Source organism: Bacillus sp. Root131 (genome assembly GCF_001429475.1).
GTDB lineage: Bacteria > Bacillota > Bacilli > Bacillales > Bacillaceae_G > Bacillus_A > Bacillus_A thuringiensis_S.
On record NZ_LMJQ01000012.1, the window covers coordinates 293,433 to 351,103 of the forward strand.

The following is a 57,671-nucleotide window of genomic DNA, read 5'->3' on the forward strand; positions in this document are numbered from 1 at the left end:
GAGGCACTGGTAGCTTCGAAATTAAGCAGAGAGAAACAAAAGCTCTTTAAAAAAGAACATAATTGATTTAAAATGTAAAGAGGTGTATAATGCACCTCTTTTTTAGTTTATAAAAAAGAGGTAATATAACGTACTGGTTAGTTGAATAAATTGTACTCTTGCAAATGAGGTAGTGCCCTATATACCATCTTATTTTTAAGGATGAGATGATAAAGTGATGCGCTGAAACTTAAAGTGGTAAGAGAGTTAGAATGAGTTATATAATATTGTATATATATTTTAGGTGAAGTGAGTAGAGAAAAATAAAGAGTATAGTGTAAAGGAGTGAATGAATTGCGTTGTCCATCCTGTTCTCATAATGGTACAAGAGTGTTAGATTCGCGTCCGGTAGACGAGGGGCGCTCTATTCGAAGAAGGAGAGAGTGTGAAAGTTGCTTAAGTCGCTTTACGACCTTTGAAAGGGTAGAAGAGTCACCTCTTATCGTTGTAAAAAAAGAAGGCACACGAGAAGAGTTTAATAAAGAAAAGATTTTACGTGGTTTAATTAAAGCGTGTGAAAAAAGACCAGTATCTTTAAGACAATTAGAAGAAGTAACACAAAGCGTGGAACGTGAACTGCGTAATTTAGGTATATCAGAAGTGAAAAGTGATATGATTGGTGAAATTGTTATGGAAGAACTTCGCGATATTGATGATGTTGCTTACGTACGCTTTGCTTCTGTATATCGTCAATTTAAAGATTTAAATGTATTTATTGAAGAATTAAAAGATATACTGCAAAAAGAAAGAGAGTAGAAGTTGTATTTTATTCTCTTTACATACCGTAAGTGATAGGATAAGAGAGCTAGAAGCGTAAGCTAATAGCTCTTTTTCACTAAGAATTTATATAATGAAGATAGAACGAATGAAGTAGAGGATAGATTGGATGAGAGAAAGGAAAAGCAATAATGGAAAAACAGTCATGGATGGAGCTATTGCCGATTGATCGTTATAAAGTAAGTGCGAAAGGGCTACTGCATAATTACGACCGAAAAGTATTAACGATGTTGTATCAGCCGTTAATAGGTAGTAGAGCTTTTAGCTTATACATGACACTATGGGGGGAGCTAGAGCAAGATCGTGTATTTGGAAAAGAGAATACACATCATTCCCTTATGGTGACTATGCAAATGCAACTTCCTGAAATATATGAGGAACGAGTAAAGTTAGAGGCAATTGGGCTTTTGAAGGTATATATTAAGAAAGAAAAAGATATTCGAATGTTCATATATGAGTTGCAACCACCTTTATCTCCAAAGCAGTTTTTTGATGATATTGTTTTAAGTATCTTTTTATACAATCGATTGAGTCGGACAAAATATAATCAAGTAAAGCAATATTTCTTAGAAGAAGAATTTGATTTTGCTTCTTATGAAAATGTTACGCGCTCTTTCAATGATGTGTTTGGTTCGTTTAATCCAGGACAGCTTGAGCATGCGCAAGAAGATCTTCGTATCCCAAAAACGACAACTATGCCAAGTAACGAGAAGGGAGACGCTCCGAAAGTTTGGAATGATTTCTTTGATTTCTCTTTATTTGTAGATGGATTGTCCGCTCTTGTTCCTAAAAAGTCGATTACAGGTCAAGTAAGAGACTGCGTTATAACACTTGCTTACGTGTATGGTGTAGATGTGTTATCGATGCAAAATATCGTTCTTGGTGCGGTGACAGAGATGCAAACAATTGATATGGAAAGGCTTAGAAAAGGAGCTCGCGATTGGTATCAATTTGAAAATGGTCAAGCATTACCGGTATTAAGTGAAAGAGTACAGCCTCATGCTGCACGTACGATGAAAGAGAAAGAGCCTTCATCGCAAGAGGAGATGCTAATAAAGCAGCTAGAGGAAATCTCGCCAAAACAATTATTGAAAGAGATTTCTGGTGGTGCAGAGGCAACGAAAGCGGACTTGCAAATCGTTGAAGATGTCATGATTAATCAAAAATTGACACCAGGAGTTGTGAATGTACTTATTTATTACGTTATGCTACGCTCAGATATGAAACTTGCGAAAACGTATGTCGAGAAGATTGCTGGGCATTGGGCACGTAAAAAGGTTGGTACAGTAGCGGACGCGATGGCGTTAGCGAAAGAAGAGAACCGTCAATATCAAGAGTGGGCTGAGACGAAGAAAAAAGGCCGTACGGCGAAGAAAACGGTACGGAAAGAAATGGTACCAGATTGGCTTAAGGAAGAAGAGCCGAAGGAACAAGAGAAAGAAACGGCGAAGAAAGATGTAAGTGTAGAAAAAGATGCAAGTACGTTAGAAGATGAACGAAAACGATTAGAAGAAGTGTTAAAAAAATATAAGCGTGATTAATAGAAGAGAATGAACGCTCTTTGAGGTGAGAAAATGGAGCATATTCAAAATTCATTTGCAAAATTAATGGGAAATGAAAAATTTAAAAATAGATATGAAGTATTAAAGGCAGAAGTAATGGCGCATCCGCGTGTGAAAGAATTTATAGACGAACATAAAGGTGAAGTAACGACTTCTATGATTGAGCGCAGTCTTGTGAAGCTATATGAATATATTGGACAAAGTGTAGGTTGCGTGGATTGTCCGGATTTAGGTTCATGTAAAAATATGCTGCAAGGGTACGAGCCAAAGCTTGTTATTCAAGGGAAAATGATTGATATTCAATATGATCGCTGCGTTAGAAAAGTAGCACATGACGAGAGAAAGAAATATGAAAAACTCGTTCAAAGTGTATATATGCCAACGGATATTTTACAGGCAACTATGGAAAACTTAGACCCTTCTGATTTAAATGCACGTATCGATGCAATTGGTGCAGCGAATGAATTTTTAAGTACATATGAACCAGGTAAAAAAGCACAAGGTTTATATTTGTACGGTAAATTTGGTGTAGGAAAAACGTACCTTTTAGGAGCAATTGCGAACGAGCTTGCTCGAAAGAAAATAAGTTCGATGCTCGTATACTTCCCAGAATTTTTACGTGAAATCAAAAGTTCGATTCAAGATAATTCGATTGGTGAAAAGATTGATGCGGTTAAACGCGTACAAGTTTTAATGTTAGATGATATCGGGGCAGAAGCAATGTCAAGCTTTGTGCGTGACGATGTGCTTGGTGCAATCTTGCAATTCCGTATGTTAGAAAACTTACCGACGTTCTTTACGTCTAATTTTGATTTTAAACAACTGGAACACCATTTAACGTATACACAGCGTGGTGAGGCTGAAGAAATGAAGGCAGCACGTATTATGGAACGAATTAAATATTTAGCGAAACCAATTCCGATTGGTGGGAAAAATCGTCGTCATAAGTAAAAGAGCAAGCTGAGAAGCTTGCTCTTTTGTATTATAGTGATATTTTCTTTTCAAATATGAGGTCGAAATATTCAGGTTGTCCAGAACTGCCAATCGTAGGGGCGACAATCTGTACGAACCTCCAGTCATCTCTAGCATGTTCTTGAATAATTTCTTGGTAGTCTTCAGCTAGTTTTGAGCGAGTGAGCCCCCAATGGAATTCGACTTTTACGAATTTATATTCGAACATTCACATACCCCCTTTTAGTGATAAATAAAGTATACAATAAAAAATTCATAGTAGCTTGTATCATTTTTTTCTCCCTCCCTTAATATATATAAAATTAGCAAGCCAGATTGAGTGGATTTTCTAACGATAGGAAATGTAATTCTACTAAGAGTGAACTTCCACGGGACGGACTCTTATAGGATTTGTAACGTATAGATACAGTCCTTTAGAGCAGGGATAAAAGGGGGGACAAAAGTGATTGAAATTTGCTTCGAAGAAAAAAATGATGCTATGCACGTATATAGACAATTGCTGAAAAGAGCGGAAGTGTTATATAAGGAAACGAGTGTGTATTTACAGGAGCAAAAAGTGGTGATTCACATACCAGTACATGAATCGAATTATATTGAAAAGATCTTATTGCCAGTAATGGTGTATTTCATTGTGAATGTGAAACAAAATGAGTGGATTTATACGATCTTAAAAGAAAAGTTTTTTTATGAAGAACAAGAAGAGTGTCATCAAATATTGCACATGGCACATGAGATTTTAAAGGGAAGAAGAAAAGGTGTAGCTCAGGATTTAACTCGTAACGCATTTGAGTCATATATTAAGTCTTCTTTAAATAATTGGCTTTGTGATCCGCTCTCATTCTCGTTTTCATCATATATCCGTTTTCGTCTTCGTACATATAGGGAAATGGTGGCTAAACTTGCGGAAGTGGCAATTGATGAATATAAGATGGAGCAAGAATACCAAATGTTCATTGAAACGCTTCGGCAACAAGTGAGTAGCCGTAAATCACGCTTGTCCTGTGTGCATCTTATTTTTGATGAAAGCTTTATCTTTTATGATGATAAAGGTAGACGTTTAAAACAGGAGAAGTTGGTCCAATATATAGATGAAGAATTATTAAAGCAAAATGATGTATATATTGATACAAAAGTAATTGCGCCGCTTCTTTCTATTTCGCCAAAAAAGATTTATTTATATACGAAGGAACAAGACCATAATATGATTATTACTTTGCGAAATGTGTTTCAAGAACGGGTCCAATTACATGGATTACATGATTTTGAGCGCAATGTGAAAAATTTAAAAAATAAAGGTAACGCCCTTGATTTTCTAAGTTTTTGAGCATATAATTACCTACATAAATGAAATATATCGAAATGTCATGATGAGGACATGAGTAGTTTTCTACGATTTTCAGAGAGGGAAGCCTTAGGGTGTGAGCTTCCTAGTACGGGATTATTACTTACCACCTCTAAACTTTAGCAGTGAACGATTCTTTTAGTAATTGCTAACGGACAACACCGTTATGTTGAACTTGAGCAATTAACGATCATGTTAATTGGAACAAGGGTGGAACCACGAATTCAACACTCGTCCCTTTTTATGGGATGAGTGTTTTTTATTTTGAGAAAAAGAGGAGTGACCAGTGATGGCAGATGTAGTTAAAATTACTTTCCCTGATGGAGCTGTGAAGGAGTTTCCAAAAGGCGTAACAACTGAAGAAATCGCAGCTTCTATTAGCCCAGGCTTAAAGAAAAAAGCTGTAGCTGGAAAATTAAACGATGAGATGATCGATCTTGTTACACCAATCGAAGAAGATGGTGCAGTTTCTATTATTACATTAGATTCTGAAGATGGCTTATATATTTTACGCCATTCAACAGCCCACCTTTTAGCACAAGCGTTAAAACGTTTATATAAAGATGTTAAGCTTGAGCTTGGCATTGGCCCAGTAATTGAAAATGGCTTCTATTACGATATCGATATGGAAGAAGCAATTACAGTTGAAGACTTCAAGAAAATCGAAAAAGAAATGCAAAAAATCGTGAACGAGAACTTAGAAATCGTTCGTCATGAAGTACCACGTGCAGAAGCACTTCGTCGCTTTGAAGAAATTGGCGATGAGTTAAAATTAGATTTAATTAACGACCTTCCAGAAGATGCAGTTATTTCAATCTATGAGCAAGGCGAATTCTTCGACCTTTGCCGTGGTGTTCACCTTCCATCTACAGGGAAAATTAAAGTGTTTAAATTATTAAGCGTTGCAGGTGCTTACTGGCGCGGCGATAGCAATAATAAAATGTTACAACGTATTTACGGTACTGCATTCGTTAAGAAAGCAGAACTAGATGAGCACTTACGTATGCTTGAAGAAGCGAAAGAGCGCGATCACCGTAAATTAGGTAAAGAATTAAAACTATTTACTAATAGCCAAAAAGTAGGACAAGGTTTACCACTTTGGTTACCAAAAGGTGCAACAATTCGTCGTATTATCGAGCGTTACATCGTTGATAAAGAAGCAAGCTTAGGTTATGATCACGTATACACTCCAGTATTAGGAAGCAGAGAGTTATATGAAACTTCTGGTCACTGGAACCACTACCGTGATGGCATGTTCCCATCAATGGAAATGGATAATGAAGAATTAGTTCTTCGTCCAATGAACTGTCCTCACCATATGATGGTTTATAAAAATGATATTCACAGCTACCGTGAATTACCAATCCGTATTGCGGAACTTGGAACAATGCATCGTTATGAAATGTCAGGTGCGTTATCTGGATTACAACGTGTACGCGGAATGACTTTAAACGATGCGCACATTTTCGTTCGTCCAGATCAAATTAAAGAAGAGTTAAAACGTGTTGTAAACTTAACTCTAGAAGTGTACAAAGATTTCGGTTTAGAGAACTACTCATTCCGTCTATCTTATCGCGACCCAGCAGATACTAAAAAGTATTATGCGGATGATGAGATGTGGGAAAAAGCACAAGGTATGTTAAAAGAAGCTATGGATGAAATGGGTCTTGATTACTATGAAGCTGAAGGTGAAGCGGCATTCTACGGTCCAAAACTGGATGTTCAAGTTCGTACTGCTCTTGGAAAAGACGAAACACTTTCAACTGTACAATTAGACTTCTTACTTCCAGAACGCTTTGAATTAACTTATGTTGGTGAAGACGGTAAGCAACATCGTCCAGTTGTAATTCACCGTGGTGTTGTATCAACTATGGAACGCTTCGTAGCCTTCTTAATTGAAGAATACAAAGGTGCATTCCCAACTTGGTTAGCTCCAGTTCAAGTACAAGTAATTCCAGTTTCTCCGCAAGTACATTTAGACTATGCGAAGAAAGTACAAGACGAATTGCGTCGTGCTGGTATCCGTGTTGAATTAGACACTCGTGAAGAGAAGATTGGTTACAAAATCCGTGAAGCACAAATGCAAAAAATTCCGTACATGCTTGTAGTAGGTGACAATGAAGTAACTGAAAACGGCGTAAACGTACGTAAATATGGTGAACAAAAATCAGAAACAATCGCATTAGATGCTTTTGTTGACATGATTAAAGTAGAAGGAAAACGATAAGAAAAAGCCGCGGTATACCGCGGCTTTTTTATGTAATATACTTGAGGGGAATTAGAAAAAATACCCATGTAACACTTATCGTAAAAAAGTATTGCAAGTATGTTAGTTGTTTGTTACAATATTTCTTGTTGTTAGTAAAACACATCGCGTCTTCTTGACAGACGTCATGTCCTATGATAAACTCATCAAGGATAATAGAATATTGTTTTGTGGAACAAGTAGAAGCACCCGCTTCTCACCTGATGGACGCATTCGCAGTTAGCAGGTAAATGTATTTCTTACTTAAGATTTTACAAGTGTGGGTGTCGTATGCCCGCACTTTTTTTGTCGGGTTCTATGACTACAAAATATGTTCTGAGAAAACCTTGGAGGTGGCTTACTATTAGCAAGGATATGATGATTAACGAGCAAATTCGTGCACGTGAAGTACGTTTAGTTGGCGCAAATGGCGATCAACTTGGAATCAAGTCTCGTAATGACGCTTTAGACTTAGCTGCAAATCTTAATCTTGATTTAGTATTAGTTGCTCCAAATGCGAAACCGCCAGTATGCCGCATTATGGACTACGGTAAATTCCGCTTTGAGCAACAGAAGAAAGAAAAAGAGCAGCGCAAAAATCAAAAAGTAATTAGCATGAAAGAAGTTCGTTTAAGTCCAACAATTGATGAACACGACTTTAACACAAAACTTCGTAATGCTATCAAGTTTTTAGAGAAAGGCGACAAGGTTAAAGCGTCAATTCGCTTTAAAGGACGTGCCATTACTCATAAAGAAATCGGTCAACGTGTTTTAGATCGCTTCTCAGAAGCTTGTGCTGAAGTTAGTACAGTTGAATCTAAGCCTAAAATGGAAGGACGCAGTATGTTCTTAGTTTTAGCACCGAAAAACGATAAGTAATAGATAGAGGAGGAAATACCTATGCCTAAACAAAAAACTCATCGCGGCGCTGCAAAGCGTTTCAAAAAGACTGGATCAGGTAAACTGAAACGTTCTCACGCTTACACAAGCCATTTATTCGCTAACAAATCTACAAAAGCTAAACGTAAACTACGTAAAGCTGGTGTAGTAAGCGCTGGTGACTTCAAACGCATTCGTCAAATGCTTGACAACTTAAAATAAGTTCGGCTGATATATAGAACAATTAGGAGGTAATATTATGCCAAGAGTAAAAGGTGGTACAGTTACTCGTCAACGTCGTAAAAAAGTTATAAAATTAGCAAAAGGTTACTACGGTTCAAAAAATACATTATTCAAGGTTGCTAACCAACAGGTTATGAAATCTCTAATGTATGCATTCCGTGACCGCCGTCAAAAGAAACGTGACTTCCGTAAATTATGGATTACACGTATCAACGCAGCAGCTCGTATGAATGGTCTTTCTTACAGCCGCTTAATGCACGGTCTTAAAAATGCTGGCATCGAAGTTAACCGCAAGATGCTTGCTGACTTAGCTGTTCATGACGAAAAAGCTTTCGCTGAATTAGCAACAGTTGCAAAAAACAACATTAACTAATTAATTAGTTGAAACCTTAGAAGAATTTTCTTCTAAGGTTTTTTGTTTGTATTCAGAGAGAAGTTTGAAGTTCTAAAGATTAACGGATGTGCTGTTATCGATATGACAAAATTAATATAAAAACTATAGCGGTATAGAAGAATATATATGTGAAGTCAGGAGAATCCTCCTGGCTTTTTTTAATTCTGCTCTTTTGGAAAGAAGAGTATCTTTCCTAGCCGAAACGACACTGCTATAATGGAAAGATGATATGGAACTTTCATCAGATGAACAATTTAAGAGCGATGACTGAAACGTATTTGTAAATTAAGGACAAGCTATTTTATAAAGAGGTAGATAGCTGACTTATTCATAAGAACTGAAACATAATAATGAACTTTGAGATGAAACAACATTGTTGCGTAAAATGCGATGTTGGAGGAGGACAATAGAATGGACTTACTACAACTATTTAAATTACAAAAAGAATTAGATGACCGTATTGCAAAAGAACATGACTTACAACCGAAAAAATTGTTAAAAGAAAAAATGTTAGCTCTTCTTGTAGAAATTGGAGAACTTGCAAATGAAACACGTTGTTTTAAATATTGGAGCAACAAACCAGCTTCGGAACGTGGAGTAATATTAGAAGAATACGTAGATGGTTTGCATTTTATTTTATCAATCGGAATTGATTTAGGGATTGATAAAAACTTCCTATTCTATAAATGTGCACAAACGAATAAAACACAAGTGGAAATTTTCTTAGACACATACGCGAAAGTAATTCGTTTTACAGATCAACCATCTATTACAAACTATATTGAATTATTTACGAGCTATCTTCGACTTGGACAAGCACTTGAATTTGAGCAAGAAGAGATTGAAAAAGCGTATTTAGATAAAAATGAAGTAAATCATCAGCGTCAAACACAAGGATACTAATTTAATTTTTGAATATTTTAATTTAATTATTGTATAATGAATTGACTGAAGAAAAAGGAGGGTGTTGGCAATGACAAAATTAGACGCGACATTGACAATGCTAAAAGAATTAACAGATGCACGTGGTATTGCCGGTAACGAGCGTGAACCACGCGAAGTAATGAAGAAATATATCGAGCCATTTGCAGACGAGCTTTCTACTGATAATTTAGGAAGTTTAGTTGCGAAAAAAGTAGGGGAAGAAAACGGCCCGAAAATTATGGTTGCAGGTCATTTAGATGAAGTTGGCTTTATGATTACGCAAATTGATGACAAAGGTTTCCTACGCTTCCAAACGGTGGGTGGCTGGTGGTCACAAGTTATGCTTGCACAGCGCGTGACGATTGTAACGCGTAAAGGAGATGTAACAGGTGTAATTGGTTCAAAACCACCGCACATCTTACCTCCAGAAGCACGTAAAAAGCCAGTTGAAATTAAAGACATGTTCATCGATATCGGTGCTTCTAGCCAAGAAGAAGCAATGGAGTGGGGCGTACGACCAGGAGATCAAGTTGTACCTTACTTTGAATTCCAAGTGATGAAGAATGAAAAAATGTTACTTGCAAAAGCATGGGATAACCGAATCGGTTGTGCGATTGCAATTGACGTATTAAAACAATTAAAAGATGAAAAGCATCCAAACGTTGTATACGGCGTTGGAACTGTACAAGAAGAAGTTGGTCTTCGTGGTGCAAAAACATCTGCGAATTATATTAAACCAGATATCGCGTTCGCAGTAGATGTTGGTATCGCTGGAGATACACCGGGTGTAACGTCAAAAGAAGCGCAAAGTAAAATGGGCGATGGACCACAAATCATTTTATATGATGCTTCTGTTATTGGACATACAGGTTTACGTGATTTCGTAGTTGATGTTGCTGACGAATTACAAATCCCGTATCAATATGATTCAGTAGCGGGCGGGGGAACTGATGCGGGTGCGATTCATATTGCTGTAAACGGTATTCCTTCTATGGCAATTACAATTGCAACGCGCTATATTCATTCTCATGCAGCAATGTTACACCGTGATGATTATGAAAATGCAGTAAAGTTAATTGTAGAAGTTATTAAACGTCTTGATAAGGATGCTGTACATAACATTACATTTAAAACATAAAAAAGCGAAGGAGATTTTCCTTCGCTTTTTTATGTTTTAAAAAGGTCGTTCTAATCCTGCTGCAGTATGAGCGCCTAAAATAATTAAACGAGTTAATTGCATCGCCATAAAATGCGGGGTATATATCATTCCTCTTTTTAACCATGACATAATCATTCCGATGTGAGCCCCTGTCACATAACTAATCAAAATATCACGAGGAACCATAAGATCTTCGTCATCTGGTTGTGAAATAGACAAGCTTAATGTTAAATGCACTTGTATCGTTTTCATCATTTTATAAGAGTAGTTTCCGGCAGCTTTATCCCCAAGCATAACGTTATAAAAGTTTACATTTTCTGCGATATGTTCGAATAAAGCCAAAAATGTAGGATGAGGTGAATCGAATGTAAGTTGAAAATCTTCTTTATTTCTATTTTTCGGTTTAATTACTTCTGCTAGCTTCTCTAACATTTCTTCAATACTTTTGTCTAATAGGTCATATTTATCATGGTAATGGCTATAAAATGTAGCGCGATTTACAGGAGCACGTTCTGCGATATGTTGCACAGTTACATTTTCAAAGCCTTTTTCGCCTACTAAAGCGACAAAAGCATCCTGAATGAGTTGTCTCGTTCGCTTTACACGTGGATCATTTGTATTTTTAATAGACATTTTACTTCTCCTCGTTTAATTTTCTATACTTAAACAACATATTGGTATTATATTGTTGTTTAAGCAACATTTCATACGTAAATTGTCGGTTGTAGATTCAAAATAATTATTTATAATTATAAACGATAGTCCTTCAGAAATCAGCACCGCTCGCAGGTAGATAAGTTTCGATTTACGCTGCAGATGGTGTGATTTTTTCGTTAAAAGGTTAATATAATTAACAATTAAACAATCTAAACAATATGGACATAAATAGTTTAGAAAAAAATTATATGCGATATAAGGAGAGGAATGCAATGAATCAGTTTCGAAGAATGGTAATTATCAACATTATCACATTAATTGTACTAGTTGGCGGCGGTATTGTCGGTTATTACTATTACAACCAAACGGAAAATTACTTAAAAACAGACAATGCAAAGATCGATGGAAAGGTAATTCCGGTTGCTTCACCAGTAGCAGGGAAACTAACTGACTGGAAAGCTGAAGTTGGAAAAAATTACAATGAGAACGATAAATTAGGAGTTGTTACTGTAGCAGCAGCTAATGGAGAACAAACAGTAGATGTAACAATTCCACAAAATGCAACGGTTGTACAATCAAACGCAACAACAAATGCTTTCGTTGGAGCAGGTAGCCCGATTGCTTACGCATTTGATATGAACAATTTATGGGTAACAGCAAACATTGAAGAAACAGATGTTGATGATGTTCAGAAAGGTCAAGACGTAGACGTGTATGTAGATGCATACCCAGATACAACGTTAACTGGGAAAGTAGAACAAGTTGGTTTAACAACAGCAAATACATTCTCGATGTTACCATCAAGTAATTCAACAGCGAACTATACGAAAGTAACACAAGTAGTGCCAGTTAAAATTTCATTAGATCATAGCAAATCAGTAAATATTGTTCCTGGAATGAATGTGTCAGTTCGTATTCATAAGTAAGGGGGAGATGAGATGTCCTCAATTGCAATTGTAGGATATGCACTATTTTGTATAATCGTCTTCTTCCTTGTAAATCGTCTTTTACGAAAGAAAAAAACGAACGTGGGAGAAGAACAAGTCCCAGCCGTAAGTAAAATAGAAGTAAGTAAGCTAGAAGCAGTAGAGAAAGAAAGTGAACAAAAGCAAGAAGCCGAAATTTCTAATGTAGTTGAATTAGAAACAGGCAAGCAAGAAGAAGTAAAACAAGAAAAAGAAATGCCGAAAAAACAAACGTCTATGCCTATAGAGGATGTAAATGTAAAAGCAGTTGTAACAGTATTAATTCTCGGCATGTTCGTTTCTATTTTGAACCAAACAATCATTAACGTTGCATTGCCTCCGTTAATGAATGAATTTAACGTATCAACTTCAACGGCGCAATGGTTAATTACAGGGTTTATGCTTGTAAATGGTATTTTAGTGCCGATTAGTGCCTTTTTAGTTTCACGATTTACGTATCGTAAATTATTTGTAGCGGCAATGTTATTCTTCACAGTAGGATCTATCATTTGCGCTACTTCAGGAAACTTTACAATGATGATGACAGGCCGCGTAATTCAAGCAGTTGGTGCGGGTATTTTAATGCCGGTTGGTATGAATATCTTTATGACATTGTTCCCGCCTCATAAGCGCGGAGCGGCGATGGGATTACTAGGTGTTGCAATGATTTTAGCACCAGCTATCGGACCAACTGTAACAGGTTGGGTGATTGAAAACTATAGCTGGAACTTAATGTTCTATGCGATGTTTATTATCGGTTTAATTATTACGTTCCTATCTTTAAAATTCTTTACACTAGCTCAGCCAGTGTCTAAAACGAAATTAGATATATTCGGTGTTGTTAGTTCAAGTATTGGACTAGGAAGCTTATTGTACGGATTTAGTGAAGCTGGAAATAATAGTTGGACTAGTGCAGAAGTCATTATTTCACTTGTTATCGGTGTAATTGGTTTAGCGTTATTTATTTGGAGAGAGTTAACAACGGACAATAAAATGCTTGATTTACAAGTATTTAAATATCCAGTATTTACTTTTACTTTAGTAATTAACGCAATCGTTACGATGGCATTATTCGGGGGTATGTTATTGCTTCCAGTATATCTGCAAAACATTCGTGGCTTTACGCCAATTGAATCTGGTTTACTACTTCTTCCAGGATCATTAATTATGGGGATCATGGGACCAGTAGCGGGTAAATTATTCGATAAATATGGCATTCGTCCATTAGCGATAATTGGATTGGCAATTACGACGTATGCGACATATGAATTTACAAAATTATCGATGGATACACCGTATAGCGTTATTATGACGGATTATATTATACGTTCAATTGGTATGTCATTCATTATGATGCCAATTATGACAGCTGGTATGAACGCACTGCCGATGAAATTAATTTCTCACGGTACAGCAACGCAAAATACGTCAAGACAAGTAGCTGGTTCAATCGGAACAGCGATTTTAATCACACTTATGACGCAACAAACAACTGCTCACGTAGCAGATTACGGCAACATGTTAACAACATCAAACCCAATTTTAGTTGATAAAGTACACGGTATGGGGCAAAGTTTAGCAGCGATTGCCGGATCAGCTCAAGCAGGAGATGCGATGAGCACACAACTATTATATGGACAAATTTCAAAGCTATCTGCAATTAACGGTATTAACGATGCCTTCTTAATTGCAACGATACTAGCAGGTATTGCTTGGGTGTTATCGTTCTTCTTACAATCAGGCAATAAACCAAATAGAAAAGCAGGGAATTAAATTTCCTGCTTTTTTGTTTTCTTATAAAAAGATGCAATTAGATATAGAATGAATCACCTGCAGACATGAGTTCCCAGAAAATAACTCCTAATAGTCCCGCAATAAAAATAATGAATCCCATGTTGCGTATACTTTTAATTTTCATTTGTAATCCCCTTACCCCTGCTAATAATCCAGTTAAAGAAAACAATATCCAGTATAAAGTAGTTGAAATAGGGAGGATTGTCTCGCTATTCACCCCCATGCTCCAAAAAACAAAAGGTAGCGTTACAAAGGAAAAGCTAAGTACCCCCATTAAACCAACAAATAATTTCCGATGTTTAATACTAGTAATAATTAAAAAAATACCACCGAAAAATCCGCATAAGACAAGAAGTGGCATATAAACAATCCAAAGGAAGCTAAACATATATAATCTCCTTTTATGTAATGAGTTATATTTTACTACATCAGGTTCATTTTGGATATTATTAATAAATATGTATAAATTGATAGAAATGGGTAGTAATGATACGGATTATCAAAAAGTGCTAATTGAAGAAGAGTTTGAAGTTGTGATAAAAGAGTAAAAAGAGGTATCGTGATGATACCTCTTTTTAACTGAAGAATGCCAACGTATTATTTATAATATGAAATAACATAGCTGGAAGAATGGATTTTGTTTTCTTACATAAAATAGCCATTAATAATCCCATGAAGAAAGTAATTACCATTACTCCAAGTGAGTATGTATGAGCGATACCAAAGAAGAAACTTGTTAAGACTGCTGCAATCCAAAATGGAAAGCGCTCAGAGAAGAAATGAAGTATAAAACCACGGAAAATAAGTTCTTCAAAAATTGGTGTGAGTATTGCAAATCCGAGAAGTAATAGTATTTGATATTGCTTAAAAACGTCTAAGTTTAGTGCGGAAGATTGTTGCTTTGTTGCGTCTTGGAACACATAATTTAATAAGAAGTAGTTGATTATGATGTTTATAGCGAAGAAAAGAAGTAAATATACGTATGTGCGCCATTCTTTCAGTGCTTTAAAGTTAAAAGAGTTCAGTAATAATCTTTTCGCAGGTTTGAATTTAAAAATAAAGAATAACAACATGGCTAGTTGTAACCCTATACTTGCGGTGTTTGCAATAGATTCATACAGGGCAATTTGCTTTTTATTTGTAAGACTAGCCGTATAAATTGTTAAGGGCAGTATTGCTAGGAACAAGGTAATGAGTCCAGTTCCGAAAAAAGCAAATAAAACGGAGCTAATAAATTGTCCCCATGACATAGAGTGTTTCTGTTCATCAGAAAGTTGTGTAGCGGATTGCATCTGTGAAATCACCTCTTTATATTTGTATATTAAATTATAGATTAATTTGTTTCTGAATGTAACATTTAAATATTACATACAAAGGTGTATTTTTCGTAAAATAATAAAAGAGGTATCACCCTGTAGTGATGCCTCTTTCTCATTGATAACTATGTTCTGCCTTGTTATTCAATTTGGCTTGCTCTATTTGCAATTCACGCTCTACCAATCGATCTAATTGCTGAATAGCTTTAAGTGCTTTTTCATAAGAAATCGTTCTATAATGATGAGCTCCGCCTGGTTCTTCATCTGTTTCGTCTGCCCATTTAATAATGCTTTGAAGAGATGTTCTTTCAATTTCTTGTTCCACTAAGAAAGAATCTGTATGCAGAAGGATTGCGATAGAAATTTCTTTTGCTAGTTTTGGATGTTCTCCCAATCTAATAAGTAATTTATGTGCTCTTTCTGCGCCTTTAATTGCATGGATATCATTCTTTTTATATAAGTCATAGTCCCATTCGCCGCCTGTGTACCACGTATGATGTCCGATATCATGAAGGAAACCGGCTTTTGTCGCAGCATCGACTGAGGCGTGGTGCTTTTTAGCTAAGTGAAACGCATGGTAAGCGACAGCGATCGCGTGGACCATTCCGGAACGGTTTACGTATTTTTGTGTAATGTGATGTTTAAAAACTTGTTCAAGCGTAATACGGTGCATAAAACATTCACTCCTTTTATCTAATGATGTATACGAAGAAAAATCGATCGGTTTAAATGTATTTTGAACATTGTACTCCATCATAGTTACGTTAGTAAAGTAGAAATGTTTAGGAGAAGAAAAATTTTTTTTGTAAAAAAATCACCTTAGCTTATGCGAAGGTGATTTTCAAATTGCTTATTTTTTTAATCCTTGCTCTAGTGTTTCTAACATTTCGTGCTTTTCATTTTCATCAGCGTTTTTCCAAATGACTTCAAATAAGACGCCAAGACCTGGAAGCATTTTTTCTTCACCGCTTTGAATTGCATCGACAATTGTTTCTTGTAATTGATCTTGTGAATTACCAGATACATTCGCTAATACGGCACCGCGTAAATTAAAACTCATTGTTTTCACCTCTTCTTCAGAATTGAAACTGACGTTAGTTTTTGTTCTTTTTTATGTAAATATGTATGAAAAATAGGCTATAATGATAAGACAAGAAGAGAGGGAACTACATATTATGAAAAACATTGATTCAGTACAAAATCCGCGTGTAAAGCAGTGGAAAAAGCTGCAAACGAAAAAAGAACGCGATAAAAAAGGTTTATTTTTTGTAGAAGGATTCCACTTAGTCGAAGAAGCTTTGAAGGCAGGAATTGTAACAGAACTTATCGTTTCAGATCAGACAGACCTTCCGAAAGATTGGACAGTTAATGATGTAGAAATGTATATCGTGCCTGAGGCTATTGTAAAAATACTTCGTGAAACAGAAACGACGCAAGGTGTATTTGCTGTTTGTGAGAAGCATGAGAAAGAAGTAGCTCTTACTGATGGGAAATTCCTTTTATTGGATGGCCTGCAAGACCCAGGTAATTTAGGAACAATTATTCGTACAGCTGATGCAGCTGGTATTCACGCCGTTGTGCTTGGAGAAGGTTGTGTTGATGTTTACAATAGTAAAGTACTCCGCTCTACACAAGGTTCTATTTTCCGCTTGCCAATTGTAAAAGGGAACTTAGAAGAATGGGTAGACAAGTTAAAAGAAAATAACGTTCCTGTATATGGAACAGCTCTTGAAAATGGAGTTCCGTATGGTGAGGTAACTCCGGCCGGAAGTTTTGCATTAATTGTTGGAAATGAAGGAAATGGCGTACGCCAAGAAATTCTTACAAAAACGGATCAAAACTTGTATATTCCGATTTACGGCGGGGCAGAATCATTAAATGTTGCGGTTGCAGCAGGGATTTTAACGTATTATTTACAAAGCCCAGTTGCGAACAAATAAAAAACTTCTTATAATAAGTTGAAGTACATTATATTAAAAGTTAAATAACGAAAAACGTTGATAGAGAAGAGTAGCTTACAAAATCGCCATATAGGGAGAGAGTGCCGTAGACTGAAAGCATTCTTATGGTAGACGGAAGTGAATTCACCTCTGGAGTTGACGCCAGGACCATGTATATGTAAAGGCGTTCCGGTCAGAATTGATCGTTATAACTAATGAGTGGGCAGACTTGTTCTGTCAATTTAGGGTGGTACCGCGAATTTACCTCGTCCCTTTTTGGGAGCGAGGTTTTTTTATTTTTAAAATTAGGAGGGTTCCAAAATGGAAGCACGTTTAAAAGAGCTAAAGCAAAAAGCGTTAGAGCTTATTGAAGAAGCGAAAGAGCTAAAGGGCTTAAACGACGTACGCGTAGCGTATTTAGGAAAAAAAGGTCCAATTACAGAAGTATTACGCGGCATGGGAAAATTATCAGCAGAAGAGCGTCCACGTATGGGAGCATTAGTGAATGAAGTACGTGAAGCGATTCAAACGCGTCTAGAAGACAAAATTAGCAACTTAGAAAAAGCAGTAATTGAAGCGAAATTAGCTACGGAAACAATTGATGTTACATTACCAGGTCGTCCTGTTGAAACAGGTTGTCACCATCCGTTAACAGCTGTTGTTGAACAAATTGAAGATGTATTCATCGGTATGGGTTATGAAGTAGCTGAAGGAACAGAAGTAGAAAAAGACTACTACAACTTCGAAGCACTAAACTTACCGAAAGATCACCCAGCACGTGACATGCAAGATACATTCTACATTACAGAAGAAACGTTACTACGTACACATACATCTTCTGTGCAAGCACGTACGATGGAAAATAATAAAGAAAAAGGCCCAATCAAAATTATTTGTCCTGGTAAAGTGTATCGCCGCGATGATGATGATGCGACGCATTCACATCAGTTCATGCAAATTGAAGGCCTTGTAATTGATAAAAACATTCGTATGAGTGACTTAAAAGGTACACTGCAAGTATTCGTGAAAAAGATGTTCGGTGAAGATCGTGAAATCCGTCTTCGTCCAAGTTTCTTCCCATTCACAGAGCCATCTGTAGAGATGGATATTTCTTGTATGATGTGTCATGGCAAAGGTTGCGGCACTTGTAAAGGAACTGGCTGGATTGAAATTCTAGGCGCAGGTATGGTTCACCCGAACGTACTTGAAATGGCTGGTTATGATTCAAAAGAATATCAAGGTTTCGCATTCGGTATGGGCGCAGAGCGTATCGCAATGTTGAAATACGGCGTAGATGACATTCGTCATTTCTATACAAATGATGTACGTTTCTTACAACAATTCAAACGAGCGTAAGGGAAGGAGAGGATAAATATGTTCGTATCATATCGTTGGTTACAAGAGTATGTAGATATTAAAGATGTAACAGCACAAGAACTAGCAGACAAAATCACGAAAAGTGGTATTGAAGTAGAAGGCGTTGAAGTATTAAATAAAGGTGTAAAAGGTGTTGTAGTTGGTCACGTATTAGAATGTGAAAAACACCCAGAAGCTGATAAATTAAGCAAATGCTTAATCGATATCGGTGAAGAAGAGCCAGTTCAAATTATTTGTGGAGCTGCTAACATTGCAAAAGGTTTAAAAGTGCCAGTTGCAAAAGTTGGTGCTGTACTTCCTGGTAACTTCAAAATCAAAAAAGCAAAACTACGTGGTGAAGCTTCTCACGGTATGGTTTGTGCTCTTCAAGAGCTTGGCATTGATGGAAAGTTAGTTTCAAAAGAATATGCAGATGGTATCTTTATCTTCCCAAGTGACGCTGAAGTTGGTGCAGATGCACTTGAAATTTTAAACTTACACGATGAAGTACTTGAGCTTGGTTTAACACCAAACCGTGCAGATTGCTTAAACATGTTAGGTGTTGCATATGAAGTAGCTGCTATTTACGGCCGTGAAGTAAAACTTCCAGCTATCGACTTACAAGAAACAGCAGAAAAAACTTCTGATTACATTTCTGTAAGTGTAGAAGCGAAAGAAGAAAATCCATTATACATTGCAAAAATGGTGAAGAACGTAAAAATTGGTCCATCACCAATGTGGATGCAAACTCGTCTTATGGCAGCTGGCATTCGTCCAATTAGCAACGTAGTTGATATTACAAACTACATTTTAATGGAATACGGTCAACCGTTACATGCATTCGATTACGATAAATTAGGTTCAAAAGAAATCGTTGTTCGTCTTGCAAAAGAAGGCGAAAAAATTGAAACATTAGATGATCAAGAGCGTACATTACAAAGCCACCATCTTGTAATTACAAACGGAACAAAAGCTTTAGCTGTTGCTGGTGTAATGGGTGGGGCGGATTCTGAAGTTACAAATGAGACAGTAAACGTTCTAATTGAGTCTGCATACTTTGCAGGTCAAACAGTGCGCCGCACATCAAAAGACTTAGGTCTTCGTAGTGAATCAAGTGCACGTTTTGAAAAAGGAATCGACCCAACACGTACATTTGAAGCAATTCAACACGCAGCTGCCTTAATGGCGAAATATGCTGGCGGTGAAGCACTTGAAGGTGTAGTAGAAGCTGATAACTTACAAATACAAGAGCGTACAGTATCTGTTACTGCTGAAAAAGTAAACCGTGTATTAGGTACAAATATTTCTGCGAGTGAAATGGGTACAATGTTCGCGAACTTGAAATTTCCATTCACAGAAGTAGAAGGAACATTCCATGTAAATGTACCAGCACGTCGTCCTGATATTACAATTTCAGAAGACTTAGTAGAAGAAGTGGGCCGTCTATACGGTTATGACCACATTCCAGTTACATTACCTTCTGGAACGATGACTCGTGGTAAATTAACATCAGCACAAACGAAACGTCGTAAAGTACGTCGCTTCTTAGAGGGTGCTGGTTTATATGAAGCAATCACGTATTCATTAACGAGCGCTGACAAAGCGAAACAATACATGATTGAGCCAAACGAAAAGGCACCTGTAAACCTTGCACTTCCAATGAGTGAAGAGCGTAGCCAACTTCGTTTAAGCTTAGTGCCACAATTGCTAGAAGCAGTTTCATACAATATTGCTCGTAAAAACGACAGCGTTGCTTTATACGAAGTAGGTTCTATCTTCTTACCAACAGAAGCAGGAGAACTTCCGAAAGAAGAACAACACCTTGCAGGTGTTATGACAGGTCTTGCTCTTCACCATGCATGGCAAGGTGAGAAGAAAGTAGTAGACTTCTTCGTTGTGAAAGGTGTACTAGAAGGACTATTCGACGTACTTGGCGTTTCAAACCAAATCACATATGCACCAGCGAAACGTGAAGGTATGCACCCAGGTCGTACAGCTGACATCGTATTAGATGGCGAAGTAATTGGTTTCATCGGTCAATTGCACCCAGAAGCAGAAAAACAATTAGATGTGAAAAATACATTCGTATTTGAACTATCTCTTGTAAAAATATTCGGTGCAGACGCTGAAGAAACTTACTACTCAGCAATTCCGCGTTTCCCATCTATGACACGTGACATGGCTGTTGTAGTAACAAAAGAAACAAAAGCTGGTGAAATGAAGCAAGTCATTGCTGAAGCTGGCGGAGAACTTTTGAAAGACGTAACACTATTCGACTTATACGAAGGTGAAAAAATGGAAGAAGGCAAGAAATCACTTGCATTCTCTATGACTTACTTCGATGCAGAACGTACGTTAACAGATGAAGAAGTAACAGAAGCGCATAACCGTGTATTAACAACGGTAGAAGAGAAATTTGGTGCGGAGTTACGTAAGTAATTAGAAAATTGCCGGATTCATTCCGGCAATTTTTTTATTGCACAATCGTCGACAGATGTCGGTAAGTCGATATATTACAAAAATCGCTTATATATTTTATGGCATCTTGCATCTTTCTCTCGAATGTAGTACATTAATTTTAGTTTAACAAAATGAAAGACGATGATAAGGAAAAGTAGTATATACTATAATCCAAAGCGAGTCAGGGGCGGTGAGAGCCTGATGAGGCGGTATATGTGAAGAACACCTTGGAGTTGCTAACCGAAATTGAATCTTGTATTCAAGAGTAGACTTAGACGGGAAGCCGGCCTGTTACAAACCGGGAAGTATGTATTACATACGAGTTAAAGTTGGTCTTTATGACAAATTGGGTGGTACCGCGAAGTTTAACCTTTCGTCCCTTTATGGATGAAAGGTTTTTTTGTATTTAAATATATCAGCAAAGGAGAATTTCACTATGGAAAACACATTAGTAAAAAGTCTGTATAGAGATACAGAAAAGTATGCAGGTCAAACAGTACAAGTATCAGGGTGGATTCGTAATTTACGTGATTCAAAAGCATTTGGTTTCATCGAATTAAACGACGGTAGCTTTTTCAAAAGCGTTCAAATCGTTTTCGATACAGAATTAGAGAACTTTAAAGAAATTGCAAAGCTTCCACTTAGCTCTTCAGTGAAAGTAGAAGGTAAAGTAATTGCAACGCCTGGAGCGAAGCAACCATTTGAAATTAAAGCAGAAAAAATTGATATCGAGGGCTTATCAGATTCTGATTACCCACTTCAAAAGAAGCGTCATACGTTTGAATACTTACGTACAATCGCTCACTTACGTCCAAGAACAAATGCATTCTCTGCAACGTTCCGCGTACGTTCTATCGCAGCATTTGCGATTCACCAGTTCTTCCAAGAGCGTGGATTCGTACATGTTCACACACCAATCATCACTGGTAGTGATACAGAAGGTGCTGGCGAAATGTTCCGCGTAACAACACAAGATTTAAACAACGTACCAAAAGGTGAAGACGGACAAGTTGATGAGTCAAAAGACTTCTTCGGTAAAGAAACAAACTTAACAGTAAGTGGACAGCTGAACGCTGAAGCGTATGCATTAGCATTCCGTGATGTATATACATTCGGACCTACATTCCGTGCAGAAAACTCAAACACAACTCGCCACGCTGCTGAGTTCTGGATGGTTGAGCCTGAGATTGCATTCGCTGAGTTAGGCGATGTAATGGATCTTACAGAAGATATGCTGAAATATGCAATGAAATATGTATTAGAGCATGCACCAGAAGAAATGGACTTCTTCAACAGCTTCGTTGATAAAACAGTTCTAGAGCGTATGAACAACGTGATTAACTCTGACTTCGGTCGCATCACATATACAGAAGCAATTAAAGTACTTCAAGAATCAGGTGCTGACTTCAAGTACCCAGTAGAATGGGGTATTGACTTACAAACAGAGCATGAAAGATACTTATCAGAAGAAATCTTCAAACGCCCTGTATTCGTAACTGACTACCCGAAAGACATTAAAGCGTTCTACATGCGTATGAATGAAGATGGAAAAACAGTAGCTGCTACTGACCTTCTAGTTCCTGGCATCGGCGAATTAATCGGCGGAAGTCAACGTGAAGAAAGAATGGACGTTTTAGTAGACAGAATTAAAGAATTAGGTATGAACGAAGAGGACTACTGGTGGTACTTAGAACTTAGAAAATACGGCGGTACAAAACACGCTGGATTCGGTCTAGGTTTCGAGCGCTTCCTAATGTACATCACTGGTATGGCTAACATCCGTGACGTAATTCCATTCCCAAGAACTCCAGGTTCTTCTGAGTTCTAAAATATGAAAAAAGCGAGAGGATTTCCTCTCGCTTTTTTGTTTGCATAGTTTATGACCCCGTAGCAAAAAGTAACGCGAAGGGGTGAGTATAAAATGAGTAAAAAAGTGAAAAAAGATCATTCAAGATCGAGCCTAGGTTCTCCGGAAGTAGAAGGACAAGGAACGACGACACATGAAACAGGTTCTCATAAGGTATCTTCATCTAATAAGAAGCAGAAACAAAGCTAACATAAAAAAGGAGAGTCTTAGGGGCTCTCCTTTTTATGTATTACATCTTGTTATCGTTAATCTCTTTTGTAATTTGATCTATGTCTTTGTCTAATCGATCTAAATAGAAAAACCATAGTAAACTCATGAACACGTGATAGATGGCCATAACGCTAAGGCTATCAGATATGTTTTCGAATGTGGATTTAGTAGTGAAGAAAGTGCCCCAAACAGTAGAAATAATGAAGTAAGAAAGTGGACCTACGAGATGTACGAAAACATATAATAACTTTTTCACTTTTACAGCGTTTATATAAATTCCCTCCTTTAAATTATTGAATGCAGGCTTTTCACTTAGTATCTGAATGTTTTCTCTAATTTTGAACTGTCTTTCGTGTGGATCGCCTAGTAAAATATTTAGAATCATTTGTAGAAGTAGAAATGGGAACCCTCTCTTATGTTGGGATAATCTGTATATAATAATTGTAACAAAGATGTAAGGATAGTAGTAGGTGAAACAAAAAACAGGAGTTTGTAGGCTCCTGTTTTTGTCGATACTATTTTAATAAGCGAAACGCCTTCTCCGTATTAGCGAAATGCAGTTTCACAAACTCGGGTAATCGTTCTTTACCAAGCTTTTGAATTAATTTAGCTGCAGCAATATCAACTTGTTTACCAGCACCTTTTGGAAGTGGCATACCAGCTTTTTTGCTTAGTTCGTCAAACTGTTTTACGAATGAGTAGCGAGCTAAAATAGAAGCAGCGGCTACTGCTAAATGGACGCTTTCACCTTTCGTCGCGAAATAAACATTTTCACGCTGTACCTGTTTTTGTTTTGTTAAATATTTATAGTATGTATCAGGTTGTGTGAATTGATCAATTAAGACGCCTTCAGGTTTTGTAGGTGCCATTTTACCTAATAAGTTTGTAATAGCTTTATTATGTAGCAAGGCTTTTAGCTTACCTTGGTTGTTTCCTTTATCAAATAGCTCGTTATATTTTTCATTATGAAGGACAAGAGAGCTGTAAGGAACAACATGTAGAAGTTGTTTCGCAATGGCAGTAATTTGATCGTCATTTAAGCTTTTAGAGTCTTTTACACCAAGTTCTTTTAGTAGTGGAATTTGCTTTGCATCTACATATACAGCAACGACTGTCATCGGTCCAAAGAAATCTCCCGTACCAACTTCATCAGACCCTACAATAGACATTGTACTGATGGAAGAAGGCGGTGCATAACGATGTGAATCGACAGTTTTTTTTACAGCTGTTTTGGGTGTTTGAGAGACAGTTTGCCAACGAGAAGCTTCTGCTTCAGCGCGGCCTCCTTGGAACATTACTTTTCCAGATTTATACGCTGTAATCGTGCAAGATGGTACCTTTGCCATGAAGATCCCGCCTTGCGGAGTTTTCGGGCTAAGCGAATGTTTATATTGTTGTTTCATGTCTTCAATTACTGTAGAATTTGTTTGAATTACGATAGAATTTGACATAATGGTCGCCCCTTTTTTTATATTGTTATTTTTATCATATCGGATTGTTCTTTCTGTTTCCATATTATGAAGGTTCATGGTATGATAAACTTTAGGATTCTGTACGTGATTGGAGGCCGGTGAGTTGTCACAACAAAAGGGAAAGAAAAGTCGAATTAATGTAGAAATCTATGGTCAACAATATTCAGTTGTTGGCGATGAAAGTACAAGTCATATCCGCATGGTAGCAGCGATTGTGGATGATAAAATGCGCGAACTCAATGCCAAGAATCCTTCGCTTGACACGAGTAGACTAGCGGTATTGACGGCGGTAAACGTCATACACGATTACATAAAATTAAAAGAAGAACATGAGAAATTGAAAGAAAGTATGACAAAAAAAGGAATGGAATAACATGATTGATATTATTATCATTTTACTGCTTGTTATGGGATTTTTCCTCGGCTTACGCAGAGGGTTTATTCTGCAACTTGTAAAGTTAACAAGCTTTATTATCGCATACCTTGTTGCATACTGGTACTGTAAAGATTTAGCGCCAGCACTTGCGAAATTTATTCCGTATCCATTTGATAAAAACGTATCTGTTCCAGAATGGATTGATGCAAATAATATTGAGACAGTATTTTATCAAGCGCTTGCGTTTATCATATTGTTTATTATCACTAAAATTGCACTTTCATTACTTGGTAATTTGTTAAATATGTTTGCAGAAATACCGGTTTTAAAGCAAGTAAATGCGTTTGCGGGGGCAATCCTCGGATTTTTAGAAGTATATATTATTTTGTTTGTCTTAATTATCATTGGAAACATACTTCCGATTGAACAAGTACAAACACCATTACAAAAATCATCAATTAGCAAAATAATTGTAGACGATACACCGATTCTATCTGAAAAGGTGAAGGAACTATGGCAGACAGGTAGCAGAGTATAACTTCTCTTTTTTCGGAAAGAGAAGTTTTTTTCTATGAAAGAAAGGCGGGGCAATGATGAAAGTAAATAAAAAACAAGTTATCAAATTATTAGAGACAATCGGGCTTTTTATGGAACTAAAGGGTGCGAATCCATTTAAAATATCTGCATTTCGTAAAGCGGCAGCAGCATTAGAAAGTGACGATCGTAGTCTTTCTGAAATTGAAGATTTCACAAAGATTCCAGGCATCGGAAAAGGAACAGCAGCCGTTATTCAAGAATATATAGAATCGGGAACATCTGAAGTATTACAAGAACTTGAGAAAGAAGTACCAAGTAGCTTATTGCCGTTATTAAAACTACCAGGTCTTGGTGGTAAGAAGGTAGCTAAGTTATATAAAGAACTTGGTGTTGTTGATATGGAATCGCTAAAAGCTGTTTGTGAGGAAAATAAAGTACAGGCTTTAGCAGGTTTCGGTAAGAAGACAGAAGAGAAAATATTAGAAGCAATCGATCAAGTAGGCTCTCGTCCAGAGCGTTTACCAATTGCGATGGTATTGCCTATTGCCGGGGAAATAGAGGAGAAATTGTCGAATATTGCTGAAGTAATTCGTTTCTCTCGCGCTGGTAGCTTACGCCGCGCGAGAGAAACAGTGAAAGATTTAGATTTTATCATTGCAACGACAGAACCAGCAGCGGTACGTGAGCATTTACTACAATTCGATAATATGATTGAAGTAATCGCAAGTGGAGATACAAAAGTTTCTGTCCGTCTTCAATATGAATATGATATTTCAATTGATTTTCGTTTAGTAAAACCAGAAGAGTTTATTACAACTCTTCACCATTTCACAGGATCAAAAGACCATAACGTAAAAATGCGTCAAATCGCAAAAGATAAAGGCGAGAAAATTAGTGAGTACGGTGTAGAAAACTTGGAAACAGGTGAAGTGAAAACATTTGAGAATGAAGAAGACTTCTTCGCTCATTTCGGTCTGCCATTTATTCCGCCAGAAGTGCGTGAAGATGGAAAAGAAATTGAATTAATTAAAGAGTATCCGAACTTAATTCAGTTTTCCGATATACAAGGTGATTTACATATGCATACAACTTGGAGTGACGGTGCTTTTTCTATTGAAGAAATGGTACAAGCGTGCCGTGCTCGTGGATATAAGTTTATGGCGATTACTGATCACTCGCAATATTTGAAAGTAGCGAATGGTTTAACGAAAGAGCGTCTTCGTGAGCAAGCGAAAGAAATTGAACGTATGAATGAAAAGTATCCAGACATTACAATTTTACGCGGAATTGAAATGGACATTTTACCAGATGCCTCGCTTGATTTTGATGATGAAGTATTAGAAGAATTAGACTATGTCATTGGAGCGATCCACTCTAGCTTCTCACAAGACCGTGAAACGATTATGAAACGTCTGCGTACTGCACTTGAGAATAAACATGTCACAATGATTGCTCATCCGACAGGACGTCTTCTCGGGCGCCGTGAGGGTTATGATGTAGATACAGATTTATTAATTGAACTCGCAAAAGAGACAAATACAGTTTTAGAATTAAATGCGAATCCGAACCGTCTAGATTTAAGCGCGAAATTATTAAAACAAGCACAAGATGCTGGTGTAAAAGTAGCGATTAATACGGATGCTCATACACTTGAAATGTTAGAAGATATGGAAACAGGTGTAGCTGCAGCACGTAAAGGTTGGATTCAAAAAGATAACGTGATTAACACGTGGGATATTGAACGTTTATTAGACTATATTAAACGTAATAAGTAACACAAGGGGGACCTGCAACATGTTAGAAAGAACGTTGCGTGTATTAGAATACAATAAAGTAAAAGAACAATTACTTGAACATACAGCCTCTTCACTTGGCCGTGATAAAGTGAAGCATTTAGTGCCGAGCACTGATTTTGAAGAAATTGTAGAAATGCAAGATACAACGGATGAAGCAGCGAAAGTCATTCGTTTAAAAGGTAGTGCACCATTAGGTGGCATTACGGATATTCGTTCAAATGTGAAGCGTGCAAAGATTGGAAGCATGTTAAGCCCGAATGAACTACTTGATATTGCGAATACGATGTATGGTAGTCGCAATATGAAACGTTTCATTGAAGATATGGTTGATAATGGTGTCGAGCTTCCGATTTTAGAAACTCATGTCGCTCAAATTGTATCTTTATATGATTTAGAAAAGAAAATTACAAATTGCATCGGTGATGGCGGTGAAGTAGTCGATAGCGCGAGTGATAAACTGCGTGGTATTCGTACTCAAATTCGTACTGCGGAAAGTCGTATTCGTGAAAAGTTAGAAAATATGACGCGTTCTTCAAACGCGCAAAAGATGCTGTCTGACTCGATTGTAACGATTCGTAACGAACGTTACGTAATCCCAGTAAAACAAGAATACCGCGGCGTATATGGTGGTATTGTTCACGATCAATCTGCTTCTGGACAAACGTTATTTATTGAACCGCAAGTCATTGTAGAATTAAATAATGCACTACAAGAAGCACGAGTGAAAGAAAAACAAGAAATTGAACGTATATTATTAATGTTAACAGAAGAAGTGGCAGTAGAAGCCGATATCGTTTTATCAAACGTAGAAGTAGTTGCAAATCTTGATTTCATCTTTGCGAAAGCTTTTTATGCGAAGCGAATTAAAGCAACGAAACCAATCGTAAATAACGAGCGTTATATGGATTTAAGACAAGCTCGTCATCCGCTAATCGATCCAGAAATTATTGTGCCAAATAACATTATGCTAGGTAAAGATTTCACGACAATTGTTATTACAGGACCGAATACAGGTGGTAAAACAGTTACGCTGAAAACAGTTGGTATTTGTGTATTAATGGCGCAATCTGGTCTTCACATTCCAGTAATGGATGAGTCAGAGATTTGTGTATTTAAAAACATCTTTGCTGATATTGGTGATGAGCAGTCGATTGAACAAAGCTTAAGTACGTTCTCCTCACATATGGTGAACATTGTAGATATTTTAGAAAAAGCTGATTTTGAAAGCTTAGTTTTATTTGATGAATTAGGTGCTGGAACAGACCCGCAAGAAGGTGCTGCACTAGCAATTTCGATTTTAGATGAAGTATGTAACCGCGGTGCTCGTGTTGTTGCTACGACGCATTACCCAGAATTAAAAGCATACGGATACAACCGTGAGCAAGTTATTAATGCGAGTGTTGAGTTTGATGTAAATACATTAAGTCCAACTTATAAATTATTAATCGGTGTACCAGGTCGCAGTAACGCCTTTGAAATTTCAAAGCGCCTTGGATTATCTGATCGCGTTATTGATCAAGCACGTAACCACATTAGTACAGATACAAATAAAATTGAAAATATGATTGCGAAGTTAGAAGAAAGCCAGAAGAACGCAGAGCGTGACTGGAACGAAGCAGAGGCACTGCGCAAACAATCTGAGAAACTTCATCGTGAGTTGCAACGTCAAATTATTGAGTTTAACGATGAGCGTGATGAAAAATTATTAAAAGCGCAAAAAGAAGGGGAAGAAAAAGTCGAAGCTGCGAAGAAAGAAGCAGAAGGTATTATTCAAGAACTTCGTCAATTGCGTAAAGCACAGCTTGTAAATGTGAAAGATCATGAGCTTATTGAAGCGAAGAGCCGTCTAGAAGGCACAGCGCCAGAGCTTGTGAAGAAACAAAAAGTAAACGTAAAAAACACTGCGCCGAAACAACAGTTACGGGCAGGTGATGAAGTAAAAGTATTAACGTTCGGTCAAAAGGGTCAATTACTTGAAAAAGTAAGTGATACAGAGTGGAGCGTACAAATCGGTATTCTGAAGATGAAAGTAAAAGAATCTAACATGGAATACATTAACACACCGAAGCAAACAGAGAAAAAAGCAGTCGCAAGTGTGAAGGGTAGAGATTACCACGTTTCATTGGAACTTGATCTTCGCGGTGAACGTTATGAAGATGCAATGATGCGCGTTGAAAAATATTTAGACGATGCCCAGCTTGCAAGTTATCCTCGTGTATCAATCATTCACGGTAAAGGAACAGGAGCGCTTCGCCAAGGTGTACAAGATTACTTGAAGAAGCACCGCGGCGTGAAGAATTACCGTTACGGTGACATGGGCGAGGGAGGCCTAGGCGTAACAGTTGTCGAATTAAAATAGCAAACAACGAAACAAAGGGGAAACCATTATATGTTTATGGACAAACTTGCAAAAGTATTGTTAGCTTGTTGTGGAATATTTTTGGTGATTGGGGTTATTTATTTAGTTGTTTTTGCGAATTGAAAAAGCGTCAATCGTGGCATAATGATATTGCCATAGATTGACGCTTTTAATATATGTGAAAAGGAATAAAACATGAAAATCAACCAATACATAAGCGAAGCAAAATCCTGCTCAAGACGTGAAACAGATCGCCTCATTAAAGCTGGACGCGTGGCTATTAACGGCGAAATATGTACGCACGGTGCACTCGTGAGCGATGGTGATGTAGTAACGATTGATGGGCAGGTTATTGCAAAAGAAGAGAAAGAGAAGGTGTATATAGCCTTTCATAAGCCGGTCGGAATTACTTGTACAGCAGCCGATCATATTGAAGATAATATTATTGATTATATCCATTATCCAGAGCGAATCTTTCCAGTTGGGCGATTAGATAAAGCATCAGAAGGACTTATCTTATTAACGAATGACGGTACGATTGCGAATCAAATTTTACATGGTGATCATGAGCACGAGAAAGAATATGTTGTCACAGTCGATAAACCTTTTACGGACTGGTTTATTAATGAGATGTCCAGCGGTGTAAAGATTAAAGATGGTATGACGAAGCCGTGTAAAGTGACGAGAGTCGATCAATCAACATTTCGTATCATTTTAACGCAAGGGATGAACAGGCAAATTCGTAGAATGAGCCGTGCTTTCGGGTTTACTGTAATAAAGCTAAAGCGAGTACGCATTATGAATATAGAGCTAAATGAGCTTGAAGTAGGAAAGTGGAGGAGCGTTACATCGGAGGAATTAGACATTCTAATAGATCAGTTATAGGGAGGAAAAGTTTTCTCCCAATATTTTTTTGTCAGAAAAAATAAAACTATTGATTTTTTAAAAAATAGCCCATATAATAAAAAACAACAAGTTTCGACAAGATATTTTATAAAAGTAATGATGAGGACATGAGTTGTATTTTACGATTCTCAGAGAGGGGAGCCTTAGGCTGTGAGCTTCCTAATACGAAAAGACAAGCTTACCACCTCTAAACTTCAAGAGTGAACTGCATGCATGATGCATTGTAATTCTTGGCGGATAAAACCGTTATCAATTTACACGAGCTATAAAATGAGCTTATTTCGTTATAAATTCATTTTATTAGAATAAGGGTGGAACCACGATTTCAACACTCGTCCCTTTGTTAGGGACGGGTGTTTTTTGCGTTCTTTTACGGGGAAGTGTGCTTGAAAGAGGATATGTGACGGATTCTTTTTCAGAATATTTTGTCAATTAATTATTTTAGGGGGTTAGTAGAAATGAAATCATCTTTAAAGTTTTCAGAGATGTTTGCAATAAGTTTAATGTTATTTGCACTGTTTTTTGGTGCAGGTAATATGATTTTTCCACCAGCGTTAGGGCAAGGTGCTGGAACGGACGTATGGATCGCGCTGTTTGGTTTTATTGTAACAGGCGTTGGACTACCTTTATTAGGCGTAATTGTTATAGCTTTAAAGGGAGATATTAATGAGCTAGCAGGACGTGTACATCCTATATTCGCACTTGTTTTTATCACTGCCATTTATTTATGTTTAGGTGTATTCGTAAGTGTGCCGCGTACAGGAACAGTAGCTTATGAGATGAGTGTTGCACCGTTTTTACCAAGTGAGATAGCAGGTCAGTCATATCCACTTGTTATCTTTACACTTATTTTCTTTGCAGTAACTTTCTATTTAGCTTTAAATCCTTCGAAATTAGTGGGGCGTATTGGTAAAGTGCTAACTCCAATATTATTAGCTGTTATTGCAATTATCGTAGGTAAAGCACTTATTACACCAATTGGAGAATTTGGTGCACCGACAGAAGTGTATAGTGCTCCCCTCTTCAAAGGATTTATTGATGGATATTTAACTTTAGATGGACTTGCAGCACTTGTATTCGGAAATGTTGTAATTCATGCGTTAAAAGAAAAAGGCATTACAAATAAAAATAGTATTGCAAAAGTAACAATCTTTGCAGGATTTATTGCAGCGCTTGGTCTACTACTTGTGTATTTAGCGCTTGCTTATCTTGGAGCTTCTAGTGTGTCACTTGGAATGGGCGCAAACGGAGGAATTATTTTAACAAATGTGGTGAATCATTTATTTGGCAGTTACGGAACTTTATTACTAGGGATCGCAATTACAGCAGCATGTTTAACAACTTCTGTAGGTATTGTTGCAGCTTGTGGTGATTACTTCTCTTCCTTATTACCAAAGCTTTCTTATCAAAAAGTCGTTTTCATTTTCTGTGTATTAGCATTTATGGTAGCAAATCTTGGGTTAACTCAGTTAAATGCATTAGCATTACCAATCTTAATCGCTATCTATCCAATTGGAATCGTACTTATCGTATTATCACTTGTTGAAAACTACGTTCGTCTTCCATTAGCGATGTATGTGGGGGGGATTGTAGGAGCATTTGCAATCAGTTTCTTTGATGGATTACACAATGCAAACCTTCAAATTGCAGCGCTAGCACCTATTTTAGATAAGATTCCATTATATAGTGTAGGAATTGGTTGGTTAGTTCCAGGCATAATCGGTATAGGATTTGGTTATATAGTTTCTAAGTTTCAAAAGCAGGAAATTGCTGTAGAAAAATAGAGAAAAGAGGCTTTCTATAATAGAAAGTCTCTTTTTTTGTAGAAAAAGCCATATATAGAGAAATTCAGATATTAAAAATTTTATACGTAATATAGTTGACAAAAAATTTATGAGTAGGCTAAGATTGACTTAGTTGTGGAAATATTGAAAGGGAAGTGAGGGATAAGGGGTTTCTATAACTATAGTGTTGTTATGGGAAGAGGTGAAAGAAGAGGCGAAGAGATAGTTTATTTTTTTGATTTATATTGAGAATGATAATCAATAAAAAAGTTTTATAATTTTTTCTCAGTTTCTATGCCTTTGTATAAGGAATAGGGTGAGATATTATTTTTAATATTCAATGAGAATGATAATCAATAATACTTATGTTACATAAAAGAATGCTAATTAAATAATAGGTAAAAGAGATTATTTTCTTCTTGTAAATTGAGAATAATTATCATTTTCAAAAAAGTGAAATGAAAGATAACCAAGGAGGAAACAAGAAAAATGAAAAAGGTTTCTGTATTACCCGCTTTTATTATAACGTTCGTATGTATGCTAGCTTTTCTTGTAATGCCATACGGAAATGCTTCAGCAAAACTAGCTGATGGTACTTACGATATTAATTACGTAATTCAAAAAGCGGAAAATGATTCAGCTTCAATGGCAAATGACTATTTTGAAAAGCCAGCAAAATTAGTAGTGAAAAACGGTGAGATGAGAGTACAAGTTCCGATGAATCATAGTGCTTGGATTACAGAATTTAAAGCACCAGAGAACGGGGATTTTGTTGATGCGAAAGTTGTTAGTAAAGATGAATCGGCAGATAAAAGAACAGTAGAGTTTAAAGTAGATGATTTATCCAAACCGGCAGCTGTAAAAATTCATGTTGTTGTACCAAATGCAAACTATGACCACCACTACACAATTCGTTTTGCTTTTGATGCAAATGTAAAAGCTGTAGGTGGCGATAACGGCGTAGCTGCTACTACAAAAAATAATGATCAAGCGAAAACAGATACACAAGTAAAAGAAGAGAAAACAAAAGTAGAGAGTAAGGAAACAGCTAAAGAAGTGAACAAAGAAACAAAAAATGAAAATGGAAAAGCTGAAAAAACAGATAATCCAAAAACAGGCGATGAAGCACGTATTGGATTGTTTGCAGCGTTAATTCTTATTTCAGGTGCTTTCTTAATTCGTAAAGTGAAGTTGAGTAAATAAATCTTTTGAAGGGTGATGAATATATGTTTAAACAATTTAAAATGATTATTGCCGTATTTGGTGTTTTATTTACGTTTATCGCAACACTAGGTTTACAAGATGCAAAGGCTGCTACAAAACTAGCTGATGGAAAATATAATATTGCTTTTACTGTATGGAAAGGCGATAAAGATGAATCGTCTAGAATGAATAGTTATTTTGAAAGCCCAGCAACATTAACAGTTAAAAATGGAAAACAATATGTTTCATTTAAAGTGAAAGATAGTGCTTCTATTAAAAGTTTCCAAGTAGAAAAAGATGGTCAATTTGTAGAAACAACCGTGTTAAGTGAAAACAAAAAAGATAATACTAGAGTTGTAGAATTTGAAGTTGCTGACTTGTCAAAAAAACTAAATGGCAAAGTGAAAATTAATATTCCAATTATTAATTATAATGCTTCGTATGATATTCGCTTTGTATTTGATGGGAATAGTATTAAATAATTTTCAAAAGGGAGAGTCGTTCCATTGAACAGGTATACAAAAATTATTGTTGCTATGTTTTTAATAATATTTACATTCGTATCAACATTACAACCACTTGCAGTTCAAGCAGCTACCAAGTTGGCTGACGGTGAATATTCAATTAGCTTCAAAGTTTTAAAAGATACATCAGATGAAGAATCAATGATGAATCAATATTCAGTAAGCCCGGGAACTTTAAAAGTGAAGGATGGGAAAAAGAAAGTATCCTTTACATTAACAAATAGTTCATGGATTACGAAGTTTGAAACAGAAAAAGCAGGTAAGCTAGTTGCGACAAATGCAATTAGTGAAGATAAAGAAAAAGATACAAGAGTAGTAGAATTTGATGTAGAAGATGTAGAGAAGGTATTAAATGCAAAAGTAAAAGTAGATATTGATTTTTTAAATTATCATCATGAGTACGACGTTCGTATTGCATTTGATCAAAATAGCATTACACCAATTCATGTAGAAAAACCAAATGAAAAAGAGGACCCAGCTAATAAGCCAGATCCAAATGAAACTACCGATCCAGGTCAGAAGCCCGACCAAAAGCCTGACCCAGATCAACAACCAAATTCTAACACAATTACAGATGGTGCGTACAGCATTCCATTTAAAGTATTAAAAGATCAAACAGATGAAGAATCTAAGATGAATACTTACATGGTAAATCCAGGAGTATTAAAAGTAGAAAACGGTAAGAAAAAAGCAATTGTAACACTAAAAAGTAGCTCATTAATTAAAAATTTCCAAACGGAAAAAGATGGCGCATTTGTTGATGCAAAAGTAGTGAGTGAGGATAAGGAAAAAGATACAAGAGTAGTAGAGTTTGAAGTAAACGATTTATCTAAAAAACTAAATACAAAAGTATTTATCGAAATGGCATCAAGAAATTATAAGCAAACGCATGATGTACAACTTTTATTTGAACAAGATAAACTTGAACAAATTAAAAATGAAGAGAAAAAACCAGAAGTAGAAAAACCGGAAGCAGAAAAACCAGAAGTAGAAAAACCGGAAGCAGAAAAACCAGAAGCAGAAAAACCAGAAGTAGAAAAACCGGAAGCAGAAAAACCAGAAGCAGAAAAACCAGAAGTAGAAAAACCAGAAGCAGAAAAACCGGAAGCAGAAAAACCAGATGAAAATAAAAAACCAGATGCTGAAACAATTAAAGATGGTGAATACAGCATCAATTTTAAAGCGTTAAAAGATCAAACAGACGAAATTTCAATGATGAACACATATACAAAAAGTCCAGGTGTGCTAAAAGTAAAAGATGGTAAGAAGTATGTATCATTTACGTTAACGAACAGTTCTTGGATTACAAAATTTGAATTTGAGAAAAATGGTTCGTTTGTTGATGCAAATGTAATAAGTGAAGATAAAAAAGCTGATACACGCGTAGTGGAAGTAGAAGTGCCAGATTTATCGAAAAAGTTAAATGCAAAAGTAAAAGTAGATATCGATTCAATGAATTATCACCATTTTTACGATATTCAATTTGCATTTGATAAAGGTAGCATTAAGCCGTTAGATAACCAAGGCGGAAACAACAACCAAGGTGGAAACGACAACCAAGGCGGAAATAACAACCAAGGCGGAAACAACAACCAAGGTGGAAACGACAATCAAGGCGGAAATAACAACCAAGGCGGAAACAACAACCAAGGTGGAAACGACAATCAAGGCGGAAATAACAACCAAGGTGGAAACGACAATCAAGGCGGAAATAACAACCAAGGCGGAAACAACAACCAAGGTGGAAACGACAATCAAGGCGGAAACGACAATCAAGGCGGAAATAACAACCAAGGCGGAAATAACAACCAAGGTGGAAACGACAATCAAGGTGGAAAAAATAACCAAGATAATAACACAACAATTGATCCAAAAGCTCTTAAAGATGGTGAATACAGCATTGGCTTTAAAGTGTTAAAAGATCAAACAGATGAAATCTCAATGATGAACACATACACAAAAAGCCCAGGTGTATTAAAAGTAAAAGATGGTAAGAAATACGTATCGTTTACATTAACAAATAGTACATGGATTACGAAATTTGAATTTGAGAAGAATGGTTCTTTCGTTAATGCAAAAGTGTTAAGTGAAAATAAAGAACAAAATACAAGAGTAGTAGAAGTAGAAGTAGAAGTAAACGATTTGTCTAAAAAATTAAATGCAAAAGTAAAAGTAGATATTGATTCAATGAATTATCACCATTTCTACGATGTTCAATTTGTATTTGATCAAGACAGTATTAAAGCTTTAGGGAACCAAGGTGGAAACGACAACCAAGGCGGAAACGACAACCAAGGTGGAAACGACAACCAAGGCGGAAACGACAACCAAGGTGGAAACGACAACCAAGGTGGAAACAACAACCAAGGTGGAAACAACAACCAAGGTGGAAATAATAACCCGAGAGTAATAGTTGATCCGAAAAATTTAGTAGATGGCCAATATGATATTACATTTAAAGTATTAAAAGATAAAACAGATGAAATTTCAAAGATGCATGACTATGTTGTAAATCCAGCGAAATTAATCGTAAAAGATGGTAAAAAATACATTGAGATGACGCTGAAAAATAGTGCGTGGATTACGAAATTCCAAACGGAAAACAAGGAACTATTCGCTGATGCGAAAGTAGTAAGCGAAGATAAAAATGCAAATACGCGAGTAGTACAGTTTGAAGTAGAAGATCTATTTGAAAAATTAAACGCAAAAGTAAAGGTAGACATCGATGAGATGAACTATCATCATTTCTACGATGTACAAATTCAATTTGATACAAATAATATCGGCGCGCTAGGAACTATTAAAGAGGAACCGAAGAATGAACCGGAAAATCCAGTGACTACACCGAAAGTAGATAATGTAAAAACAGTAGGTACTCCTGATTTTAACCGAAATGCAGATGGTCAGAAGAAAAAAGAAGATACAAAAAATGATTCAAAAAAAGAGAAAAACTCAAAAACTGCAGATACAGCACAACTTGGTTTATATATGGTGTTACTGCTAGGTTCACTTGCTTTACTAGTTCGTAAATATAGAGCAGGTAGATTGTAATTTTTGGAGTCTTGATGCATGTTCGCGTGCATCAAGACTTGTTTCATATTGTATGGAAGGGAGTGGTGATTGAGAGTGAAGAAAATCGTAAGTGTACTAATGGCTATCATTTTGTTAATGAGTATAGCCGGGTGCTCGTCACCAAAAAAAGAAACAGCAAAGCAGGTAAAGAGTGAGAGTAAAGAGCGCGTTGTTGCAACAACAGTGGCTGTTACTGAAATTATGGATGCGTTAGAAGTAGATTTAGTCGGTGTTCCAACAAGTTCTAAAACTTTACCGAAGCGATATAAAGGTTTACCTGAAGTTGGGAATCCAATGAGTCCAGATATGGAAAAGGTAAAGTCATTAAAGCCTTCAGAAGTGTTATCTGTGACAACACTTGAATACGAATTAAAGCCAGTTTTTGATGGTGTGGGTATGAAAGCAAACTTTTTAGATTTAACGAGTTTAAAAAATATGCAAAGTTCTATTAGCGATTTAGGTAAGAAATATGGACGTGAAAAACAGGCTGAAGCAGTAGTAACTAAGTTAGATAAAAAGGTTGCTAGCATTCAAAAGGAAGTAAAAGGAAAGAAAGAACCGACAGTGCTTATTTTATTAGGTGTGCCGGGAAGTTATTTAGTAGCAACAGAGCATTCTTATATTGGAGATTTAGTAAAACAATTAGGTGGTAAAAATATTGTGCAAGGTGAACAAGTAGAATATTTAGCTTCTAATACAGAGTATTTAAAGAAAGCTGATCCAGATATTATTTTACGAGCAGCTCATGGTATGCCTGATGAGGTTGTAAAAATGTTTGATAAAGAATTTAAAACAAATGATATTTGGAAACACTTTGCTGCGGTTAAAAATAACCGTGTTTATGATTTAGAAGAGCGTTTATTTGGAACGACAGGCAATTTAGCAGCAATTGAAGCTTTAGATGAATTGAAAAAAATGATGTATCCGTGATGCATTTTAATATAAAGGAAGAGTAGAATGAATAAAAAAACTTGGAGTTTCCTCATTGTTACTGCATTGCTCATTGTTATGACATCATTGTCAGCGATGAAAGGGAGTTTAGAAGTAGGTATTGTTGAACTTGTACAAGGGATATTTATAGGTGGAAATGAAGATGTTGAAGTCATTAAAGATTTACGTTTCCCTCGTATTATTATTGCGCTGTTCACTGGAGCGGCTCTTGCTGTTTCAGGGGTGCTTTTTCAAGCTGTTATGAAGAATCCACTCGCTGATGCTGGGGTAATCGGTATATCTTCAGGAGCAAGTTTTATGACACTCGTTATTATTACTTTGTTCCCGCAATTCTTTTTCTGGACCCCCGTATTCGCCTTTTTAGGTGGTGCGCTTGCGTGTTATCTCGTTTATTCGTTTTCATGGAAGTCAGGGTTAAGCCCACTTCGCATTATTTTAATTGGTATTGCCATTAATGCGATGTTTACTGGATTAAATGAATCATTCGTTACGATTTGTGGGTATTTTATTAAAAGTATTAAGCAAACGACGACTTCTAACATAACAATGAAGACGTGGGGCGATGTAGAAATAATGGTGACTTATGGAACGATTGGTCTTATTCTTGCTCTGTTCGTAGGAGCTTGGTGTAACTTATTATCGCTACAAGATAAGACTGCGAAAAACTTAGGCTTGCACGTGACGAGAGTTCGTCTTATTATTTCTGCCATTGCAGTACTCTTAGCGGCAGTATCAACAGCGATTGCAGGTGTTATTGTTTTTGTAGGATTGCTAGTTCCGCATATTTCAAGACAATTGGTCGGTTCAGACCATAAAGTATTAATTCCATTTTCTGCTCTTGCAGGGGCGTTATTAATTTTGACGGCGGATACGATTGGAAGGTTAATTGTGCCACCTAATGAAATTCCAGCAGCAACAATTATGGCGGTTATTGGTGGTCCATTCTTAATATTCTTGCTTAGAAAGAGTGATAAAGTTCATGGAAATTAAAAATGTAACCTTTTCATATGATAACGTAACAAATCGTTTAAAGTCTGTTAGTAGTGAAATAGAAATTGGGAAAATTACAACAATCATTGGCCCGAATGGATGCGGGAAATCAACATTACTTAGTGTCATGTCTAGAAATCACGTTCCTAGCAGTGGAGAAGTAATACTTGATGGGAAAGCGATTAGTGAATATAAACCGAAAGAGTTTGCTAGAAAGCTAGCAGTTGTCCACCAACAAAATGAGGCTCCAGCAGATATTACAGTGGAAAAGCTAATAAGCTTTGGGCGTATGCCATATAAAAATATTTTCTCTCCGCAAACAGATGAAGATAGAGAAGCGATAGAGCGTGCACTAGTATGTACGAATTTACAAAGTAAGCGTGATAAGCCAATCTATGCTTTATCCGGTGGAGAGAGGCAGCGAGTTTGGATCGCAATGACATTAGCTCAAAATACACCAATGCTTTTCTTAGATGAACCGACAACCTATTTAGATATTTACTATCAGCTAGAAATATTAGAATTAGTGAAAGAGTTAAATGAAGTGTATGGATTAACGATTGTAATGGTATTACATGATATTAATCAAGCCATTCGTTATAGCGACCATATTATCGTTATGAAAGATGGAGAGATCATTACGAAAGGTAATCCTAATGATGTAATAACAGAAGAGATGGTTAAAGCAATATATGGTGTAGATGTCATTGTAAAACAGGATGAAGATACTGGATTGTATATGGTACCTATGGGAATCTAAAGGCTGAGTATAATCCGTTTTGAGGTGATAATTTGAATAGCAAGAACGGACGGAAAAAGAATTCTTTTTTTCAACGCATACTTACAATTGCGTTTTTAGGAATCTTTTTCTATTCAATGTATGAGTTGGGTGGGATTTTCATGGATTATTATGAAAATCGTAAAGTAATGGCTGAGGCACAACATATTTATAAAAGAAGTCCAATGGAAGAAAAATCGGAAGACGGAGAGGTACGTAAACAGTTTCAGGATCTCCAGAAAATTAATCCAGAGATAGTCGGATGGATTACGATGGATGATACACAAATTAATTATCCAATCGTTCAAGCAAAAGATAATGATTACTATTTATTTCGTAATTATAAAGGTGAAGATATGAGAGCGGGAAGCATTTTTATGGACCATCGTAATGATGTGAAATCTCAAAATCGAAATACGATTTTATATGGCCATCGTATGAAAGACGGTTCTATGTTTGGTAGTTTAAAAAAAATGTTGGATGAAGACTTTTTCATGTCCCATCGTAAATTATATTACGATACATTATTTGAAGGATACGACGTTGAAGTTTTTTCAGTATATACGACAACAACGGACTTTTATTACATTGAAACGGATTTTGAAAATGATGCAGTATATACATCGTTCTTAAAGGAAGTTCAAGAAAAATCACTGTACAAAACGGATACGGAATTGACGGCTAATGATGAAATCGTAACACTTTCTACTTGTGACTATGCGCTTGATCCAGAGGCTGGAAGGCTAGTTATACACGCAAAGTTAGTAAAAAGAAATTAAAGAAAAAAGTATAGAATATGAGAAGTGATAGATAACGCTTCTCATATTCTATACTTTAAAAAAGAACTGTTTTTACTGTGCTGCAGCCATTGGCATACGTACAACTTTTACATCATAGTAAGCAATTTTATTATCAAGAATATATTCTGGCATTCCACCTTGATGTGAGTGAGCATCTTTAAATGCGGCGCTCTTTGTCCAACCTTGGAAATCTTCTTTTGCATTCCATCGAGTGCTAATTGTTACCTCATCATAATCAACTGTATTTTGCGTTAAAAGAACTTCTAGACCTAAAAAGCCTGGCATCGTTTCAACTTTACCTACTTTATTAAAACGCTCAATTAATTTATGTCCATTTCCCTTTGTAATTTTAGCTGTATTTGTAACAATAATCATGTTTATTCCTCCTATAAATGTAGCTATATTTTCAAGAACTCATATACATTAAATGATAATGAAAATCATTATCATTGTCAATGGTAAATGTGAAATATATAATTTTTTTCTATTATTTTGGACAGTGAGATTTCCATTTCAAAACGTAGTAAATATGTGGCGGTTAAGTGCGAGAATGAGCGAGTTGTACTAGCAAAGCAATAATATGGTATAGTGAAACGAGGCTGTTTTTTCAGGCTCGTTTTTTAAATGCTTCCTATAGAGAAAGCATGCAAATGGAAAGGAAGTTATTATATGCGATCAGAAGTAACTATAAAAATAAAACCGAAATTTATAAAAGAAATTAAAAGTGGATATCCACTTATTTTAAAAGATGCAATTCAAAATTTAAACGATGTTCGTGAAGAAGGGACAATCATCAAAGTAGTAGATGAGAAGAACAACTTTGTCGGAAAAGGTTATTATGGAAAACAAAATAAAGGATACGGCTGGATTTTAACGAGAAAAGAGAGTGAACAAATTAATCAATCTTTCTTTGAAAGTAAAATCAAATCTGCCTTACATAAACGAAAACAATTTTATAAATCAAGTGATACGACAGCATTCCGCGCCCTAAACGGTGAAGGTGATGGTCTTGGCGGACTAATTATCGATTATTATGACGGCTACTACGTAGTAAGTTGGTATAGTGAAGGGATTTATACTTTCAGAGATGAGATTATAGCAGCTCTGCAAAAAGTAGCAAACTTTAAAGGCATTTATGAGAAGAAGCGTTTTGATACGAAAGGGAAATATATTGAGGGTGATGATTTCGTAGCAGGAGAGCGCGGTGAGTTCCCGCTTATCGTAAAAGAGAACGGTGTGAACTTCGCTGTTTATTTAAATGACGGGGCAATGGTTGGTGTATTTTTAGATCAACGTAACGTTCGAAAACAAATTCGTGATAAATATGCAAAGGGAAGAACAGTGTTAAATATGTTCTCTTATACAGGTGCTTTCTCTGTATTTGCAGCGCTTGGCGGAGCGAGTAAAACGACGAGTGTTGACCTTGCAAATCGTAGTTTAAGTAAAACGATTGAGCAGTTTAGTGTCAATGAAGTTGATTATGAAGCACAAGATATTATTGTAGAAGATGTATTTCTTTACTTCAAATATGCAGCTAAGAAAAAGATGAAATTTGATATGGTCGTACTTGATCCTCCAAGCTTCGCCCGATCAAAAAAATATACATTTAGTGCAGCAAAAGATTATAAAAATTTATTGAAAGAAACAATTGCTATTACAGAAAATAACGGTATTATCGTTGCTTCTACAAATTGTAGTGCATTCGATATGAAAAAGTTTAAAGGCTTTATCGATACAGCCTTTAAAGAAATGAATGGCAAATATAAAATATTAGAAGAACATTCTTTACCAGAAGATTTCCGTACCATTGATCAATTTAAAGAAGGAGACTATTTAAAAGTAGTTTTCATCGAGAAAATTAAAGGTTAATAAAGAAAAAGGAGCTCGAGTTTACTTGAGCTCCTTTTCTTATTGAACGATATTTTGTACTCTACCGACTTGCCCGTCCTGCAATCGCACTTTAATGCCATGTGGATGGGAAGGGGAGTTTGTTAAAATATCTTTTACAATGCCACGTGTTAATTTGCCTGTTCGTTGATCTTGTTTTAATACAATATCAACTTCAAGACCGGGTGCGATATTAGAACGTTTTTGTCCGTTCATTTACACACCTGTACGTCTACGTTGGTTGTTTGTCTTCTTTGTTTGTTGGTTTTGTAATTTTTTCGTTTCTTGGTTTTGATTTTTTGCATTTTGACCATTTCCATTTCCTTGCTTTTTCTTAGCAAGTTGTTCACGCATTAAATCAGCTAAGCTTACTTTTTTGTTTTCTGACATGATAAGTCTCCTTTATATAAAGTTAATTATGAACAATCGTAGTGAATTTCATCATATCATTGTTAAGGAAGGAAGGGAAGTTGGTTTGAAAATTCATATAACTGTTTCCAGCATTCATTCGTTGCGATACAATTGATATGTTAATGTTTGTAAAAAAAGGGGATAGACATATGTCACATCATATTTTATTAGTTGAAGATGATATTTCAATTCAAGAGATGGTGGAAAAATATTTATTAAAGGAAGGCTTTCAAGTTACGATGGCGTCTGACGGGGAAGCAGGGGTGCAAACCTTTTTTAAATCATCTTTTGATTTAGTGATCCTTGATATAATGATGCCGAAGTTAGACGGATTAGAGGTTGTACGTATTATTCGTGAAAAAAGTGCTGTTCCGATTTTAATGATGTCGGCAAAAGATACAGATGTTGATAAAGCTGTTGGCTTAGGACTTGGAGCAGATGATTACATTTGTAAGCCATTTTCTATGATTGAATTGGCTGCACGTGTAAAAGCAGGGATTCGGCGGTCTACGAAATACTCGGCTACAGAAACAACAGAAAAGATGATTCAGATTGGCGATTTAACAATCGATCCAATTAATTTTACTGTAGAAAAAAACGGGAACCCTCTCAAGCTCACTTTAAAAGAATTTGAGATTTTAAAACTGTTCGTAAAAAATCAAAATCGTGTATTTACAAAAGCGCAAATATATACGTTAGTTTGGAATGAAGAGTATTACGGTGATGATAACGTTATTAATGTTCATATGAGAAGATTGCGTGAGAAAATTGAAAGTGATCCATCTAATCCAGAATATATTAAAACGTTATGGGGCATCGGCTATAAGTTGGAAGTGATGTAATATGGTCAATTTGTTAATAGGTATTATTTTTATATTGTTATGTGTCATTTATATGCAATATAAAATGAGAAAAAATAGTAGTAAAAATTTACGATACACATATGAAAAGTTAGAAAGTATTGTAAATGACAAAACAGGCGAGACGTTACTCGTTATGACAGATGATCTAGAATTGCAAAAATTATTAGTGGCAATTAATCAATTATTAGATGCAAAACAGAAAACGAATGCAGATCATGCCAAAGTAGAGATTTCGATGAGAAAAATGCTTTCAAATATTTCGCATGACTTGAAAACACCACTAACAGTTATTCTTGGATATACAGAAATGTTAAATAAGGATAAAACGATAAGTGAAGAAGAACAACAAATATTACTTGAAAAAGTGCATACGAAAACATTAGAAGTGATGGAGCTAATTCATAAGTTTTTTGATTTGGCAAAATTAGAATCTGGTGACAAAGCAATTGAAATGACAAAAGTAAATATGAATGAAGTTTGCCGCGAGAAGATTTTATCTTTTTATGATTTAGTGACGACGAAAGGTTTTCAGGTTCATATTGATATACCAGAAAGAAATATATACGCACTTGGAAATGTAGAAGTATTAGGCAGAGTATTGAATAATTTAATATCAAATGCAATTACATATGGAGATGATGGAAAGACACTCGGTATGACTTTAAGAGATGATGAAACGAGTGTGTATATAGACGTATGGGATAAAGGAAAAGGAATTGATGAATCTCATATTGATAAAGTGTTTGAGCGAATGTACACACTTGAAGATTCAAGAAATAGATCGTACCAAGGAAGCGGTCTAGGATTAACGATTACGAAACGGCTTGTGGAAGCGATGGACGGAGAAATACATCTTTCTAGTAAGCCCTATGAAAAAACAATTTTTACAGTTGTATTAAAAAAGATGCTGTTTTAGCTTGTAGAGAAGTAAATTCTACAAGCTTTTTTTCAGCGTAAGGAATTTGTAAGGAACGGGTAAGAAAAAAGAGATTTCTGTTGTCTATTATAGAAATATAGAGTATTGCGAAAGGGGAAAGTAACATGACATATATAGTAAAAACAAACCAGTTAACGAAAGTGTTTAAAGGGAAAGAAGTTATTTCCGGTGTTAACATGCATGTGAAAAAAGGAGAAATTTATGGTTTTTTAGGACCAAACGGTGCTGGTAAAACAACGATTATGAAAATGATTACAAATTTAATAAAACCGACGAGTGGTGATATAGAAATTTTCGGTGAGAAATTAACAGATACATCGTATGAAGTATTAAAAAGAATGGGGACAATTATTGAATACCCAATCTTTTATGATAAATTAACGGCGAAAGAAAACTTAGACCTGCATTGTGAATATATGGGCTACTACGATAAAAATGCAATTGACCATGCTTTACATTTAGTGAAACTACAAGGGGTAGATAATAAAAAAGTAAAAGATTTTTCATTAGGAATGAAACAACGACTCGGTATTGCAAGGGCAATCGTGACAAAGCCAGAATTGCTCATTTTAGATGAACCAATTAACGGTTTAGATCCAATTGGCATTAAAGAGTTACGAGACTTATTTAAAATGCTCTGCAAAGAATACGGTATTACATTATTAGTTTCTAGTCATATTTTAGGTGAGATGGAATTAATGGCCGATACAATTGGTGTGATTCAAAATGGAAAACTAATAAAAGAAGTTTCAATGAAGAGTATTAACGGAAAGCAAACAGAGTACATTGAAATCACTGTTCCTGATGTGAAACGTGCAGCTTATATTTTAGAAGATAAACTTGGTATAAAAAACTACAAAATAATGAGTGGAACCATGATTCGTGTGTATGATACGTCAGTGTCTCAGCAGGCCATTTCAAAAGCACTTATTATGAACGATGTGGAAATTGAAAGTATTAATAAGAAACATAGTTCCTTAGAAGAATATTTCTTAAATGTAATGGATGGAGAAGGTATTCATGCTTAATGGACTGTGGCTGAACCTGGTAAGTGGATTTATCGTAATGCTAATAAGTGGAATTTTATATTATAGAAAACCAGAGCGGAAATGGTTGTTAATTCTACTAGTGATAGGAATGTTAAGCTTCGTTACTGCTGGAATTAGAATGTTAGCAGCATAAAGACAGTTATATAAAGAATGGAGGAGTGGTTTGTATGCTTAGATTAATGAAGCTCGAATGGAAGAAACATAAATTATCTAGTTACTTTAAAGGGGTAGCAATTTGTATTATAGCAATTTTCGCTGCAGTAAGCCTTATGGCGTTGGGAATTAAAGCCGAGGGAGACGTGCTCTTCTTTGACTTCACGCAACAAATGGTTTTAATAAACACTTTTATTAGGATAACATTCATTATTTTTAGTTCGGTCATTTTATCACGGTTAGTAATAGACGAGTATAAGAACAAAACAATGCAACTATCGTTTATGTACCCGCTGCAAAGGAAAATGCTAATGAGGGCGAAATTAACAATTGTTTTTTGTTTTTGTTTTGTGAGCACGATTATCGCTACTTTCATTATTAGTTTGCTCGTTTATTTTGTGAGTCCAATGATGGGACTGATTGAAACACCTGCTACGATAGGCGAAATAATAGCTATCGTTCCAGCTACTATTATAAGTGCATTTATGATATCTGGTATAAGTTTAATTCCTTTATTTTTTGGAATGAGAAAGAAATCGACACCTACAACGATTACTTCCGCAGTAATAATTGGTATGCTGATTAGTGGTAACGTTGGGGCTGGAAACGGTCAAGTAAGTATGTTTGATTTTATAGCTATCCCAATTGTGCTCTGTTTATTAGGGATTTTCATTAGTTATCTATCTTATCGTAAAATCGACAAGGTTGATGTGGCATGAAGTAAGCTTAAAACAACAACGAACTGGGGTATGAATGGTGAAAAAGATAATAGTAATTGCAATTTTACTTATTACAATTGCTAGTGTGGTTTTGGGGGTTAAGGTGTTTCAGGGGAAAGGAGGACTATCATGTTACGTCTTATGAAGCTAGAATTGAAAAAGTTTAAGCTTGGCTGGTACGTAAAAGGGGCAGTTATTGCAAATATTACTATACTGGCATTAATGATCTTTACGAGCATCGTTGCTCAAGTAGAAGGTGATCCGGAAATAAGAGATCCGCAGATGATGTTGTTAACGGCTAGTACATTAGTAAGAGCAACATTTATTGTTTTTGGTAGTGTGTTAATCGCAAGGTTAATAATTGGTGAATATAAAAATAAAACAATAATACTTATGTTTTCTTATCCTATTAATCGGAGAAAAATGATGATTAGTAAGTTGGTCATTACAGCGACATTAACATTTATAACAGTTATTGTATCTAACATTTTAATAGTAGGAGTTTTCTTTGGGATAGATAGCTATTTTTCAATTCTTCCTAATCCATTTACAGTAGATCAATTAGTGCAAGAAGGAATAAATCTTGTTCCTTTAGCCATTGCAACTGCGGGAATAAGTTTAATCCCGCTATATTTCGGAATGCGTAAACGTTCAGTGCCAACTACAATTGTTTCATCTATTATTGTTGTGTCAATCGCAATTAATAACCAGCCAATATTTCCGATAGCGACTTTTCTACCTCTTCAATTCACATTTGCAGCGATCGGTATGGTGATTGCTTATTTTGGGATTAAAAATATTGAGAGTGAAGATGCATTATAAAGTTTCACATGAAACAAGTTACAGAAAAAGACAAGATATGTAAACATCTTGTCTTTTTTGTCGTTACATTTTAGGAGCTTCCATTCCAGCCGCAGCCCATTCTTCTTTTGCGGGACCATATACGCCAGGAACTGTTAAGCCGGCTTGTCGCATTAAAACCGTCATTTGCCCGCGGTGGTGATTTTGATGATTAATGAGTGTCATTAAAAATATAGAATTCGGCATAGGGCGACCAAAGAAGTCATTAATAGTAGCTAAGTCTTTATCAGTCCATTTACTTTGAAGTGTTTCAACAAAAGCCGCGTTTACTTTACGGTATTCATCTGCAATTGTTTTTGCAGAAGTTGGAACAGGATAATCTTTCGTTTCTCCTTCAAACTTTAGCCCTGTGCCAGATAGTATCACAGGAATTGCCGTCACGATATGCCAAGCAACTCTTCCTAAAGTCCAATGTTCAGGTGCAATTTCCTGTGATAAAGATGCATCGGTTAATGAATCAAGCATTTTCTGAGTAGACTCTGCTTCGTATGTCCATGATTGTAAAAAGCCTTCAATTGTTTGGTACATTATTGTTATCCCCCTCTACTTATGTTCATAGATTAAGTTCGAGAAGAAATGACAAGTTCCCTTTATGTTTTAATGATGGTATTTAAAATTTTATATATAAATTTTATGATACTATTGAGTGTATATAGAATTATATTAATTTAGGGAGATATTATGAAAAGATTGATTTTAGGAATCATAATTTTATTTTTAATGGTAGGATGTAGCAATGAAACCTATAAAAAAGCAATGGATCAAGGGAAATTGGCGTTAGCGAGTAAAGAATATGACACGGCAGTAGCATCATTTGAGCTAGCATTAGAAGAGAAAAAGGATGATAAAGAAGCAAAGGTATTAAAAGACCAAACTACTAAGATGATAAGTTCGATAAAAGAGAAATCGAGTGGAAATATAGAACAAGCAATAGGTTTGTTTCAAGAAGTAGAAAAGATGAAAGATGGTTCCGCAATCCTTCAAAGTCAAGCGAAAGAACAAAAAGATTCGCTCATAGAGCATAAAGAGTTAAAAGGTCAATATATAGGTCAATTGGAAAAGGCAGAGAAGTTAAAGAGTGATAAAAAGTATGAAGAGGCTAAAGGGATAGTAAATAAAATTGTTAACGATACTGGCCAAAATCAACAATTTATTTCGGAAAATCAACGGGCCGAAGAGCTGAATAAGCAAATCGATGGCTTACTAACTCAACAAGCAGAAGTTAAGAAAAAAGAGGAAGAGTTAAAAAATGAAAAGAAAAAAGAGGCTGATATTGGAAAGTTAAAGGGGTCTTGGATGTCATCAGAAAGTACAGACAGGCCAGTTGGGTTGGAAATAGAATCTATTAATAGTGAGAAAACAGGCGGAGAATTTATGGAACATAATATTTTTGGGAAAGGGACTACTATAGGAGACTTTCGAATATTAAGTGTGGACCAAGGGATTATTTCTGTAGAGCTTGTATTTTTAGTGGGGGAAATAAAGCATAAGGCTGATTTGAAAATTGAGGAGAACACATTAACTGTACATCATGAGTTTATGGGGAGTACTAAATCTGTGAAATTAGTGAGATCAGAGTAATTTATCCGGCTATTCGTCGGACAGTAAAACTTCCACCTCAAGATTCGGCTGGAGCAAAGAAGTTAGGTGGGAGATCCACTGCTCATAAAAGTCCGATTGGTGTGGGCTAATAATCAGCGGGGATGAAGAACCCCCCCACTAATTAAAGTTTCACTTTATTTAGTATATAAAAAGGAGGCTTCTAAAACGAAGCCTCCTTTTTAATTAACCTTCTTCCCACTCTTCCTCATCAACCATAAGAAATAAGGTGCTCCAAGTACAGCAACGACAAGTCCAGAAGGAATTTCTTTCGGATATGCAATTGTTCGTCCGAGTAAATCAGCAATGGAAAGAAGGATTGCTCCAAATAGTGCGGAGCAAACGAATAATCTTTGATGATTCATACCAACGACGATTCGTGCTAAGTGTGGCGCAACAAGACCTAGAAAGGCAATTGTACCGACAGCTGCGATATTTACAGATGCAAGTAGTGTTGCTAACACAATGAGGGCAAGGCGCGTTTTATTTACTGGTTGCCCGAGTCCCGTTGCTAAATCGTCTCCAAGTACGAGAACATCAAGTTGTTTTATTAAGAAAAAGATAATGAATACAAGAATTAGCGATGGATATAGAATGATATTTTCTAAGTGATTCCATCCTCTTGCATACGTGCTACCTGATAGCCATGTTAAAGCAGCAGCAACGTTCAAATTTGCTCTAACGATAAAGATTTGAATAATCGCTGAACCGAGAGCTGAAATACCAATTCCTATTAAAGCAAGGGCTGTTGGGCTAAATCCTGATTTCCATGAGAAGAAGAGAACAATTCCAACTGCAAGTAGTCCGCCGATAAATGCACCAATTGGTAGGAAGAAACCAGGAAGTGCGGGAAAGACATACATAATAGTTAAAGCACCAACACCAGCTCCCGATGAAATACCAATAATAGAAGGATCGGCGAGTGGGTTTCGTAATATACCTTGGAAAACAAGCCCACTTATTGCAAGGCATGCGCCAGCAATAGCAGCAACGAGCATTCTTGGTAAACGAAGGTTCATCATCATATTTTTATCAAATTGTGTTAATTGTCCTGATATAACATTTGTAATACTTTCGATATAAGCGTTACTACCGATTGTAACACCAAGAGTAATTGTCACAATGCAAAGTGTGATAGAGATAATGATTACCTTTTTATAAGAGTAATAGCGAGAACTAGCTCCAGCTGCATTCGCTCCGTTATCATTCATATATTGTTTCGATTTCATCATTCGATAGACTAAGTAAATAAGCCAAGGTGATCCAATCATTGCCGTGACTGCTCCGACAGGAAGTTCAGCCCCAGTTGGATCTATTAGTCTACCAACGACATCAGCTCCAAGTAATAGTACAGCTCCCCATAAGAAAGAAGAGAGAAGGAGAGTAAAGTGTTGACGGTAGCCAATAAGACGCATTAAATGTGGTGCAACTAAGCCAACAAATCCAATTGGTCCAACAACAGTTACAATTACTGCTGTTAAAAAGATCGCAGCAATGAAGGCGATAAGACGTGTTACTGCTGTTTTTTCACCAAGAGAAACAGCGACATCATCACCAAGTAAGAGAATGTTGAGTTTACGAGACATAAATAGTAAAACTAGGAAAGAAATAATGATAAATGGAAAAGCAAATTGAACGCCATCCCAGTTATTTTGAATAAGAGATCCAGCTCCCCATAAAAATAAACCAGCTGTTTCATTTTCATAGAAAAGCTGCATCGTTCCAGTAAAGGCAGAAAGCATTAATGTAACGACCATACCAGCTAGTGCCATTCTAAGTGGGGTTCCCTTTTTTCCACCAGAAATACGGTATACAAATAAAGCGGTAATAGCACCGCCGATAAATGTGAAAAGAAGTGAATTAATTTGCAGACCTTTTGGTAAAAAAATTGTAGCCGCTACTAGAAAGAAATATGCGCCAGAGTGAATACCCATTGTACTGGATTCAGCAAGTGGATTTTTCGTTAATGTTTGTAAAATGACCCCAGATGCAGCAAGAGCACCTCCAGCTAAAATGGCAATTACGGCCCTAGGTAATCGAAGCATAATTAAAGTTTGATGCTCTAGTGATTGGTTCGGTGAGATAAGAGCATCAATAATCATACTATAGGAAATGTTTGCTTGACCTTGTCCGATATGAATAAAGAAAAGGAGGAGCAAGAGAGCTGCTCCTCCTCCGAATACAAGACTTGCTCGAAGTGTATGTTGTAGGCTATTCATTGTGTAATCACTTCTTCGCTGTCATTACATCTGCTACTTGTGTTGCTAAAGATGTTGCAGACTCAGGACCACCGAAAATCCAAGTGTCGCCTTTTAATTTATACATTTTGTTTTCTTTTTTGAACTTTAATTCTTCCCAAGCAGGGTTGCCTTTTAGTTGAGTGTCAAAAATGTTATCTTCATCCGCTACAATGTAAATGAAGTTTGAATCTTGTACACTTTGTAATGATTCTACAGTTGTTTGTTTGAAACCATCTGGCTCAGATTTTCCTGCTTCAAAAGTATTTGTTAAACCTAATTTTTTTGTAACTTGTAAAGCTAAAGAATTGTCAGTTAAGATACGGAATGTTGGTACGTTTTTAGCAGTAAATGCTTGTGCCATTGCGATGTTTTTATCTTTTAAGTCTGCTTTCTCAATTTTTGCTTTTGCATCAGCGAAGGCTTTATCCATATCAGCTAATACTTTTTTACCTTCTTCTTCTTTTCCAACTGCTTTTGCAATTTGTTTAAATGTTTCTGTCATTTCAGCAAAGTGATCGTTATTGCTTGTTGATGGATCAAACATAACTGTTGGTGCAATTTGCTCTAATTCATTTTTAATTGCTTTACTACGGAATGAAGCTGTGATAATTAAATCTGGTTTTAAACGGCTAATTTCTTCTAAGTTTGGTTGTTGACGTGTCCCTACATCTACAACATCTTTACTTGGTTTTGTTTTTGTATTTACCCATTTATTATAATTCTTAATGTCTGCCATCCCTACTGGCTGAACACCAAGTGCTAATAAGTCTTCTGAATATACCCACTCAAGTACAACTACTTTTTTCGCTGGTTTATCTAACTTTGTTTCCCCTTCAGCGTGTTTAATTGTTATAGCTTGATTTTTATTGTCCGCTTTTGTTTCCTTTTTCTCCTCTTTTTGCTGTCCGCATCCAACAGCGAATAGAAGAACTACTATGAAAATACTGAGAATTTTCTTCATCTTCTGCCCCCAAATTAAGTGTTTTTTGTAACTAGCACCATAAGTGAAAATGGTTATCAATTACAACACCCAAATCATACTATGAGGATAATTTAAGTGTCAATATTTTTTTAAAATTTTGAATAAAAATAACAAGTTATACGGATTTTTATATATTATAGTTGCTATTTATGAAGAATCAGCCTCTTTACTAAAAAGATTGGCGAATGTGGAAAGTTTAAATGGGAACTTGTCTGTGTACGAAAGCGTAATGTGTATGGTTAATAATCTGTGGAGATGGGGCGAAAGTACAAGCAAAAGGAGAGTGAATCGCATGTAATAATTACTAGAATGTATGGAGGAAATCTGTGTTTTATCCCCCACTAGGCTAAGTATTTCTTTGTTATTTAGATAGGTGTTTTTTGATTCGGTGATTGCGCTAAAAAGATCGAATGTAAAGGAAGTGATCAACATGTCTTCATGGAGCAATAACATAAATGGATATTGTGGGTGTAATAATCAAAATGGTGTACATGTTGATTCATGCTGTTTTAGTTGCGATGGGACAGTTCCTAAGGTTGGTCCAACCGGTCCGACGGGAGCGACAGGAATAACAGGAGCAACAGGCTCAACGGGAGCGACAGGAGTAACAGGCGACACAGGGGCAACGGGAGCGACAGGAGTAACAGGCGATACAGGGGCAACGGGAGCGACAGGGATAACAGGAGCAACAGGCCCAACGGGAGCGACAGGAGTAACAGGCGATACAGGGGCAACGGGAGCGACAGGCCCAACAGGAGCAACAGGCACAAGTATAACGGCAACATACGCATTTGCAAATAATACGTCGGGAACAGCAATATCGGTACTACTAGGTGGAACAAATGTCCCGCTTCCAAACAATCAGAATATCGGTCCAGGTATTACAGTGTCTGGGGGGAACACAGTATTTACGGTTGCAAATGCAGGGAACTATTATATTTCATATACAATTAATATAACCGCTTCATTATTAGTTAGTTCACGAATTACAATTAATGGGGCACCGCTTGCTGGGACTATTAATTCTCCTGCATTAGCAACGACATCATTTAGTGCGACAATTATTACGACCCTTGCGGCGGGGAGTGCAATTAGTTTGCAATTATTTGGTTTGTTAGCTGTTGCGACATTATCAACAACTACCCCAGGAGCGGTATTAACGATTATAAGATTAAGTTAATGACAAACTCTCTTACTCTTTTAAGATTAGGAGAGTTTCTACATATAATAAGAAGTTAATGAAGTAAAGCATAGTTATAAAAAAGTCAGAATATTATGATTGTAACGCTATGGTGACTATAATATAATGAAAATAACCATCATGAATGAACATTCATTTATCCCGCATTAACGGGCAGTAAGATCCCGCCTCAAAATTCAGCGAAAGTAAAGAAGTTAGCTGGGTGATTAACTGCCCGTAAAATCCCGATTGGTGTGGGCTAATAATCAGTGGGGCTGAAAAATCCCCACTGATTAAAGTTTCACTTTATTTTTTATGTATTTGAAGGGGGAATGAAGGTGGAAAAAACATGGTTGAAAAGTTATCCAGAGGAAATTCCTAGTACGATTTCTTATGATATTCAGCCACTTCATGGATATGTAGAACAGATGGCTTCTCGCTACCCAGAAAAGAAAGCGCTTCACTTTTTAGGGAAGGATATTACGTTTTCGGACTTCCATGATAAGGTGAAGAGGTTTGCAAATTATCTTCAAAAGCTCGGTGTGGAAAAGGGTGATCGAGTTGCTATTATGTTGCCGAATTGTCCGCAAGCTGTAATTGGTTATTACGGTACATTACTTGCGGGAGGTATCGTAGTACAAACCAATCCACTGTATACAGAAAGGGAATTAGAATATCAGCTTCATGACTCGGGAGCAAAAGTAATTCTTTGTCTCGATTTAGTGTTTCCAAGAGTAACGAATGTTCAATCTGCTACAAAAATTGAGCATATTATCGTAACTCGTATTGCAGACTTTTTATCATTCCCTAAAAATCTATTGTATCCATTTGTGCAGAAAAAACAGTCGAATTTAGTTGTGAAAGTATCAGAGAGTGAAACGATTCATCTTTGGAATTCAGTAGAAAAAGAAGTGAATACGAATGTTGAGGTGCCTTGTGATCCTGAAAATGATCTAGCTCTTTTACAGTACACAGGAGGAACAACCGGATTTCCAAAAGGAGTTATGTTAACGCATAAAAACCTCGTTTCTAACACTTTGATGGGAGTGCATTGGTTATATAATTGTAACGAAGGTGAAGAAGTCGTCCTTGGGGTTCTTCCATTTTTCCATGTTTATGGTATGACAGCTGTTATGAATTTAAGTATTATGCAAGGATACAAAATGGTCCTTATTCCAAAGTTTGATATGAAAATGGTTTTTGAAGCGATTAAGAAGCATAAAGTGACATTGTTTCCAGGGGCTCCAACTATTTATATCGCTCTTTTAAATAGCCCGCTTTTAAAAGAATACGATATTTCTTCTATTCGTGCTTGTATTAGTGGATCGGCACCACTGCCAGTAGAAGTACAGGAAAAGTTCGAAAAAGTTACAGGTGGTAAACTAGTAGAGGGATATGGTTTAACAGAATCATCTCCGGTTACACATAGTAATTTTTTATGGGAAAAGCGAGTGCCGGGTAGCATTGGAGTTCCGTGGCCAGATACAGAGGCAATCATTATGTCACTTGAAACTGGTGAGGCATTACCACCAGGAGAAATAGGGGAAATTGTAGTGAAAGGTCCTCAAATTATGAAAGGATACTGGAATAAGCCAGAGGAAACAGCGGCTGTATTGCAAGATGGCTGGCTCCATACAGGTGACGTTGGATACATGGATGAAGATGGATTCTTCTATGTAAAAGATCGCAAGAAAGATATGATTGTCGCGAGTGGATTTAATGTGTATCCTCGTGAAGTTGAAGAAGTATTATATGAGCATGAAAAAGTGCAAGAAGTAGTGACAATTGGAGTTCCAGATCCGTACAGAGGAGAGACAGTTAAAGCATTTGTTGTGTTAAAAGAAGGTACGGAGTGCTCTGAGGAAGAATTAAATCAGTTTGCACGTAAATATTTAGCGGCTTATAAAGTGCCGAAAGTATATGAGTTTAGAGATGAATTGCCGAAAACGACAGTAGGGAAAATTTTACGCCGTGTTTTAATGGATGAAGAGAAGAGAAAGAATGAGGATGAGCAAACGGGCTAAGGCCCTTTCTTTTTGAAAAAATAGGATTGACACTTTTTTAAATAGTCAGTATTATAAGAATATGAATGAATATTCATTCAGTCATCTTCTTGAAGGGGACAGTAAAGTGAAGAAAAATAGACCGAAATACAATCAAATTATTGATGCGGCAGTCATTGTGATTGCGGAGAATGGGTACCACCAAGCGCAAGTTTCTAAAATCGCAAAGCAAGCTGGGGTAGCTGATGGCACGATTTATTTATATTTTAAAAATAAAGAAGATATATTAATATCCTTATTCCAAGAGAAGATGGGAGATTTTGTCGAAACAATTCGTCAAAAAACAGCAGGAATTGAAAGCGCTGTATCGAAGTTATTCATGTTGGTAGAAACGCACTTCTTGCTGTTGTCACAAAATGATCCCCTTGCTATCGTTACGCAATTAGAGCTCAGGCAGTCCAATCAAGACTTGCGCCTTAAAATAAATGAAGTATTAAAAGGCTACTTACAAGTTATGGATGAGATTTTAGAGACTGGTATAAAACAAGGTGAATTTCAAGCAGATTTAAATGTTCGCGTGGCAAGACAAATGATCTTTGGAACAGTAGATGAAGTTGTGACCAATTGGGTAATGAGCGATCATAAGTATGATCTGGTCGCACTTTCAAAAACGGTACATGGGCTACTCATTGCAGCTTGTGGTTATCGTCAATAATGGGAGGGATCATGTTGAAATTCCTATCTGTAAGAGTTGAAGATCATATCGCGGTGGCGACGTTAAATCATGCACCAGCAAATGCGATGTCTTCACAAGTTATGCATGACGTTACTGAATTAATTGATCAAGTGGAAAAGGATGATAACATTCGTGTTGTTGTTATTCACGGTGAAGGACGTTTCTTCTCAGCAGGAGCAGATATTAAAGAATTTACATCTGTTACTGAAGCGAAGCAAGCAACAGAATTAGCACAGCTTGGACAAGTTACGTTTGAGCGTGTTGAAAAATGTTCAAAACCAGTTATTGCGGCAATTCATGGAGCGGCACTGGGCGGCGGCCTTGAGTTTGCTATGTCTTGCCACATGCGCTTTGCAACTGAAAGTGCAAAACTTGGTTTACCTGAATTAACACTTGGATTAATTCCTGGCTTTGCAGGTACACAGCGCTTACCACGTTATGTTGGGAAAGCAAAAGCTTGTGAAATGATGTTAACAAGTACACCAATTACTGGTGCAGAAGCATTGAAATGGGGACTTGTTAACGGATTGTTCTCTGAAGAATCACTTTTAGATGATACGCTTAAAGTCGCAAAACAAATTGCTGGAAAAAGTCCAGCAACAACTCGTGCTGTACTAGAGTTATTGCAAACGACCAAATCGTCTCATTACTATGAAGGTGTACAACGTGAATCACAAATTTTTGGTGAAGTATTTACGAGTGAAGATGGAAGAGAAGGTGTAGCTGCATTTTTAGAAAAGCGTAAACCTTCATTTAGTGGCAGGTAGTTCAATTATTTTTTTAATATAAATTAACAGAAAATTAAAATTGATAGAATCTTTCTGAAAAACAAGGGGGTAAATGGAATGAACATCTACGTACTCATGAAACGAACATTTGATACAGAAGAAAAAATCGTAATTAAAAACGGTGCAATTTACGATGGCGAAGCGGAATTCATCATCAACCCTTACGATGAATATGCAATTGAAGAAGCAATTCAAGTAAGAGACGCACAAGGTGGAGAAGTTACAGTTGTAACAGTCGGTGGCGAAGATAGTGAGAAAGAACTTCGTACTGCATTAGCGATGGGCTGTGATAAAGCGGTATTAATTAATATTGAAGATGATGTAGAAAATGGTGACCAGTTCACGACAGCAAAAGTGCTTGCTGAATATTTAAAAGATAAAGATGCAGATCTAATTTTAGGTGGAAACGTTGCAATTGATGGTGCATCTGGACAAGTAGGTCCACGCGTAGCTGAAGCGTTAAATATTCCGTATGTAACGACAATTACAAAACTTGAAATTGACGGTACAAATGTGAAGATTGAGCGTGATGTTGAAGGTGATACAGAAGTGATTGCAACTTCATTACCAGTGTTAGTAACAGCACAGCAAGGTTTAAATGAACCTCGTTATCC

58 protein-coding genes and 5 other annotated features (2 of these 63 cut by a window edge) are annotated in these 57,671 nt (G+C 36.3%); of the genes, 44 read left to right on the plus strand and 14 right to left on the minus strand.

Features of this window, described 5'->3' with window-relative positions; genetic code table 11:
* From speD to dnaI, 4 genes are all read left to right on the plus strand, one after another.
* On the plus strand, positions 1-50 hold the 3' end of the coding sequence (gene speD / locus ASE54_RS22410; protein WP_002003660.1) for an adenosylmethionine decarboxylase. The gene continues 334 nt to the left of window position 1, outside the view; 50 of the gene's 384 nt are visible here — the last part of the coding sequence; its start codon lies off the left edge, out of view; the stop codon is at positions 48-50.
* 283 nt (positions 51-333) lie between these two features.
* Positions 334-795, plus strand: coding sequence for a transcriptional regulator NrdR (gene nrdR, locus ASE54_RS22415; RefSeq protein ID WP_001203687.1), 462 nt, complete (start codon positions 334-336; stop codon positions 793-795).
* Between the two features lie 152 nt (positions 796-947).
* The gene (locus ASE54_RS22420; protein WP_000415033.1) at positions 948-2,357 is read left to right on the plus strand and encodes a DnaD domain protein; all 1,410 of its coding nucleotides are present in this window, start codon (positions 948-950) and stop codon (positions 2,355-2,357) included.
* A gap of 33 nt (positions 2,358-2,390) precedes the next feature.
* Positions 2,391-3,329 carry a primosomal protein DnaI gene (dnaI, locus tag ASE54_RS22425; RefSeq protein ID WP_000400117.1) on the plus strand — a complete coding sequence of 313 codons (939 nt, stop codon included), beginning with the start codon at positions 2,391-2,393 and terminating at the stop codon, positions 3,327-3,329.
* 31 nt (positions 3,330-3,360) lie between these two features.
* Here the strand turns inward: dnaI and ASE54_RS22430 are convergent, their stop codons facing one another.
* Positions 3,361-3,558: a DUF4177 domain-containing protein gene (locus tag ASE54_RS22430; RefSeq protein ID WP_000464454.1), complete on the minus strand. Its 198-nt coding sequence runs from the start codon at positions 3,556-3,558 to the stop codon at positions 3,361-3,363.
* 234 nt (positions 3,559-3,792) lie between these two features.
* Between ASE54_RS22430 and ytxC the strand changes: the two genes are divergently transcribed.
* From ytxC to ASE54_RS22465, 7 genes are all read left to right on the plus strand, one after another.
* The gene (gene ytxC / locus ASE54_RS22435) at positions 3,793-4,674 is read left to right on the plus strand and encodes a putative sporulation protein YtxC (RefSeq protein ID WP_000569624.1); all 882 of its coding nucleotides are present in this window, start codon (positions 3,793-3,795) and stop codon (positions 4,672-4,674) included.
* Positions 4,675-4,705: 31 nt separating this feature from the next.
* Positions 4,706-4,934 (plus strand) — a binding site (T-box leader).
* Positions 4,935-4,981: 47 nt separating this feature from the next.
* The gene (thrS, locus tag ASE54_RS22440) at positions 4,982-6,919 is read left to right on the plus strand and encodes a threonine--tRNA ligase (RefSeq protein ID WP_000786077.1); all 1,938 of its coding nucleotides are present in this window, start codon (positions 4,982-4,984) and stop codon (positions 6,917-6,919) included.
* A gap of 210 nt (positions 6,920-7,129) precedes the next feature.
* Positions 7,130-7,250 (plus strand) — a sequence feature (ribosomal protein L20 leader region).
* Positions 7,251-7,312: 62 nt separating this feature from the next.
* Positions 7,313-7,816, plus strand: a complete 504-nt coding sequence (gene infC, locus ASE54_RS22445; RefSeq protein ID WP_000973215.1) for a translation initiation factor IF-3 — start codon at positions 7,313-7,315, stop codon at positions 7,814-7,816.
* Positions 7,817-7,837: 21 nt separating this feature from the next.
* The gene (gene rpmI / locus ASE54_RS22450; RefSeq protein ID WP_001125945.1) at positions 7,838-8,038 is read left to right on the plus strand and encodes a 50S ribosomal protein L35; all 201 of its coding nucleotides are present in this window, start codon (positions 7,838-7,840) and stop codon (positions 8,036-8,038) included.
* 37 nt (positions 8,039-8,075) lie between these two features.
* Positions 8,076-8,432, plus strand: coding sequence for a 50S ribosomal protein L20 (gene rplT, locus ASE54_RS22455; RefSeq protein WP_001138362.1), 357 nt, complete (start codon positions 8,076-8,078; stop codon positions 8,430-8,432).
* A gap of 432 nt (positions 8,433-8,864) precedes the next feature.
* Entirely contained in the window at positions 8,865-9,356 is a 492-nt protein-coding gene (locus ASE54_RS22460) for a dUTP diphosphatase (RefSeq protein WP_000365052.1), read from the plus strand.
* Between the two features lie 70 nt (positions 9,357-9,426).
* A complete protein-coding gene (locus tag ASE54_RS22465; protein ID WP_000163553.1) occupies positions 9,427-10,515 on the plus strand; it encodes a M42 family metallopeptidase in 1,089 nt (362 codons plus the stop codon).
* A 36-nt stretch (positions 10,516-10,551) separates the two neighbouring features.
* Here ASE54_RS22465 and ASE54_RS22470 read toward each other — a convergent pair whose 3' ends face one another.
* The gene (locus tag ASE54_RS22470) at positions 10,552-11,169 is read right to left on the minus strand and encodes a TetR/AcrR family transcriptional regulator C-terminal domain-containing protein (RefSeq protein ID WP_000023661.1); all 618 of its coding nucleotides are present in this window, start codon (positions 11,167-11,169) and stop codon (positions 10,552-10,554) included.
* A 296-nt stretch (positions 11,170-11,465) separates the two neighbouring features.
* On the opposite strand from ASE54_RS22470, the gene ASE54_RS22475 reads away from it, so the two are divergent.
* The gene (locus tag ASE54_RS22475; RefSeq protein ID WP_001071424.1) at positions 11,466-12,119 is read left to right on the plus strand and encodes an HlyD family efflux transporter periplasmic adaptor subunit; all 654 of its coding nucleotides are present in this window, start codon (positions 11,466-11,468) and stop codon (positions 12,117-12,119) included.
* 12 nt (positions 12,120-12,131) lie between these two features.
* Complete coding sequence (locus ASE54_RS22480; RefSeq protein WP_000094778.1) at positions 12,132-13,931, plus strand: DHA2 family efflux MFS transporter permease subunit; 1,800 nt, start codon at positions 12,132-12,134, stop codon at positions 13,929-13,931.
* 37 nt (positions 13,932-13,968) lie between these two features.
* Here ASE54_RS22480 and ASE54_RS22485 read toward each other — a convergent pair whose 3' ends face one another.
* From ASE54_RS22485 to sspI, 4 genes are all read right to left on the minus strand, one after another.
* Positions 13,969-14,340 (minus strand): hypothetical protein, encoded by a 372-nt coding sequence (locus tag ASE54_RS22485; protein WP_000490825.1) that lies wholly within the window; start codon positions 14,338-14,340, stop codon positions 13,969-13,971.
* Positions 14,341-14,527: 187 nt separating this feature from the next.
* Positions 14,528-15,244 carry a type II CAAX endopeptidase family protein gene (locus tag ASE54_RS22490; RefSeq protein ID WP_001190239.1) on the minus strand — a complete coding sequence of 239 codons (717 nt, stop codon included), beginning with the start codon at positions 15,242-15,244 and terminating at the stop codon, positions 14,528-14,530.
* A gap of 139 nt (positions 15,245-15,383) precedes the next feature.
* Entirely contained in the window at positions 15,384-15,941 is a 558-nt protein-coding gene (locus tag ASE54_RS22495) for an HD domain-containing protein (protein ID WP_000554807.1), read from the minus strand.
* Positions 15,942-16,118: 177 nt separating this feature from the next.
* The gene (gene sspI / locus ASE54_RS22500; RefSeq protein ID WP_000009509.1) at positions 16,119-16,328 is read right to left on the minus strand and encodes a small acid-soluble spore protein SspI; all 210 of its coding nucleotides are present in this window, start codon (positions 16,326-16,328) and stop codon (positions 16,119-16,121) included.
* A gap of 82 nt (positions 16,329-16,410) precedes the next feature.
* Here sspI and ASE54_RS22505 point away from each other — a divergent pair, with 82 nt between their 5' ends.
* The 5 genes from ASE54_RS22505 to ASE54_RS35095 all read left to right on the plus strand — a co-directional run bounded on the left by ASE54_RS22505 (position 16,411) and on the right by ASE54_RS35095 (position 23,080).
* Positions 16,411-17,208: an RNA methyltransferase gene (locus ASE54_RS22505; protein ID WP_003309975.1), complete on the plus strand. Its 798-nt coding sequence runs from the start codon at positions 16,411-16,413 to the stop codon at positions 17,206-17,208.
* 48 nt (positions 17,209-17,256) lie between these two features.
* Positions 17,257-17,485: a binding site (T-box leader), on the plus strand.
* Between the two features lie 44 nt (positions 17,486-17,529).
* Positions 17,530-18,564, plus strand: a complete 1,035-nt coding sequence (pheS, locus tag ASE54_RS22510) for a phenylalanine--tRNA ligase subunit alpha (RefSeq protein WP_000388222.1) — start codon at positions 17,530-17,532, stop codon at positions 18,562-18,564.
* An 18-nt stretch (positions 18,565-18,582) separates the two neighbouring features.
* Positions 18,583-21,003 carry a phenylalanine--tRNA ligase subunit beta gene (pheT, locus tag ASE54_RS22515; protein ID WP_000498178.1) on the plus strand — a complete coding sequence of 807 codons (2,421 nt, stop codon included), beginning with the start codon at positions 18,583-18,585 and terminating at the stop codon, positions 21,001-21,003.
* Between the two features lie 153 nt (positions 21,004-21,156).
* Positions 21,157-21,408: a binding site (T-box leader), on the plus strand.
* A 52-nt stretch (positions 21,409-21,460) separates the two neighbouring features.
* Entirely contained in the window at positions 21,461-22,852 is a 1,392-nt protein-coding gene (asnS, locus tag ASE54_RS22520) for an asparagine--tRNA ligase (protein ID WP_000432189.1), read from the plus strand.
* 93 nt (positions 22,853-22,945) lie between these two features.
* Entirely contained in the window at positions 22,946-23,080 is a 135-nt protein-coding gene (locus ASE54_RS35095) for a YuzL family protein (RefSeq protein WP_000039593.1), read from the plus strand.
* A gap of 40 nt (positions 23,081-23,120) precedes the next feature.
* Here the strand turns inward: ASE54_RS35095 and ASE54_RS22525 are convergent, their stop codons facing one another.
* The gene (locus tag ASE54_RS22525; protein ID WP_033668924.1) at positions 23,121-23,372 is read right to left on the minus strand and encodes a hypothetical protein; all 252 of its coding nucleotides are present in this window, start codon (positions 23,370-23,372) and stop codon (positions 23,121-23,123) included.
* A 244-nt stretch (positions 23,373-23,616) separates the two neighbouring features.
* Entirely contained in the window at positions 23,617-24,552 is a 936-nt protein-coding gene (gene rnhC, locus ASE54_RS22530; protein ID WP_000071596.1) for a ribonuclease HIII, read from the minus strand.
* Between the two features lie 124 nt (positions 24,553-24,676).
* On the opposite strand from rnhC, the gene zapA reads away from it, so the two are divergent.
* The 13 genes from zapA (at position 24,677) to srtB (ending at position 40,628) form a co-directional block, all read left to right on the plus strand.
* Positions 24,677-24,946 carry a cell division protein ZapA gene (gene zapA, locus ASE54_RS22535; protein WP_000082701.1) on the plus strand — a complete coding sequence of 90 codons (270 nt, stop codon included), beginning with the start codon at positions 24,677-24,679 and terminating at the stop codon, positions 24,944-24,946.
* Between the two features lies 1 nt (position 24,947).
* The gene (locus tag ASE54_RS22540; protein WP_000565409.1) at positions 24,948-25,487 is read left to right on the plus strand and encodes a CvpA family protein; all 540 of its coding nucleotides are present in this window, start codon (positions 24,948-24,950) and stop codon (positions 25,485-25,487) included.
* Between the two features lie 55 nt (positions 25,488-25,542).
* Entirely contained in the window at positions 25,543-27,261 is a 1,719-nt protein-coding gene (gene polX, locus ASE54_RS22545; RefSeq protein WP_000867523.1) for a DNA polymerase/3'-5' exonuclease PolX, read from the plus strand.
* A gap of 19 nt (positions 27,262-27,280) precedes the next feature.
* Positions 27,281-29,641, plus strand: a complete 2,361-nt coding sequence (locus tag ASE54_RS22550; protein WP_000893725.1) for an endonuclease MutS2 — start codon at positions 27,281-27,283, stop codon at positions 29,639-29,641.
* A gap of 195 nt (positions 29,642-29,836) precedes the next feature.
* The gene (locus tag ASE54_RS22555) at positions 29,837-30,526 is read left to right on the plus strand and encodes a 23S rRNA pseudouridine(2604) synthase RluF (protein WP_000700734.1); all 690 of its coding nucleotides are present in this window, start codon (positions 29,837-29,839) and stop codon (positions 30,524-30,526) included.
* A 108-nt stretch (positions 30,527-30,634) separates the two neighbouring features.
* Positions 30,635-30,890 (plus strand) — a binding site (T-box leader).
* A 115-nt stretch (positions 30,891-31,005) separates the two neighbouring features.
* Positions 31,006-32,331 (plus strand): branched-chain amino acid transport system II carrier protein, encoded by a 1,326-nt coding sequence (gene brnQ / locus ASE54_RS22560; protein WP_000842652.1) that lies wholly within the window; start codon positions 31,006-31,008, stop codon positions 32,329-32,331.
* A 489-nt stretch (positions 32,332-32,820) separates the two neighbouring features.
* The gene (gene isdC, locus ASE54_RS22565) at positions 32,821-33,534 is read left to right on the plus strand and encodes a heme uptake protein IsdC (RefSeq protein ID WP_000757958.1); all 714 of its coding nucleotides are present in this window, start codon (positions 32,821-32,823) and stop codon (positions 33,532-33,534) included.
* Positions 33,535-33,557: 23 nt separating this feature from the next.
* Positions 33,558-34,016, plus strand: coding sequence for an NEAT domain-containing protein (locus tag ASE54_RS22570; protein ID WP_000476176.1), 459 nt, complete (start codon positions 33,558-33,560; stop codon positions 34,014-34,016).
* Positions 34,017-34,040: 24 nt separating this feature from the next.
* Entirely contained in the window at positions 34,041-37,109 is a 3,069-nt protein-coding gene (locus ASE54_RS22575; protein WP_057273002.1) for an NEAT domain-containing protein, read from the plus strand.
* Between the two features lie 69 nt (positions 37,110-37,178).
* Positions 37,179-38,060, plus strand: coding sequence for a heme ABC transporter substrate-binding protein IsdE (gene isdE / locus ASE54_RS22580; protein ID WP_001264109.1), 882 nt, complete (start codon positions 37,179-37,181; stop codon positions 38,058-38,060).
* 27 nt (positions 38,061-38,087) lie between these two features.
* A complete protein-coding gene (locus ASE54_RS22585; protein ID WP_001036830.1) occupies positions 38,088-39,071 on the plus strand; it encodes an iron ABC transporter permease in 984 nt (327 codons plus the stop codon).
* Entirely contained in the window at positions 39,061-39,831 is a 771-nt protein-coding gene (locus ASE54_RS22590; RefSeq protein WP_000403765.1) for an ABC transporter ATP-binding protein, read from the plus strand. Before ASE54_RS22585 ends, ASE54_RS22590 begins: the two co-directional genes overlap by 11 nt.
* Before the next feature lie 32 nt (positions 39,832-39,863).
* Positions 39,864-40,628: a class B sortase gene (gene srtB, locus ASE54_RS22595; RefSeq protein WP_002162479.1), complete on the plus strand. Its 765-nt coding sequence runs from the start codon at positions 39,864-39,866 to the stop codon at positions 40,626-40,628.
* 72 nt (positions 40,629-40,700) lie between these two features.
* On the opposite strand, the gene isdG is transcribed toward srtB, so the two are convergent.
* The gene (gene isdG / locus ASE54_RS22600) at positions 40,701-41,024 is read right to left on the minus strand and encodes a heme oxygenase (protein WP_000587818.1); all 324 of its coding nucleotides are present in this window, start codon (positions 41,022-41,024) and stop codon (positions 40,701-40,703) included.
* A 294-nt stretch (positions 41,025-41,318) separates the two neighbouring features.
* Here isdG and ASE54_RS22605 point away from each other — a divergent pair, with 294 nt between their 5' ends.
* Positions 41,319-42,518 (plus strand): class I SAM-dependent rRNA methyltransferase, encoded by a 1,200-nt coding sequence (locus ASE54_RS22605; protein ID WP_001255945.1) that lies wholly within the window; start codon positions 41,319-41,321, stop codon positions 42,516-42,518.
* A 39-nt stretch (positions 42,519-42,557) separates the two neighbouring features.
* Here ASE54_RS22605 and ASE54_RS22610 read toward each other — a convergent pair whose 3' ends face one another.
* Both ASE54_RS22610 and ASE54_RS36465 read right to left on the minus strand, forming a co-directional pair.
* Positions 42,558-42,752, minus strand: a complete 195-nt coding sequence (locus tag ASE54_RS22610) for a YwbE family protein (RefSeq protein WP_001014310.1) — start codon at positions 42,750-42,752, stop codon at positions 42,558-42,560.
* A complete protein-coding gene (locus ASE54_RS36465; protein ID WP_001293576.1) occupies positions 42,753-42,926 on the minus strand; it encodes a hypothetical protein in 174 nt (57 codons plus the stop codon).
* Between the two features lie 170 nt (positions 42,927-43,096).
* On the opposite strand from ASE54_RS36465, the gene ASE54_RS22615 reads away from it, so the two are divergent.
* The 6 genes from ASE54_RS22615 to ASE54_RS22635 all read left to right on the plus strand — a co-directional run bounded on the left by ASE54_RS22615 (position 43,097) and on the right by ASE54_RS22635 (position 47,490).
* Entirely contained in the window at positions 43,097-43,789 is a 693-nt protein-coding gene (locus ASE54_RS22615) for a response regulator transcription factor (RefSeq protein ID WP_000018046.1), read from the plus strand.
* A gap of 1 nt (position 43,790) precedes the next feature.
* Positions 43,791-44,726: a HAMP domain-containing histidine kinase gene (locus ASE54_RS22620; protein ID WP_000247674.1), complete on the plus strand. Its 936-nt coding sequence runs from the start codon at positions 43,791-43,793 to the stop codon at positions 44,724-44,726.
* A 125-nt stretch (positions 44,727-44,851) separates the two neighbouring features.
* The gene (locus ASE54_RS22625) at positions 44,852-45,775 is read left to right on the plus strand and encodes an ABC transporter ATP-binding protein (protein WP_000221121.1); all 924 of its coding nucleotides are present in this window, start codon (positions 44,852-44,854) and stop codon (positions 45,773-45,775) included.
* On the plus strand, positions 45,768-45,929 hold the full coding sequence (locus ASE54_RS36470) for a hypothetical protein (protein WP_000931814.1): 162 nt from the start codon (positions 45,768-45,770) through the stop codon (positions 45,927-45,929). The genes ASE54_RS22625 and ASE54_RS36470 overlap by 8 nt, the downstream gene beginning before the upstream one ends.
* 34 nt (positions 45,930-45,963) lie before the next feature.
* Complete coding sequence (locus ASE54_RS22630) at positions 45,964-46,668, plus strand: ABC transporter permease (protein WP_000945208.1); 705 nt, start codon at positions 45,964-45,966, stop codon at positions 46,666-46,668.
* A 129-nt stretch (positions 46,669-46,797) separates the two neighbouring features.
* On the plus strand, positions 46,798-47,490 hold the full coding sequence (locus ASE54_RS22635; RefSeq protein ID WP_000945187.1) for an ABC transporter permease: 693 nt from the start codon (positions 46,798-46,800) through the stop codon (positions 47,488-47,490).
* Between the two features lie 63 nt (positions 47,491-47,553).
* Here ASE54_RS22635 and ASE54_RS22640 read toward each other — a convergent pair whose 3' ends face one another.
* Positions 47,554-48,057, minus strand: coding sequence for a DinB family protein (locus tag ASE54_RS22640; RefSeq protein ID WP_000284975.1), 504 nt, complete (start codon positions 48,055-48,057; stop codon positions 47,554-47,556).
* Between the two features lie 153 nt (positions 48,058-48,210).
* Here ASE54_RS22640 and ASE54_RS22645 point away from each other — a divergent pair, with 153 nt between their 5' ends.
* Positions 48,211-49,110 carry a hypothetical protein gene (locus ASE54_RS22645; RefSeq protein ID WP_000825582.1) on the plus strand — a complete coding sequence of 300 codons (900 nt, stop codon included), beginning with the start codon at positions 48,211-48,213 and terminating at the stop codon, positions 49,108-49,110.
* Between the two features lie 200 nt (positions 49,111-49,310).
* Here the strand turns inward: ASE54_RS22645 and fhuB are convergent, their stop codons facing one another.
* Positions 49,311-51,347, minus strand: a complete 2,037-nt coding sequence (fhuB, locus tag ASE54_RS22650) for a Fe(3+)-hydroxamate ABC transporter permease FhuB (RefSeq protein WP_001087104.1) — start codon at positions 51,345-51,347, stop codon at positions 49,311-49,313.
* A 7-nt stretch (positions 51,348-51,354) separates the two neighbouring features.
* The gene (locus ASE54_RS22655; RefSeq protein WP_000722824.1) at positions 51,355-52,329 is read right to left on the minus strand and encodes an iron-siderophore ABC transporter substrate-binding protein; all 975 of its coding nucleotides are present in this window, start codon (positions 52,327-52,329) and stop codon (positions 51,355-51,357) included.
* A gap of 451 nt (positions 52,330-52,780) precedes the next feature.
* Between ASE54_RS22655 and ASE54_RS22660 the strand changes: the two genes are divergently transcribed.
* The 5 genes from ASE54_RS22660 to etfB all read left to right on the plus strand — a co-directional run.
* Positions 52,781-53,530: a collagen-like protein gene (locus ASE54_RS22660; RefSeq protein WP_000100369.1), complete on the plus strand. Its 750-nt coding sequence runs from the start codon at positions 52,781-52,783 to the stop codon at positions 53,528-53,530.
* 338 nt (positions 53,531-53,868) lie between these two features.
* Positions 53,869-55,554, plus strand: a complete 1,686-nt coding sequence (locus ASE54_RS22665) for a long-chain-fatty-acid--CoA ligase (RefSeq protein ID WP_000416319.1) — start codon at positions 53,869-53,871, stop codon at positions 55,552-55,554.
* A 61-nt stretch (positions 55,555-55,615) separates the two neighbouring features.
* Complete coding sequence (locus ASE54_RS22670) at positions 55,616-56,248, plus strand: TetR/AcrR family transcriptional regulator (protein ID WP_003309965.1); 633 nt, start codon at positions 55,616-55,618, stop codon at positions 56,246-56,248.
* A gap of 11 nt (positions 56,249-56,259) precedes the next feature.
* Positions 56,260-57,036 carry an enoyl-CoA hydratase gene (locus tag ASE54_RS22675; protein ID WP_000911292.1) on the plus strand — a complete coding sequence of 259 codons (777 nt, stop codon included), beginning with the start codon at positions 56,260-56,262 and terminating at the stop codon, positions 57,034-57,036.
* Positions 57,037-57,114: 78 nt separating this feature from the next.
* A protein-coding gene (gene etfB, locus ASE54_RS22680) for an electron transfer flavoprotein subunit beta (RefSeq protein ID WP_001029028.1) crosses the window boundary here: on the plus strand, positions 57,115-57,671 show its 5' portion. The gene runs 217 nt beyond the window's last position; only the first 557 of its 774 coding nucleotides appear in the window; the start codon lies at positions 57,115-57,117; its stop codon lies off the right edge, out of view.

Excerpts from the sequence above, each read along its gene's own strand:
- ASE54_RS22420 (WP_000415033.1), top strand. The coding sequence starts at position 948 with ATGGAAAAACAGTCATGGATGGAGCTATTGCCGATTGATCGTTATAAA.
- dnaI (WP_000400117.1), top strand. The coding sequence starts at position 2,391 with ATGGAGCATATTCAAAATTCATTTGCAAAATTAATGGGAAATGAAAAA.
- ASE54_RS22430 (WP_000464454.1), bottom strand. The coding sequence starts at position 3,558 with ATGTTCGAATATAAATTCGTAAAAGTCGAATTCCATTGGGGGCTCACT.
- thrS (WP_000786077.1), top strand. The coding sequence starts at position 4,982 with ATGGCAGATGTAGTTAAAATTACTTTCCCTGATGGAGCTGTGAAGGAG.
- infC (WP_000973215.1), top strand. The coding sequence starts at position 7,313 with ATGATGATTAACGAGCAAATTCGTGCACGTGAAGTACGTTTAGTTGGC.
- rpmI (WP_001125945.1), top strand. The coding sequence starts at position 7,838 with ATGCCTAAACAAAAAACTCATCGCGGCGCTGCAAAGCGTTTCAAAAAG.
- rplT (WP_001138362.1), top strand. The coding sequence starts at position 8,076 with ATGCCAAGAGTAAAAGGTGGTACAGTTACTCGTCAACGTCGTAAAAAA.
- ASE54_RS22460 (WP_000365052.1), top strand. The coding sequence starts at position 8,865 with ATGGACTTACTACAACTATTTAAATTACAAAAAGAATTAGATGACCGT.
- ASE54_RS22465 (WP_000163553.1), top strand. The coding sequence starts at position 9,427 with ATGACAAAATTAGACGCGACATTGACAATGCTAAAAGAATTAACAGAT.
- ASE54_RS22470 (WP_000023661.1), bottom strand. The coding sequence starts at position 11,169 with ATGTCTATTAAAAATACAAATGATCCACGTGTAAAGCGAACGAGACAA.
- ASE54_RS22475 (WP_001071424.1), top strand. The coding sequence starts at position 11,466 with ATGAATCAGTTTCGAAGAATGGTAATTATCAACATTATCACATTAATT.
- ASE54_RS22480 (WP_000094778.1), top strand. The coding sequence starts at position 12,132 with ATGTCCTCAATTGCAATTGTAGGATATGCACTATTTTGTATAATCGTC.
- ASE54_RS22485 (WP_000490825.1), bottom strand. The coding sequence starts at position 14,340 with ATGTTTAGCTTCCTTTGGATTGTTTATATGCCACTTCTTGTCTTATGC.
- ASE54_RS22490 (WP_001190239.1), bottom strand. The coding sequence starts at position 15,244 with ATGCAATCCGCTACACAACTTTCTGATGAACAGAAACACTCTATGTCA.
- ASE54_RS22495 (WP_000554807.1), bottom strand. The coding sequence starts at position 15,941 with ATGCACCGTATTACGCTTGAACAAGTTTTTAAACATCACATTACACAA.
- sspI (WP_000009509.1), bottom strand. The coding sequence starts at position 16,328 with ATGAGTTTTAATTTACGCGGTGCCGTATTAGCGAATGTATCTGGTAAT.
- ASE54_RS22505 (WP_003309975.1), top strand. The coding sequence starts at position 16,411 with ATGATAAGACAAGAAGAGAGGGAACTACATATTATGAAAAACATTGAT.
- pheS (WP_000388222.1), top strand. The coding sequence starts at position 17,530 with ATGGAAGCACGTTTAAAAGAGCTAAAGCAAAAAGCGTTAGAGCTTATT.
- pheT (WP_000498178.1), top strand. The coding sequence starts at position 18,583 with ATGTTCGTATCATATCGTTGGTTACAAGAGTATGTAGATATTAAAGAT.
- asnS (WP_000432189.1), top strand. The coding sequence starts at position 21,461 with ATGGAAAACACATTAGTAAAAAGTCTGTATAGAGATACAGAAAAGTAT.
- ASE54_RS35095 (WP_000039593.1), top strand. The coding sequence starts at position 22,946 with ATGAGTAAAAAAGTGAAAAAAGATCATTCAAGATCGAGCCTAGGTTCT.
- rnhC (WP_000071596.1), bottom strand. The coding sequence starts at position 24,552 with ATGTCAAATTCTATCGTAATTCAAACAAATTCTACAGTAATTGAAGAC.
- ASE54_RS22540 (WP_000565409.1), top strand. The coding sequence starts at position 24,948 with ATGATTGATATTATTATCATTTTACTGCTTGTTATGGGATTTTTCCTC.
- polX (WP_000867523.1), top strand. The coding sequence starts at position 25,543 with ATGAAAGTAAATAAAAAACAAGTTATCAAATTATTAGAGACAATCGGG.
- ASE54_RS22550 (WP_000893725.1), top strand. The coding sequence starts at position 27,281 with ATGTTAGAAAGAACGTTGCGTGTATTAGAATACAATAAAGTAAAAGAA.
- ASE54_RS22555 (WP_000700734.1), top strand. The coding sequence starts at position 29,837 with ATGAAAATCAACCAATACATAAGCGAAGCAAAATCCTGCTCAAGACGT.
- brnQ (WP_000842652.1), top strand. The coding sequence starts at position 31,006 with ATGAAATCATCTTTAAAGTTTTCAGAGATGTTTGCAATAAGTTTAATG.
- isdC (WP_000757958.1), top strand. The coding sequence starts at position 32,821 with ATGAAAAAGGTTTCTGTATTACCCGCTTTTATTATAACGTTCGTATGT.
- ASE54_RS22570 (WP_000476176.1), top strand. The coding sequence starts at position 33,558 with ATGTTTAAACAATTTAAAATGATTATTGCCGTATTTGGTGTTTTATTT.
- ASE54_RS22585 (WP_001036830.1), top strand. The coding sequence starts at position 38,088 with ATGAATAAAAAAACTTGGAGTTTCCTCATTGTTACTGCATTGCTCATT.
- ASE54_RS22590 (WP_000403765.1), top strand. The coding sequence starts at position 39,061 with ATGGAAATTAAAAATGTAACCTTTTCATATGATAACGTAACAAATCGT.
- isdG (WP_000587818.1), bottom strand. The coding sequence starts at position 41,024 with ATGATTATTGTTACAAATACAGCTAAAATTACAAAGGGAAATGGACAT.
- ASE54_RS22605 (WP_001255945.1), top strand. The coding sequence starts at position 41,319 with ATGCGATCAGAAGTAACTATAAAAATAAAACCGAAATTTATAAAAGAA.
- ASE54_RS22610 (WP_001014310.1), bottom strand. The coding sequence starts at position 42,752 with ATGAACGGACAAAAACGTTCTAATATCGCACCCGGTCTTGAAGTTGAT.
- ASE54_RS36465 (WP_001293576.1), bottom strand. The coding sequence starts at position 42,926 with ATGTCAGAAAACAAAAAAGTAAGCTTAGCTGATTTAATGCGTGAACAA.
- ASE54_RS22615 (WP_000018046.1), top strand. The coding sequence starts at position 43,097 with ATGTCACATCATATTTTATTAGTTGAAGATGATATTTCAATTCAAGAG.
- ASE54_RS22620 (WP_000247674.1), top strand. The coding sequence starts at position 43,791 with ATGGTCAATTTGTTAATAGGTATTATTTTTATATTGTTATGTGTCATT.
- ASE54_RS22625 (WP_000221121.1), top strand. The coding sequence starts at position 44,852 with ATGACATATATAGTAAAAACAAACCAGTTAACGAAAGTGTTTAAAGGG.
- ASE54_RS36470 (WP_000931814.1), top strand. The coding sequence starts at position 45,768 with ATGCTTAATGGACTGTGGCTGAACCTGGTAAGTGGATTTATCGTAATG.
- ASE54_RS22630 (WP_000945208.1), top strand. The coding sequence starts at position 45,964 with ATGCTTAGATTAATGAAGCTCGAATGGAAGAAACATAAATTATCTAGT.
- ASE54_RS22635 (WP_000945187.1), top strand. The coding sequence starts at position 46,798 with ATGTTACGTCTTATGAAGCTAGAATTGAAAAAGTTTAAGCTTGGCTGG.
- ASE54_RS22640 (WP_000284975.1), bottom strand. The coding sequence starts at position 48,057 with ATGTACCAAACAATTGAAGGCTTTTTACAATCATGGACATACGAAGCA.
- ASE54_RS22645 (WP_000825582.1), top strand. The coding sequence starts at position 48,211 with ATGAAAAGATTGATTTTAGGAATCATAATTTTATTTTTAATGGTAGGA.
- fhuB (WP_001087104.1), bottom strand. The coding sequence starts at position 51,347 with ATGAATAGCCTACAACATACACTTCGAGCAAGTCTTGTATTCGGAGGA.
- ASE54_RS22655 (WP_000722824.1), bottom strand. The coding sequence starts at position 52,329 with ATGAAGAAAATTCTCAGTATTTTCATAGTAGTTCTTCTATTCGCTGTT.
- ASE54_RS22660 (WP_000100369.1), top strand. The coding sequence starts at position 52,781 with ATGTCTTCATGGAGCAATAACATAAATGGATATTGTGGGTGTAATAAT.
- ASE54_RS22670 (WP_003309965.1), top strand. The coding sequence starts at position 55,616 with ATGAATGAATATTCATTCAGTCATCTTCTTGAAGGGGACAGTAAAGTG.
- ASE54_RS22675 (WP_000911292.1), top strand. The coding sequence starts at position 56,260 with ATGTTGAAATTCCTATCTGTAAGAGTTGAAGATCATATCGCGGTGGCG.